The organism is Citrobacter sp. TBCS-14 (assembly GCF_005280805.1).
GTDB lineage: Bacteria > Pseudomonadota > Gammaproteobacteria > Enterobacterales > Enterobacteriaceae > Citrobacter > Citrobacter gillenii.
Window position 1 is genome coordinate 57,672 of record NZ_SZWM01000294.1, and the last position, 57,671, is coordinate 115,342.

General features: G+C 51.4%; 50 protein-coding genes and 1 pseudogene (2 of these 51 cut by a window edge). 22 read left to right on the forward strand and 29 right to left on the reverse strand.

Features of this window, described 5'->3' with window-relative positions:
* Both FDX22_RS13745 and FDX22_RS13750 read right to left on the reverse strand, forming a co-directional pair.
* Positions 1–2,031: the 5' portion of a TerB N-terminal domain-containing protein gene (locus FDX22_RS13745; protein ID WP_146717341.1), read on the reverse strand. 279 nt of this gene lie to the left of the window's left edge; the window shows 2,031 of its 2,310 coding nt (coding positions 1–2,031); its start codon is at positions 2,029–2,031; its stop codon lies off the left edge, out of view.
* A 926-nt stretch (positions 2,032–2,957) separates the two neighbouring features.
* The gene (locus FDX22_RS13750; protein WP_004114617.1) at positions 2,958–3,719 is read right to left on the reverse strand and encodes a hypothetical protein; all 762 of its coding nucleotides are present in this window, start codon (positions 3,717–3,719) and stop codon (positions 2,958–2,960) included.
* Positions 3,720–3,996: 277 nt separating this feature from the next.
* Between FDX22_RS13750 and FDX22_RS13755 the strand changes: the two genes are divergently transcribed.
* From FDX22_RS13755 to FDX22_RS13815, 13 genes are all read left to right on the forward strand, one after another.
* A complete protein-coding gene (locus FDX22_RS13755) occupies positions 3,997–4,206 on the forward strand; it encodes an AlpA family transcriptional regulator (protein WP_004136909.1) in 210 nt (69 codons plus the stop codon).
* A 226-nt stretch (positions 4,207–4,432) separates the two neighbouring features.
* Positions 4,433–6,043, forward strand: coding sequence for a YfjI family protein (locus tag FDX22_RS13760; RefSeq protein ID WP_146717391.1), 1,611 nt, complete (start codon positions 4,433–4,435; stop codon positions 6,041–6,043).
* Positions 6,044–6,345: 302 nt separating this feature from the next.
* A complete protein-coding gene (locus FDX22_RS13765; RefSeq protein ID WP_228758116.1) occupies positions 6,346–7,566 on the forward strand; it encodes a hypothetical protein in 1,221 nt (406 codons plus the stop codon).
* A gap of 277 nt (positions 7,567–7,843) precedes the next feature.
* Positions 7,844–8,308, forward strand: coding sequence for a hypothetical protein (locus tag FDX22_RS13770; protein ID WP_146717342.1), 465 nt, complete (start codon positions 7,844–7,846; stop codon positions 8,306–8,308).
* A gap of 54 nt (positions 8,309–8,362) precedes the next feature.
* The gene (locus FDX22_RS13775; protein WP_146717343.1) at positions 8,363–8,722 is read left to right on the forward strand and encodes a hypothetical protein; all 360 of its coding nucleotides are present in this window, start codon (positions 8,363–8,365) and stop codon (positions 8,720–8,722) included.
* An 85-nt stretch (positions 8,723–8,807) separates the two neighbouring features.
* A complete protein-coding gene (locus FDX22_RS13780) occupies positions 8,808–9,020 on the forward strand; it encodes a hypothetical protein (protein ID WP_045892087.1) in 213 nt (70 codons plus the stop codon).
* A 110-nt stretch (positions 9,021–9,130) separates the two neighbouring features.
* The gene (locus FDX22_RS13785; RefSeq protein ID WP_146717344.1) at positions 9,131–9,952 is read left to right on the forward strand and encodes a DUF932 domain-containing protein; all 822 of its coding nucleotides are present in this window, start codon (positions 9,131–9,133) and stop codon (positions 9,950–9,952) included.
* Between the two features lie 79 nt (positions 9,953–10,031).
* Positions 10,032–10,511, forward strand: coding sequence for an antirestriction protein (locus tag FDX22_RS13790; RefSeq protein ID WP_146717345.1), 480 nt, complete (start codon positions 10,032–10,034; stop codon positions 10,509–10,511).
* A 10-nt stretch (positions 10,512–10,521) separates the two neighbouring features.
* Complete coding sequence (locus FDX22_RS13795) at positions 10,522–10,755, forward strand: hypothetical protein (protein ID WP_111965509.1); 234 nt, start codon at positions 10,522–10,524, stop codon at positions 10,753–10,755.
* Complete coding sequence (radC, locus tag FDX22_RS13800; RefSeq protein WP_146717346.1) at positions 10,752–11,234, forward strand: DNA repair protein RadC; 483 nt, start codon at positions 10,752–10,754, stop codon at positions 11,232–11,234. The genes FDX22_RS13795 and radC overlap by 4 nt, the downstream gene beginning before the upstream one ends.
* 13 nt (positions 11,235–11,247) lie before the next feature.
* On the forward strand, positions 11,248–11,469 hold the full coding sequence (locus tag FDX22_RS13805) for a DUF987 domain-containing protein (RefSeq protein ID WP_032755299.1): 222 nt from the start codon (positions 11,248–11,250) through the stop codon (positions 11,467–11,469).
* 22 nt (positions 11,470–11,491) lie between these two features.
* Entirely contained in the window at positions 11,492–11,851 is a 360-nt protein-coding gene (locus FDX22_RS13810) for a type IV toxin-antitoxin system YeeU family antitoxin (protein WP_146717347.1), read from the forward strand.
* Positions 11,852–11,900: 49 nt separating this feature from the next.
* Entirely contained in the window at positions 11,901–12,275 is a 375-nt protein-coding gene (locus FDX22_RS13815; protein WP_146717348.1) for a TA system toxin CbtA family protein, read from the forward strand.
* A 76-nt stretch (positions 12,276–12,351) separates the two neighbouring features.
* Here the strand turns inward: FDX22_RS13815 and FDX22_RS13820 are convergent, their stop codons facing one another.
* The 5 genes from FDX22_RS13820 to FDX22_RS32605 all read right to left on the reverse strand — a co-directional run bounded on the left by FDX22_RS13820 (position 12,352) and on the right by FDX22_RS32605 (position 16,273).
* Entirely contained in the window at positions 12,352–12,807 is a 456-nt protein-coding gene (locus FDX22_RS13820; protein WP_228758155.1) for a hypothetical protein, read from the reverse strand.
* Positions 12,808–12,810: 3 nt separating this feature from the next.
* Entirely contained in the window at positions 12,811–13,800 is a 990-nt protein-coding gene (locus FDX22_RS13825) for a glycosyltransferase (RefSeq protein WP_146717349.1), read from the reverse strand.
* Between the two features lie 773 nt (positions 13,801–14,573).
* Positions 14,574–15,482: a kdo(2)-lipid IV(A) palmitoleoyltransferase gene (gene lpxP / locus FDX22_RS13830; RefSeq protein WP_024274585.1), complete on the reverse strand. Its 909-nt coding sequence runs from the start codon at positions 15,480–15,482 to the stop codon at positions 14,574–14,576.
* A 202-nt stretch (positions 15,483–15,684) separates the two neighbouring features.
* Positions 15,685–15,957, reverse strand: coding sequence for a hypothetical protein (locus FDX22_RS30030; protein ID WP_016247220.1), 273 nt, complete (start codon positions 15,955–15,957; stop codon positions 15,685–15,687).
* A 79-nt stretch (positions 15,958–16,036) separates the two neighbouring features.
* The gene (locus tag FDX22_RS32605) at positions 16,037–16,273 is read right to left on the reverse strand and encodes a YnfU family zinc-binding protein (RefSeq protein WP_350308983.1); all 237 of its coding nucleotides are present in this window, start codon (positions 16,271–16,273) and stop codon (positions 16,037–16,039) included.
* 93 nt (positions 16,274–16,366) lie between these two features.
* Between FDX22_RS32605 and FDX22_RS13840 the strand changes: the two genes are divergently transcribed.
* On the forward strand, positions 16,367–16,600 hold the full coding sequence (locus FDX22_RS13840; protein WP_004132711.1) for a hypothetical protein: 234 nt from the start codon (positions 16,367–16,369) through the stop codon (positions 16,598–16,600).
* Between the two features lie 19 nt (positions 16,601–16,619).
* Here the strand turns inward: FDX22_RS13840 and FDX22_RS13845 are convergent, their stop codons facing one another.
* The 3 genes and pseudogenes from FDX22_RS13845 to cspF all read right to left on the reverse strand — a co-directional run bounded on the left by FDX22_RS13845 (position 16,620) and on the right by cspF (position 25,816).
* Entirely contained in the window at positions 16,620–25,202 is an 8,583-nt protein-coding gene (locus FDX22_RS13845) for a GH36-type glycosyl hydrolase domain-containing protein (RefSeq protein ID WP_146717350.1), read from the reverse strand.
* Positions 25,203–25,357: 155 nt separating this feature from the next.
* Positions 25,358–25,528, reverse strand: a complete 171-nt coding sequence (locus tag FDX22_RS30455; RefSeq protein ID WP_305955329.1) for a YnfU family zinc-binding protein — start codon at positions 25,526–25,528, stop codon at positions 25,358–25,360.
* Positions 25,529–25,603: 75 nt separating this feature from the next.
* Positions 25,604–25,816: pseudogene (gene cspF / locus FDX22_RS13850) on the reverse strand (cold shock-like protein CspF).
* A gap of 277 nt (positions 25,817–26,093) precedes the next feature.
* Between cspF and FDX22_RS13855 the strand changes: the two are divergent.
* The 3 genes from FDX22_RS13855 (at position 26,094) to FDX22_RS13865 (ending at position 27,776) form a co-directional block, all read left to right on the forward strand.
* Complete coding sequence (locus tag FDX22_RS13855; RefSeq protein WP_012543040.1) at positions 26,094–26,312, forward strand: cold shock domain-containing protein; 219 nt, start codon at positions 26,094–26,096, stop codon at positions 26,310–26,312.
* Positions 26,313–26,580: 268 nt separating this feature from the next.
* The gene (locus tag FDX22_RS13860) at positions 26,581–26,808 is read left to right on the forward strand and encodes a hypothetical protein (protein ID WP_016239708.1); all 228 of its coding nucleotides are present in this window, start codon (positions 26,581–26,583) and stop codon (positions 26,806–26,808) included.
* Between the two features lie 563 nt (positions 26,809–27,371).
* On the forward strand, positions 27,372–27,776 hold the full coding sequence (locus tag FDX22_RS13865) for an H-NS family nucleoid-associated regulatory protein (RefSeq protein ID WP_024274587.1): 405 nt from the start codon (positions 27,372–27,374) through the stop codon (positions 27,774–27,776).
* Positions 27,777–28,079: 303 nt separating this feature from the next.
* On the opposite strand, the gene arsC is transcribed toward FDX22_RS13865, so the two are convergent.
* The 3 genes from arsC to FDX22_RS13880 are packed head-to-tail and all read right to left on the reverse strand — an operon-like array spanning position 28,080 to position 30,172.
* The gene (gene arsC, locus FDX22_RS13870; RefSeq protein ID WP_024274588.1) at positions 28,080–28,505 is read right to left on the reverse strand and encodes a glutaredoxin-dependent arsenate reductase; all 426 of its coding nucleotides are present in this window, start codon (positions 28,503–28,505) and stop codon (positions 28,080–28,082) included.
* A gap of 12 nt (positions 28,506–28,517) precedes the next feature.
* Positions 28,518–29,807: an arsenic transporter gene (locus FDX22_RS13875; RefSeq protein WP_024274589.1), complete on the reverse strand. Its 1,290-nt coding sequence runs from the start codon at positions 29,805–29,807 to the stop codon at positions 28,518–28,520.
* A gap of 44 nt (positions 29,808–29,851) precedes the next feature.
* On the reverse strand, positions 29,852–30,172 hold the full coding sequence (locus FDX22_RS13880) for a metalloregulator ArsR/SmtB family transcription factor (RefSeq protein ID WP_032938043.1): 321 nt from the start codon (positions 30,170–30,172) through the stop codon (positions 29,852–29,854).
* A gap of 85 nt (positions 30,173–30,257) precedes the next feature.
* Here FDX22_RS13880 and arsH point away from each other — a divergent pair, with 85 nt between their 5' ends.
* Both arsH and FDX22_RS13890 read left to right on the forward strand, forming a co-directional pair.
* Complete coding sequence (arsH, locus tag FDX22_RS13885; protein WP_146717351.1) at positions 30,258–30,956, forward strand: arsenical resistance protein ArsH; 699 nt, start codon at positions 30,258–30,260, stop codon at positions 30,954–30,956.
* A 300-nt stretch (positions 30,957–31,256) separates the two neighbouring features.
* A complete protein-coding gene (locus FDX22_RS13890) occupies positions 31,257–31,475 on the forward strand; it encodes a hypothetical protein (protein ID WP_146717352.1) in 219 nt (72 codons plus the stop codon).
* A gap of 672 nt (positions 31,476–32,147) precedes the next feature.
* Here FDX22_RS13890 and iolB read toward each other — a convergent pair.
* The 10 genes from iolB to FDX22_RS13940 form a co-directional block, all read right to left on the reverse strand.
* Positions 32,148–32,966: a 5-deoxy-glucuronate isomerase gene (gene iolB, locus FDX22_RS13895; protein WP_117343227.1), complete on the reverse strand. Its 819-nt coding sequence runs from the start codon at positions 32,964–32,966 to the stop codon at positions 32,148–32,150.
* Positions 32,967–32,975: 9 nt separating this feature from the next.
* Complete coding sequence (gene iolE / locus FDX22_RS13900) at positions 32,976–33,866, reverse strand: myo-inosose-2 dehydratase (protein WP_096756056.1); 891 nt, start codon at positions 33,864–33,866, stop codon at positions 32,976–32,978.
* Positions 33,867–33,880: 14 nt separating this feature from the next.
* Positions 33,881–35,785, reverse strand: a complete 1,905-nt coding sequence (gene iolC / locus FDX22_RS13905; protein WP_146717353.1) for a 5-dehydro-2-deoxygluconokinase — start codon at positions 35,783–35,785, stop codon at positions 33,881–33,883.
* Between the two features lie 12 nt (positions 35,786–35,797).
* Positions 35,798–36,931, reverse strand: coding sequence for a Gfo/Idh/MocA family protein (locus tag FDX22_RS13910; protein WP_146717354.1), 1,134 nt, complete (start codon positions 36,929–36,931; stop codon positions 35,798–35,800).
* A gap of 10 nt (positions 36,932–36,941) precedes the next feature.
* The gene (locus FDX22_RS13915) at positions 36,942–37,970 is read right to left on the reverse strand and encodes an ABC transporter permease (protein WP_096756053.1); all 1,029 of its coding nucleotides are present in this window, start codon (positions 37,968–37,970) and stop codon (positions 36,942–36,944) included.
* An 11-nt stretch (positions 37,971–37,981) separates the two neighbouring features.
* The gene (locus FDX22_RS13920) at positions 37,982–39,529 is read right to left on the reverse strand and encodes a sugar ABC transporter ATP-binding protein (protein ID WP_096756052.1); all 1,548 of its coding nucleotides are present in this window, start codon (positions 39,527–39,529) and stop codon (positions 37,982–37,984) included.
* Between the two features lie 176 nt (positions 39,530–39,705).
* Positions 39,706–40,635 carry a substrate-binding domain-containing protein gene (locus FDX22_RS13925; protein WP_096756051.1) on the reverse strand — a complete coding sequence of 310 codons (930 nt, stop codon included), beginning with the start codon at positions 40,633–40,635 and terminating at the stop codon, positions 39,706–39,708.
* Positions 40,636–40,673: 38 nt separating this feature from the next.
* A complete protein-coding gene (iolG, locus tag FDX22_RS13930) occupies positions 40,674–41,660 on the reverse strand; it encodes an inositol 2-dehydrogenase (RefSeq protein ID WP_137400250.1) in 987 nt (328 codons plus the stop codon).
* Positions 41,661–42,000: 340 nt separating this feature from the next.
* A complete protein-coding gene (gene iolD, locus FDX22_RS13935; protein ID WP_146717355.1) occupies positions 42,001–43,926 on the reverse strand; it encodes a 3D-(3,5/4)-trihydroxycyclohexane-1,2-dione acylhydrolase (decyclizing) in 1,926 nt (641 codons plus the stop codon).
* An 11-nt stretch (positions 43,927–43,937) separates the two neighbouring features.
* Entirely contained in the window at positions 43,938–45,443 is a 1,506-nt protein-coding gene (locus FDX22_RS13940) for a CoA-acylating methylmalonate-semialdehyde dehydrogenase (RefSeq protein ID WP_115257691.1), read from the reverse strand.
* Between the two features lie 292 nt (positions 45,444–45,735).
* Between FDX22_RS13940 and FDX22_RS13945 the strand changes: the two genes are divergently transcribed.
* Complete coding sequence (locus tag FDX22_RS13945; protein WP_096756047.1) at positions 45,736–46,590, forward strand: MurR/RpiR family transcriptional regulator; 855 nt, start codon at positions 45,736–45,738, stop codon at positions 46,588–46,590.
* A 622-nt stretch (positions 46,591–47,212) separates the two neighbouring features.
* Positions 47,213–48,352, forward strand: a complete 1,140-nt coding sequence (locus tag FDX22_RS13950) for a hypothetical protein (protein ID WP_146717356.1) — start codon at positions 47,213–47,215, stop codon at positions 48,350–48,352.
* 110 nt (positions 48,353–48,462) lie between these two features.
* Here FDX22_RS13950 and FDX22_RS13955 read toward each other — a convergent pair whose 3' ends face one another.
* The 4 genes from FDX22_RS13955 to dpaL all read right to left on the reverse strand — a co-directional run bounded on the left by FDX22_RS13955 (position 48,463) and on the right by dpaL (position 53,920).
* The gene (locus FDX22_RS13955) at positions 48,463–49,749 is read right to left on the reverse strand and encodes an MFS transporter (protein WP_146717357.1); all 1,287 of its coding nucleotides are present in this window, start codon (positions 49,747–49,749) and stop codon (positions 48,463–48,465) included.
* Positions 49,750–49,827: 78 nt separating this feature from the next.
* On the reverse strand, positions 49,828–51,420 hold the full coding sequence (locus FDX22_RS13960; RefSeq protein WP_146717358.1) for an amidohydrolase family protein: 1,593 nt from the start codon (positions 51,418–51,420) through the stop codon (positions 49,828–49,830).
* A gap of 69 nt (positions 51,421–51,489) precedes the next feature.
* Positions 51,490–52,674: a YgeY family selenium metabolism-linked hydrolase gene (locus FDX22_RS13965; RefSeq protein WP_146717359.1), complete on the reverse strand. Its 1,185-nt coding sequence runs from the start codon at positions 52,672–52,674 to the stop codon at positions 51,490–51,492.
* 34 nt (positions 52,675–52,708) lie between these two features.
* Positions 52,709–53,920 carry a diaminopropionate ammonia-lyase gene (gene dpaL / locus FDX22_RS13970; RefSeq protein ID WP_115259906.1) on the reverse strand — a complete coding sequence of 404 codons (1,212 nt, stop codon included), beginning with the start codon at positions 53,918–53,920 and terminating at the stop codon, positions 52,709–52,711.
* A gap of 381 nt (positions 53,921–54,301) precedes the next feature.
* On the opposite strand from dpaL, the gene FDX22_RS13975 reads away from it, so the two are divergent.
* The gene (locus FDX22_RS13975; protein ID WP_146717360.1) at positions 54,302–56,050 is read left to right on the forward strand and encodes a sigma-54-dependent Fis family transcriptional regulator; all 1,749 of its coding nucleotides are present in this window, start codon (positions 54,302–54,304) and stop codon (positions 56,048–56,050) included.
* Positions 56,051–56,122: 72 nt separating this feature from the next.
* Here FDX22_RS13975 and FDX22_RS13980 read toward each other — a convergent pair whose 3' ends face one another.
* Positions 56,123–57,319 carry a tetratricopeptide repeat protein gene (locus FDX22_RS13980; RefSeq protein WP_115257680.1) on the reverse strand — a complete coding sequence of 399 codons (1,197 nt, stop codon included), beginning with the start codon at positions 57,317–57,319 and terminating at the stop codon, positions 56,123–56,125.
* Positions 57,320–57,563: 244 nt separating this feature from the next.
* Positions 57,564–57,671, reverse strand: the 3' portion of a protein-coding gene (locus tag FDX22_RS13985) for an anti-virulence regulator CigR family protein (RefSeq protein WP_146717361.1). The gene runs 384 nt beyond the window's last position; 108 of the gene's 492 nt are visible here — the last part of the coding sequence; its start codon lies off the right edge, out of view — the gene reads right to left on this strand; the stop codon is at positions 57,564–57,566.

The window sequence follows — 57,671 nt, forward strand, 5'->3', positions numbered from 1 at the left end:
GGTGAAAATTGTGTTCAGCAATTTACGAACATCATCCGTGGCAGATTCGTGGCGGGCAAGTACATTAGCATCCAGTGTGAACCCTACTGCTGGCTGATCAGTTGGTACAGACGAGACGAGATCATGTTCAGTTGCGGAATGCTGATGGATATTGCTCGAGACAGATGAGGGATCCAGCCCCAAACTTGAATAAATCTTCTCAAGCTGTTTGATTTCGGCAGGCGCTATTGTCCTATCCGAACAGGCAACACTAACGATAACTTTACCCACAGCAGCTTTTTCCGCGGCCCCCATCAACTCAATCCTGCTTTTCATTCCTGTCATATTGGCTGGGGTATGAAGTTGCCACGTTAAATACGCATGTAGAGAGCGTTTTTCATCATCGGTGAAGCCAGTATTGTTGTTGATGGCATTCTCAAGCACTTTCTGTTCAGCTTGATCAAGAGAATCGTCAATCAAGGCGACCATCGCCCCTAATCTGAGCGTCATTACTGCTGAGATAAATTCAGAAGAAGGTGAGAAGCGTCCACCTTCGGCGGCAGGGAATAGAACAAGTGTCCCATCAACATCCGCCTTCACATGGTGATAATACGGGTCAGGTGCCAGACCGTAGCCCATCTTCAGAGCAAAGGCCTGCATCAAATCGGCCTCTTTTTTATTGATCTTATTGGGGCAACTGGCATTCATATGTGCCCAAAAGTCAGCAACTGAGACTAACCCCTCCTTGACGAGGATCGCCTCATCAGCCCAGCGTTTGAATGAGCTTAATATTTTTTCTGCGCTTTCATTAACGATCTCTGAAGGGAGCAACATAATTGCAGCCGTATCATTGACTGACGTACCTTTCCTACCAAGGTAGCGACTATAAGCATCAAGTTCATCCGTACATATGTCGGCAAGAGCCATAATTTTCTGGACAGGGCTCTTCAACGCACTTGGATCAGGCAGGTCGGGAACAGGGAGTCGAACACCTCGCAAACTAGGACTTGCTGGTGTGTAATCTAACCTTAGGCGCGTTTTATTCGCCTTAACGACCATCCCTTCACCATATTTGAGGGTGTAACGCCGTTTGAAAAGCGCAGCAAACTCTTTAGCACAGCGGCGAGCCGGGGTACGCAGCGAATACTCGGTGTGGTTTATTAACCAGTTCAACGCCAGTTCAGCTGATACAGGAACTCCTTCATGTACAGTTTTTGCCAGAGCCAGCTTAAATTGCATGCTGTTGCTGAAACCTGAATTGCTATCGAGCTCAGTGGCTAAGCCCATGTTCGGGCGCAGAATAGACATGGCTTCGAGTAACTGGGCCGAATATCCACGGAATGAGCGGTTCTCAATGAATACGGATCTTAACCGAGCGACTTCTTTGAACAGATTACGGAACTCAGCATCAGGGAATTTTGGGTCAGTGGAATCTATGAGCGCTTTTCTTTCCAGGCCGTAGAGGTAGATAAAAACATAGCCGATAGGACACGATGGATCAGACCTATCGCTGGCGAGCCAACTGACATACGCACCGCGTGCTTCTGGGGAAAGAGAGGAAAAACTGGGCCAGTATCCTAATGAACTGTCCTCGTAAAGATAAGAAGTAGGTTTTATCTTACATGTGTCATCAATTAATGATGCCTCATTTCCATCGTCATAATAGCCGCCTGATTCCTGACCGGAGGGCTTCATACGTTGCCCCAAGTAAATGTGGCCACCGCTAATTGCTACACCAGCTACAGTTATCATCTCACCCGGAAGTACCCATCGAGCTAGTGCACCTGCTGACTTTGAGGTGTTCCGGTAATGATTGGTTGTCACCCGAAGTTCAACACCCCGACCACCGCTCAATGTAAAAGTTGCAAGGTTATCGTCTTCACTATCATCGTTTCGCACAACCGCCTCTTTTTTCTTGATGTCAGCGAGCCATTCTTTTGGCGGTGCTTTCACGGGGCTTGAAGCATAAGACTTTGGAGATTTACGTTTTTTCTTTCTAAAAAACAACAAGTAAATTACTAAAATCGCCGCCAGAAACTTCAATAACTCCATGATATATAACCTTAAAATCATTCTCCATTCACATTTGAAATGTGGTAGGGAATGCATGGCAAGTGGATTAATCTCAAAATAATACGTCTAAATCGCTAGGGTTAAAAGCAAATCGCAATTAAAATTAACCAATTGATTTAAATAACAAAAATCATTGAATAATTTACTCAACCAGAAGTGAATTTTTAAGGAGTAAAAAGCCTGCTGGGCCATTCGCCTAAGAATGATGTTGTACTAATGCTAGGTTAACATACGAGCAAATATACTGCGGATGCAGAACTGACCGCTGTATGATGACATTTACCTAGTCGTTGAGAATTTCGGTAACTATTGGAAAGCCGTTAGAGACTGTACATTCTCGGATTTTAAGAGTAGCTGGTTTAGTTTTGTGTAATAGCTGCGTCAGGTCAAACCTGATCTATGAGCAGATATAGCGAGGGGCCCCACGCTGATTTTTATCAACTAATTAAGCTATGAGCTGAGTTGTGCCGAAGTTAAGATATCCTCATCACCTACGTTGATGAGCTGAAGAGCATCTCTGACGCCATTAATGCAGTTTATCCGGAGAGCGGATTAAGTTCTGTATCATTCACATGGTGCGTAATAGCCTGCGGCTCGTATCTTAGAAGGACTACAAAGCATTAACCCATGACCTGGGGTACCAGCGGCAGAGGCGGTTTTACACGACGAATACCATTGCCAGATTGGACAGTGTGATTCGGCATACCATTAAAAAGTGCAAGGTACTCCCGACAGATTACTCATTAAAAAGTTGTATCGCTATCAACCCTGTCAGTATCGCTAAAAAGACGATGATGTTCAGGGGAGCTCGTATCGTCTTATTATCAGCTCTATGCTCTTCTGCACAGCCACATCTGAGAAAAAGCAGTCACATGGAATCACGTACGCGCTCTCAAGGTACCGGGCTATCGATTTTGCGACACCCCGATACGTTTTTGTACTGCCTTCGCGAACGCCGCCTTCACTCTTTTGTCTTTGACTGACCATTCAGCCAACAACTTGCTCTGGCTTGCCTCCACCATTGCCGCGTCCCGTGAGTCGTTTTTATCCTGTGCGGAAGGCCATCCATGCTCCTCAATATAGGGCCTTAACGCTTTAATAATTGCGTTGATGGCATCGGTTTTAGTTTCCCAGCCCTCAGGTTGCGCTTCCAGGTGTTTTATCACTTCGTCTTTAACGCCATCAAAACGTGTCGCTTTGACCTTTCCGCCATAAGCAGAATTGAGTTTATGCCGTTCCTTGATTCTTTTACCTGCTGCGGATTCACTGCGTTTCAGACCGCGATCCAACAACGCGATAGCCTTCAGCATTAATTGCACCGCATGATCTGGATCAGATTCGAGAGCCGATGTTCCCTGCTCCCAGTATTGTTCAGCCTCAGACATATCGTTCCTGATCCCCTTTATCATCCATTCTGAAAGACTGAAAATTTTCAGATAACGCCGCCATTTTTTCTCTCCGTGCTCATCAGCAAGTCGCCGCGCTAAATCTTCATCCTTCGTTTGTCTCCCTGTTTGTAGCACGATAACAATTTCAGTATCTTTATTCAGCCATTGCCTGGCGATATGTTTCTGTCTGACCCCGAGATGAAAACGTAACGCTTTCCTCTTTTTACGAAATACGATGAGTAACTCATCAGGGGTAAAATCCCTGTCTAAATCAGCCATGAAGTCCCTCTTTTCGAATGACAATTTCTATACTCCAGTAAATTTCCTTGCCTGACACCTGGAACGACTCATTCTTGCCCTTAGCCAGACGCTTCCGACACCATTCTCGAAAAAAAACATTCGTCACCAACAAAAAACGGGAAAAAACCTAAAAAAAAACCTCCTATCTCATTGTTATAAAATGCCTTTTTTGCTACAGCCACCAGGCGGGTGCCATTACCTGTTCCGGCACCATACAATTGCGTCCATATCGAAAGAACAGGGGGAATTAACAGATATGTCTGTACAAGGTATCAGGATACTGCGCATACGCGCCGTTGTTAACAAAACGGGCATCGCCCGCTCAACCATCTATGACTGGATCAACCCGAAGTCACCGCGTTACGACCCGACCTTCCCGAAACAGCGCAGGCTGGGTATGCAGTCCGTCGGCTGGCTTGAGTCAGAGCTGGATGCATGGCTGCTGGAACGCCAGCAGGCATCATAAGCGATGAGATAGTATTGGTAAAAATTAAAGGAGGATACGCAGGTTATATAACAACGTCTCTGATTTAAATATGTGCTCGCTGCGACATATTTTTGCCAGTTGCAAGGAAACTGAATACGATTATTTATTGGGTAAGATTATTACTTTAAATAAATTTTGACGCTTGGCTATTTTATTATATTCACAACTACCCGTTACTGAAAACAGTAACCAAGGAGAATATTACATGCAGAATATACTGCCACACACTGTCATTCCGAAAATGCCGGAGCCTTATATTCCCGTACAAAATAGAACCCCGGAGGGTTACCCTGTCTGCGCGTTCCCGCCGGTGATGCGGGATGTCATTGATGCTCTTTATAACGAGACGGGTATCCCGGCGGAACTGATAGCGGGGGCCGTACTGGCAGCCTCTTCCCTCGCCTGTCAGGCTCATATTGAGGTGGTACCACCACACTCATCGGATCCGATGCACTGTGCACTGTATTTACTGACGTTGGCGGTCTCCGGTGAAGGTAAGACCAGTATCAGCAAAAAAGTGATGAAGCCTTTTTACCGGTTCGCTGAGCAAATGAAGCAGCAGCACGACAGTCTGATGAAGGCACACCTGCGTGCTGATAATATCTGGAAAATACACCAGAAAGCATTGACCAGTAATCTGTACACTGCCATCAAAAGCGGTTCTGAGGGGACGGAGGAAGAACGGCTGTTAGATGAACATGCAGAAACCCGGCAGCAGCCTCCGACCCGCCTGGCGATGCTTTATGACGACACCACCGCAAAGGCGCTCCTGGAAGGTTTGAGCCGGTATTCTGAAGCCGGGGTGCTCTCAGATGAGGCAATTACCTTTTTTAAAGGGTATCTGAAAAACAACCTCGGTTTACTGAATAAAGCCTGGGACGGGGAGACCTATGAATACCACCGCCCGGGCGGTGAGGAGTACGATATCAACGCCTGCCTGACCCTGGCATTAATGGTTCAGCCCCCGGTCTTTGAAAATTACCGCCGTAACCACGGTGAACTCAGCAAGGGAAGTGGTTTTCTGTCGCGGTTTCTTTATATCAATACCATCAGCACGCTGGGACGTCGCCGCACAAATACGGACCATGCTCATTCTGATGAAGCATTAAATGTGTTCCACAGTAAAATTAACCAGTTACTTGATAAGCAAAAGGCGCGTTTTTATAGTCACGATACACAGAAACAAACGCTCAGATTATCTGATGATGCGACCACTTACTGGGCAGATAAACAGTCAGAGCTCAGCCGTAAAACAGCCCCCGGACAGCAGATGGAGCATATCAGTGAAATTGCAGCCAAAGCGGGGGCGAATGCCCTCAGGGTTGCGGCCATTCTGACATATATGTATTCACCTGAGAGTTTATGTATTTCGCGGGGGGTCATCCAGGCCGCCTTCAAAATTGTGGAATGGCATCTTGAAGAAGCGGAAAGGCTGTTTTTCCCTTCTTCTGAACGGAATGCATTTATGGAGGACGTTTACGAGATGTTCAGGTGGCTTAAGGAGAAATTTCTCGATAATGAGGGATATCCACTCAGGAAAAATGAGGTAAACCGGAACGGCCCGAACCGGCTGCGTGACGCCAGTAAATCACAATCTGTTCTTGAGCAGTTAATCGCACTGGGTCTGATTTGTTTTATTCGTCCCGGCCGTCATTCTGCGGTGTATATTGCCATGCCCTCCCTGGAATGTCGCCACTCATGGTGTATTCCACCGGCATTCCTGGAGAACGGACATAATCCGATTATTGCATCGCCAGAGAATGTCACTGGCAGGTATGGTTTTGAATACTTTGACTTTAACAGGCTGGAATATTAATCGGGACACCTCACTACAGAGACCCGAATGGCCAGAGCGTAAACCGGTTAAACGTCTTGGAAAAACAGCCACAGAGGCAAAAACCCCGCGCCAGTCGCGACTGGTCGCAATCCGCGCGGGGTTTTCTCAGAATACAGTGCTAAAAAACAGATAATGACGACTGGTGGAAAGCTCTGTGGATATGAACCATTAACAGCCATCAAAACATGTAATTTCACACAATGTGTTTTGCTAGTGTATTTCTTACTCATTTGAGACAAATACATTAACATTTAATTAATGTTGATTAATAAATATATTTAATGACATATAAAAATAGCATCATTGTTATTAACAACAAAAGCAAAGACATTATCACATTAAATAAGAGTTTAATTATGGCCGTATGTAAAAGAAATAACTGCATGGCACAGATCGGCCATTCACCCGCCGAACGGATATTACGGCTATGCCCGGTACATTATCAGGGCAGACAGTTAAATGCAGCCAGACGAACGGAAAGAGCAGCATTAATATGCCAGTATCCCGCCTGTGGTATCAGTATATCTGAAACCCGCAATCAGTTTTATTGTTGTAAGGAACATCGGGATAAAGCCCGGAGGTTAATCGATGACGATGCTATTATAAGACTGGTTAAGCACTCTTACTGGCTCAATCTGGAAGCTATGCTAAAAAATAATTCCCTTGGACTGGGGAGTATCACCGGTCCGACGGATATTGCAGACCTCATTCGGTTATATCAGCGCAAAGCTGTCCACCAAAAAACGTATAATATGCTGAACGGGCACAGAGTTGCTGATACGACAAAAAGGTTAATCCCCTGGCTGGATCTTGAGCTATGCCACATTTACCCTAACTCTAAGGGCGGTGCAAATATCGCCAGAAACATTATCATCGCACCTGCTGCTATAAACCGGATGATGAAGGATTTTATCCCCTGCTGTCAGTCAGGAGTGCTGAGTGGCATAAAAGCAATGGAAACACCTCAACCGGTTAAATCGACCTTACTGAAAGCGTTAACGGATAAATACGGTTCAGATGCTGTACAGGAAGCATTGTACGGAGTTAAGCATCTTGCCTTTGCTGATTTAAGTCTGTCACGCAGGCTATTTGACACTGATATTTACGCATTCCCTCCACTAACCCGTCTGTTAAAAGAGGAAGCCTTACGCCTGAATTTGATGTCACTATGGGAAACGCTGGTTTGTACCGAAGTCAGCGTCTGGCTTAATGCCGGGCCTGCGAATGAATTATTTGCCGTTGCCGCGTTTCATGCGTTGCTGAACGGCGACGCCGACCACCTGCTGGAGCAATGTTATCGTTTAGTCGATGAAATCAGGGTGAAGCACAAGCGGGGGTCTCAACAAATCTACGACGAATTTCAGCATATACTCAGCCAGTACATGGCAAAATATTTTCACATTGACACCAGCGACCACAGAGCCTGTAATCTCTTCTATAACCGCTTTTTTAGTGTTCCTCCTGTCACAGAGGACGGTGTCTGCGCCATACCGCCTCAGTGATGCATTTCCTCAGCCTGTGTTCAATAAAATCTCAGATATATATCACCCTTCCGAAGTGAAACCGGACCATCGATAAACTCGGGCGAGGTTTACGGTAAATATATTTACTGAACCACGATCAATTTTGTCGATCGGTTCGATCGAATTTCATCGTTATCCCCTTCTTTTTTGCAGCTATAAAATCCCAACGGGATGCTTATGACTGTCTGTCTTCTACTAAAAAACATGCAGATACCCTTTCCGGGTAGAGTTTTACGAAAACCAGAGGTGCACAAAAATGAACAGAAAAATGATTCACCCTTTATTACTGACCTGTGCGCTGGTACCGGCAGTGGCAATGGCCTTCGGTAATCAAACCACCTGGACCCGTGGATGGGGGCAGGGAGTATCAGAGTTTGTTATCAACGGGGAAGGTCAGTCACAACTGTCTCTGAGCTGTGAGGATTATGGCTCGCAACCGGCCACGGTCATATTTACTGACGCCAGCGGGCATCAGGTCAGTATGGATGAAGATAAAAGCCTTCAGGTCAGTATCGACGGTGGAGCACTTATTGATATCAGCGAATCTGGCAGTCGCGTGGGCGGTAATAACCTGGCGCGGGCCTGGGATCAGTTACGTAATGGCAAACAGGTCTCAGTGACAGGAGACGGTGCTAAGCCTGCCACTTTCACGCTGGCCGGGGCGGCTAAGGTACTACCGGCATTCGGGACACACGGCTGTGTGGGTAAAGATGCACTCTAGCCTGTATCTGAATTTAACGTCTGCTGATTACGTGATTTATAAAAGGAACAGATTATGAAATTTAAACACATGCTGGTACCCGCACTACTTGTTCTGTCAGCCCTGGCGCTGGCAGAGCCAACCTCACCCGTTAAAGTGGAAACCAGTAACCAGGTTCACCCTGCCGGAACACGCTACGTCACGGTCGTGGTCACTGCACTGGATAACACCGTGAAAGTCGAAAATATTGACGTGAACCGGGGAAACTGTCGCATTGCCAACCAGAAATATCTGTACTCCAGCAATAAAGAAACTATTTTGCCTGCCACCCTGCGTTACGGGCAGTCCGTCAGCGTGAGTTTTTATAATAACTGCGTGGCTTCAGAAGTCGTCGTCACTACTGATAAGGGGGGATGGCGTTACACTTACCACTGAGTCCCCCGCCCCTGATTAACGTTTCTCAACCTAAAAAATGCCACATGACCAACGGGCTGCCGCTGCGCAGTCCAGAGCAAACCCTATGATCTTTCTGAAAATGCTGGTGACGGCCCTGAGCCAGGCACTGACCTGGTGCGGCGGGCATCAGGCCCGGCAGTTTATTGAAATTCGCCTGCGTCAGGCAGGCTACGATGACAACAGTATTGATACAGCCCGGGAAGCAGTCACGTTGCTGGTCACTGCACTTATCACCGCCCTGATGGCGCAGATACTGAAGATTCTGGATACGCTGTAGTCCTGCCCGCCATAGCCCTCCCACAGTGAACAACATATCTGCCCCTGCCTCCTCACGGAGCAGGGGCTTTTGCTTTTATGCCTTCAGATTAATCAGATGAGGAATCAACTATGCGATTAGCCAGCCGTTTTGGTCGGGTGAACCAGATTCGCCGCGACCGCCCCTTAACCCGCGAAGAACTGATGCAGCATGTCCCCAGCGTCTTCGGGGAAGACAAGCACGACTCCAGAAGCGAAAAGTACACCTACATACCCACCATTACCCTGCTGGAGAACCTTAAACGTGAAGGGTTCCAGCCATTCTTTGCCTGTCAGTCACGAGTGCGCGACCAGAGCCGACGGGAACATACAAAGCATATGCTGCGCCTGCGTCGTGCCGGTCAGATAAACGGTCAGCAGGTACCGGAAATCATCATTCTGAATTCGCACGATGGCGCATCAAGTTTTCAGTTGCTGCCGGGGATATTCCGAAGCGTCTGCACCAATTCGCTCGTTTGCGGACAGTCGTTTGGCGAGATCCGCGTGCCACACAGGGGCGACGTTGTCGGGAAGGTGATTGAGGGGGCCTATGAGGTTCTCAGCGTCTTTGAGCGGGTGGAAGAGAAACGTGACGCCATGCAGTCCGTGCAACTCCCGTCACCCGCACAACATGCACTGGCTAAAGCGGCGCTCACATATCGTTTTGGGGAAGAGTACCAGCCAGTGACTGAATCGCAAATTCTTGCACCTCGCCGCTGGCAGGACGAGAGCGATGACCTGTGGACCACTTACCAGCGCATCCAGGAAAATCTGCTGAAAGGCGGACTAAGTGGCCGTACCGCGCAGGGGAAACGTACCCACACCCGCCCAGTAAACGGGATTGATGGCGACGTTAAGTTAAACCGTGCGCTCTGGGTGATGGCGGAGAACATGCTGAACCTGTTGGACAGGTAATCACCCGCGCCCCGCCACCGAAATCAATCCCCGGCCCGAGACCTCCATTCGACATCTACATGCATAAGGAAAAATTAACATGACCGATATTATTAATGTCTACGATAACAATCAGATACCTCACCAGGCTGGCGATAACGGTTCTGCACCTGCTCTGGCTGCCACGCCTGTGCTGGACGAACAGCGTGTGGAATTCTGGCCGCAGCACTTTGGCAACATTCCACAGTGGATAACCCTTGAACCGCAGGTCTTTGCGTGGATGGACCGGTTCTGTGCTGACTACAGCGGCGGTATCTGGAGTTTTTATTCTCTCAGCAACGGCGGGGCCTTCATGGTTCCGGAAACGGACAACGATGCCTTCTGGTCGCTGTTCAACACTATGAATGGCAACGCCGCAGACATGAGCGCCGAAGCCGCCGGGATTGCAGTCTGTCTTGTCGCTTACAGTCATCACGCTTGCCGCACGGAATGCGACGCCATGACGGAACATTACTGGCGTCTGCGTGACTATGCGCTGAACCACGCAGAATGCAGCGCCATCATGCGCATTATCGACTGAGCGTCCTGCCATGCCGTATGAACTGTCTCACCTGAATGCCCTGTGGGATGCGCTGGGGAAAACAACGGTCAGGGATGAGGACGGTGACGTTGTGACCGACGACCCCTTCCTGCATTTCCCGACGGGTACCCCTCTCTTCCATATCTGGTCATGGTTTGAATCCCTGCACGACGGGTTCGTCGTTGCCGTGAAACTGTACAACACATCCCCTCCCGACACGTCAACAGACAGGAAAAGCAAATGAATGCCACCACTTGTTCCCCTGATCGCGGGGGAATATCTCCCGCAGCACAGCGTTCCATCAGACGCGCACTGACCTTACTGGAACGCCAGTTACGCGAACCCGGCGAGGCATTCACCTCCAGCCAGTCGGTCCGCGACTGGCTCCGTCTGCAGCTCGCCACGCTGGAGCGTGAAGTCTTCATGGTGCTCTTCCTTGATAACCAGCATCGGCTTATTGCTCATGAAACGCTCTTTACTGGCACCATCAACCATACGCAGGTACATCCCCGTGAAGTGATAAAGGCAGCACTGAAACACAATGCGGCTGCCATCGTACTTTCACACAATCATCCTTCAGGTTATGCGGAACCCGGCCATGCCGACCGACTGCTCACTGACCATCTGAAACAGGCACTTAAACTCGTGGATATCTGCCTGCTGGACCACCTGGTCGTGGGAGGCATGGACATCGTCTCGTTTGCCGAGCGTGGCTGGCTTTAGGGAGAGAATTACGATGAAAATCATCAGCAAACGTCAGGCAATGGCGATATACCGCCAGCATTCTGAGTCCCGGCTGTTTCGTTTCTGTACCGGGAAATATAAGTGGTCCGGCAGTATCTGCCATTACCACGGCAGGGAAGTGCAGGATATCCGGGGTGTGCTGGCCGTGTTTGCTGAACGCCGACAGGACCGCAATGGTCCGTATGTGATCCTGCGCAGCGTCATCCTGAACTGACTTACCGTTAAGGAGTACTTACATGCAGAAAGCAACACGTGTAATCAACCATAACATCACGGAACCCTGGTGGGGCCTCAGACGCAACATCACGCCGTGTTTTGGTGCACGGCTGGTACAGGAAGGTAACCACCTGCATTACCTTGCTGACCGCGCCAGCATTGCCGGGACATTTAATGACGCAGATTTACGCCATCTGGACCAGGTATTTCCGGTACTGATGAAGCAGATGGAGCTTATGCTGGCCAGCAGCGAACTCACGCCCCGCATTCAGCGCTGCATCACGCTCCACGTAAAAGGGCTGATATGTGAGGCCGATACACTCGGCTCCTGCGGTTATTTGTACATCGTAATTTATCCGTCGTCTGCAACAACCGAATAAACCCCGGACGCTTTTCCTTAGTCAAACTAGCCAACAAAGAGCGCAAACCATGCAAATACATTCCCAGTCCCTTCAAAGGGCGGCATCGTCACGTCCGTCGTCAGTCGAAATCTGGCGAAAATTACTGAAGTATCTGCTGAAACAACACTACGGTCTGATGCTGAACGACACACCGTTTGGCAACGACGAAGTGATCCAGAAGCACATTGATGCGGGAATCTCACTGTGTGACGCGGTGAATTTTATCGTGGAAAAGTACGACCTGGTGCGTACTGACCGTCACGGCTTCAGCGTGAAAGAGCAGTCTCCGTTTATCGGCAGCATTGATATGCTCCGCGCCCGGAAGGCTACCGGGCTGATGACCCGCAAGGGATATAAAACCGTTACTGACATCACTGGTGGCAAATTCAGCGGAGGGAAATAATGACGTTAGCCCTGATCGTTGACGGCGCCGTCAACGATCAGTCCCTCAGGCGCCAGTACAACGACTGGCGCTTTTATCAGATCTCCATCAGCTGATACAGATGTTCGCTCAGACAGCGCGTATGGCGGTAACACCTTAACGGAGATATCTGTCTGCAGTAGAAGAGGGTACGGCAGGATGCGGCGAGAACATCGGGGGCCGTATCGTCTGTCAGGAAGGGGCTTAATTCCGGGGCGTTCAGTAAAATGAAACATTTCTCCGGGAGAATGCCACCGGCATTCCCTTTCGGGAAATAACCGCCCAGATACAGTAACACGGCCAGAAGCCGGAACTGTCGGGTGAGTACCGCTTCGGTGTCCCGGTAATGTGCGGCTATCCACAGGCATTCCCGCAGCATAAATCGCCGGGTCCGTCGGGTGAGGTCACCGCCTTTGTCATACCAGTGTTCGGCGATATCCCTGGCAGAGCGAATAGAGCCATCACCTGTTGTCGCAGTTTGCCATGACCGTGCCAGAAGCGTTGAGATATTCATGGGTTAACGTCGCGTCTGCGAAACGGCTGCGGGAGTATTGCGGACACCAGGCAGATAAATATTGCGGGCCAGCTTCAGGAGGAAAAAGACATCGCTCAGGTTGCTCACGCCGGGTACCAGATGGCGAAAGGCTATCCGCGCACGAAAACGCGCCCGGACCGCCTGCCTGTCATTCACCCTGCGCCGGTACAGGCCCAGAAAATGGCGGCTTTCCACCAGTGCATGCCTGACCAGCGCTCGTCTGACAGACCGGTACTGCGTCTGTGTACTGAGTGTCAGAATATCTGCAATCACGTCGCTATAGCTGAACGCGCGGATATCGTAATAATCCGGGCGGTGGGTAATTGACGCCGGGTTATTCGCCCACAGGTAATCCTGTCTGTCAGAGAAATAAAACCGGCCATCTGCGGCGGCAAGCTGTATCGTCCAGAGAATGTCCTTGTGGCTTTTCCCTTCCTGGAATCTCAGGTCATGCTCGCGAATGTACGATGAACGGATTATCTGCAGCCACAGATAATGCGGCCATTCCCTCTGCCTGACGCAATGGCGTATCCACTGCTGACCCGTCAGCGTCTGACCATAAGACTGTCTGCGGTGAACGGTATGCCGCAGATGTCCGCCGCTGTCTGTATGCCGGGCATTGAAAAGGACGACATCGGCCAGTGCTTCGCGGGCTGTGCGCAGCCGCTCCTGCAGAAAATCTGCCGCAACCCGGTCATCCGCATCCAGGAACACCACCCATTCGCCACGGTGAATCGCCAGTGCTGCATTACGGGCAGCATACACCCCCTGATTTTCCTGACGAATGAGAATAAGTCGTTCATCTGTAATGGCGCTGAGTACCGTCCATGTTTCGTCGGTTGAGCCATCATCCACAACAATGATTTCAGTACTGAGCGTTGTTTCGCAAAGCAGTGTATGGACCAGAACCCCGATGCTGTCAGCCGCATTGAAGGCAGGAATGATGACGCTGATATCGATGTTGATTTTCATTGCACTAAGGGAATGTAAACAGAGGGAAGGTTCAGAGTTGTCACCCCATCAGGGGCAATAACCTGCCGGGTAAGAAACATTATCAGGAAGAGCGTTCAGGTGATTTTTGTACAGGTGTGGATACCACTCGTTTTTCTCTGATTTGCTGGTTAACCACCATCAGACAGCCATCGCAAAATTCTTTATCAAGCCCGAATATCCGGTCCAGAATGCTTCTTTTCTTGTTACATCTGGCACATCTTTTCATTCCATCACCTGCTGTCGCATTCCCATGCCGTGCCCGCAGGACAAAAGAAGGGCGCCCACCAGAAGACAGGAAATAAATTAATAAACAATACGTTAAATGAATTGTTGGGAATTTAGCACAGGCACTAGCGTGCCGGATAATTCATTTTGCAGATCAATTTTATAAAATCGATCGGTTTAATCGATCATCTTTTTCACTCTGCTTTACACGCCATCCGTGTGCCTGCATACCCTATCGGAGCGTTCGGTTTGTCGAGCTGTAAAGGATGCTATGCCTGCTGGATAGTCAAACCATTCCCGATAACTGACATCATGTGGAAGAGAAAATATACAAAAATTATTATCGCTTTGAATGGCAGCTATAAGCGAGAAGCGGACCTTCAAATCCGAGCAGGTTCAATTGATTAACCTTGGTTGTCAGTTACGCCATCGTTAACATGAAGCCGATCGAATAATCCCCTGTCCCATTTTTTACAAATACGCAGTGGCAAGAAAGATAGATTCTGGCTCATGACAAGAAGAGTTGTTCATTTGTATAAAGAGACTTCGCCTTCAGGACGCGTTTTGAACCTGCGATGCATCCACAGGTATTGCTCAGGAGCACGGAGAATTTCACGCTCGATGATCTTGTTCATATAAGCCGCTGCGGCGATCTTGTCTTCCCCTGGATAGCCTGACAACGGATTGCTGATATACATGTGATAACCTTTTTTATCGCTACGTCGAATCATGCTAAGTGTGATCAAGTGTGCACCAGCGAGTTTTGACAGAGCATACGTTCCGTTCGTCGTGGCTGCTTTTTTTACCGAGAAAAAAGGTGCAAAAACGCTTCCTTTAGACCCATAATCCTGGTCTGGTGCAAACCAAACGGCTTCACCTGCTTTTAGCGCATGAACAAAACCTGATAAATTACGTCGATTAATCATAGCCTTATTTGAACGCATACGCCCTTTTGTCTGTACCCATTCCATTAATGGATCATTGTGTGGGCGATACGTTGCCATCATAGGATGGCATAACCCCATTACTCTTCCACACAACTCAAGGGACATAAAATGAATCCCGACGACCATTACTCCTCTTGTCGCACCGGTCAGGTTTTCAAGCCCTTCGACATCAAACCATTTTTTGACTCTCGCATCGCTCCAGAACCAGGCCATTCCTGTTTCCATCAGTCCCAGCCCGAGAGAAACAAAGTTTTTATTGACCATCTGGCTCCGGGCAAACGGTGTCATCTCGGGAAAGCACAGTTCGATATTTCTAATCGCAATCCGTTCCCGGCGTTTCAGAAAGGGTCTGGAAATTTTTCCAAGGCCAGAGCCCAGAATATGTAAAATCGGGTAAGGAAGTTGAACGAGAAGCCACAGCAGACCCAAACCAGACCAGGTAAGCCAGTGGCGAGGATGAAGTAAATTATGAGTAAAAGTCTGTGCCATAAATTTCCTTAATGCTAATGAAGGTTATAACGCAAAAGGAAAACAATGAGGCAATTCGTCTTTAGCGATACATTTTGTTTTAGATAATTTAAATTCATCTAAATTCAGGAAAAAATATTTTCCAATGACTGGAGAATAATTTAAAGAGCCAGGGGTGAATTGTAAGCCAGAAAATTTATTCTGTTATAAATCCATGGTTTTATCATTGATACTCAAGGAATTGTCTTCTTGATTCATCATCATCAAGGTACTCAAAAGAAAGAAGCCGAATTTTGGTAAGTTTATAAAACCACTCACAATCGTTTCGTTGAATAATTTCGCCTGGTTTGAAACATATCCCGGATGCCACCCGAATAATCGCATATTTACCATTACTAAACCTGACCCGGTGAATACAGAAAGGTTGGCCAGGCTGTCCGTGACAGCTGTTCGACATGATATGCCCTTCAATAAAAACAGATTTTTTAGATTTCATTATCATACCCTCGACAACAGCAGTACAGGAGGAATGTTGTCATTTTCCGACATCACTGACGTTAAGTGGCAGAAGCTGATCAGCCGCCGATACACCAGCATTCTGAAGGTCTGAACAACAGTCCGCAGGCAGGGCACTCAAGAACCGCATCTTTTCTTAGTTTACCTGCTTTCTGATCGGCTCTGTGTGCACATACCGGGCAGGCAACATGAACCGGTCTTTCTTTAAAATACCTGAGCCCATTTGTATAAGACATAAATAATTCTCTGAGGAATACAGTAATTATTATACGCTTTAATATAAAAATAACTGGCATAAGTTATGTTAAGTTGTGTCTGAATCAGGATATCAGATATTGAAAATTGAACGTCTTATTTATGATACACTACCCTTCCGTGAGAAATTTAAGATGAAATCAGAAGACACCCTTGACTGGTATCCGGCACAACTACCGCCTGTGAAAATTATTCTTGGCGAAGCCGTGCTGGCTGTGGGTAAACAGGGCCGACCGATTAATACCCGCACCTTGCTGGAATACCTTCAGGTCATGCAGGACAAACAAAAAAGGCGGGATGACAAAATCGCCATGCAGACTGCGATTGATGTTCTCAGGGATAATCAGCGCATTAACGGCAGACGTTAATGCACCTCCGGGATCAGTGTCAGTTCTGAATGATCTCAACCGTATGGTTTTGTCCATCATCCTTCAGCGGTATTCTGTCATCAGGGAGGAGAACACCATCCAGCGTCACGCAATATTCTGCATCGCCGCGTGAAACACTAATCTGATAATGGCTTTCACCATATTGATATGCCATAGAAAAAGACGACCACTCATCCGGTAACCTGGCATGAACACTAAAGTCAGTGCCGGAACGTTTTATCCCCAGTAATTCCTCGGTAAGTAAACGCCAGGCCCAGCCTGCGGAACCGGTATACCAGCTCCACCCTGCACGTCCGGTATGGGGAGCGACGCTGTAGACATCAGCACTCATGACATAAGGCTCAGCTTTATAAATCCCGACAGAGTCCGCATTCAGGGTATGATTTATAGGGTTGAGCATTGACCAGAGTTGCCAGGCTCGTCCGGCATTCCCCATTCGGGCAAAGGCCATCACTGCCCAGATGGCGCCATGCGTATACTGCCCTCCGTTTTCCCGCACGCCGGGCAGGTACCCCTGTATGTAGCCCGGATTTGGACCGTGTCCGTCGAAAGGAGGCGTTAACAGTTTGATCAGCCCTCCTTCGTTATCCACAAGGTGCTTATCCAGCGCCTGCATGGCCTTTGCGCACCGTCCCGGGCTCGCGGCGCCGGACAATACAGACCAGCTCTGCGCAATCGCATCAATCCGGCAGTCCTGTGAGGTTTTCGATCCCAGGGGAGTACCATCGTCAAAATACCCGCGCCGGTACCATTCCCCATCCCAGGCGTGGGCTTCGAGATTACTTTGCAGGCGCAGAGCCTGTGAACGGCACATCGCGGCGACGCTTTCATCCAGCCTGCGCTCCGCCAGCGCTGCAAACCGCTGCAAAATGTCGTACAGGAAGAAGCCCAGCCAGACGCTTTCACCTTTGCCTTCGATACCCACCCGGTTCATCCCGTCATTCCAGTCACCAGCCCCCATCAGCGGCAGGCCATGCTCCCCGAAGCGAAGTCCATAGTGAATAGCTTTGACGCAGTGTAACCAGAGTGTCTCTTCGGTGCCGCTGATGACCGGCGTGTCATAGACAGACTCTTCACCAGGCTGAAGCGAGCGTCCCTCCAGATAAGGAATGCGTATTTCCAGTGCATCCATATCCCCCGTCGTTTCAACATAGTGGCAAACAGCAAGCGGCAGCCAAAGATAGTCATCGGAACAGCGGGTACGCACACCGTTGCCGTGTGGCGGGTGCCACCAGTGCTGCACATCCCCCTCGATAAACTGCCGTGATGCACAGAGTATTATCTGTTCACGCATCCGGTCCGGAGCAGCGTGGCTCAGAGCCAGCGTATCCTGCAGCTGATCGCGAAAACCAAATGCACCGCCAGACTGATAGTAGCCACTCCGGGCCATAAGACGGCAGGCGACCGTCTGATACAACAGCCAGCCATTAACCAGTAAATTTACGGACGTGTCGGGGGTGTTAACTACGATTTTATCGAGAACATTGTGCCAGTGATTATGAATCCGGTTCAGCTCCTGGCGGACCGTATCCTCGTTCATGTAGCGGGCCAGCGTCTCCTGAGCACAGACATCATTCTCCTCTGCGCCGAGGATAAAAATAAACGTCCTCTGGTCCCCGTCAATTAATGTAACCGCCGATTGCACCGCTCCGCAGGGATCCAGACCGGCCCCCGTCTTACCAGAAAGCTTTTGCAGTTTCATAGCCGAAGGGGCGTGAAGGGAACCATTACGGCCAATAAACTCCCGGCGGTCCCCTGTCAGAGAACAGTCATTACCGCTGACGGCAAAAAATGTAGTTCGGCCGCCACCATTATCACCATAAAAGTTATTCGCAAGTATCCCGCAGCCGCCGGGCGTTCTGGCCACATGTGTCACAATGTGAGGGGCTGAGCGCGTTCGTGTTTCTCCGAGCGTCCACTCTACATAGCCTGTGACGGAAAGTTGACGTGTCCGTCCCGAAGAGTTACTGAGCGTCAGGAGCACCAGTTTAACCGGATCTTCTTCAGCAACCAGGACCGTCAACTCGCTGTCTATACCACTCTCACGATGGGCAAAAACGCTGTAGCCAAAACCATGGCGGGTCAGGTAATCACCGTGTCCGCGAACAGGTAAAGCCGTCGGCGACCAGCACTCCCCGCTCTCTTCATCGCGCAGGTAAAATGCCTCGCCGCTGCGATCGCTCACCGGATCGTTCTCCCACGGCGTCAACCGGTATTCATGGGCATTCTCATACCAGGTATAGGCCTGCCCTGCCTCTGAGATCACACTGCCAAAACGAGAATTTGCCAGTATGTTCGACCAGGGAGCCGGTGTAAGCGCATTTTCCCGAAGGACGATCTGATACTCCCGCCCATCCTGAGAAAATCCACCGTACCCATTGAAATGGCATAACTGACTGGTATCAGGGCTCCAGTCCGTATGTTGATTACGCTCGCGCACAGCACGCGGAATGAATGCCCTTGCCGGCGATTTCAGGGTATGAATACGCTGGTTAAGCTGCTCATTAATACCCCCTGCGCGGTCATCAAGATAAAGACAGGCCACGCTCATCAAAAGCAACTTATCCTCAGCGGAGAGATGCTCACCGTTGCGGACAAAAAGCCCGCCCTTTTTATCCAGCAGACTGGCTTCAGACCCGGCATAAATTAACTCCATAATCTGATTTTGTAATCCCTGCTGGTAGCCGCCGGGGCTGTTATTCAGGATAACTAAATCAACATCCAGCCCTTTCTGTCTCCAGTAACGGTGTGCCTGAATCAGTGTGGTCACTGAGGTGATACTTTCCTCGCTGGTTATAGTCAGCAGCACTATCGGCAGATCCCCTGAAATTGCCCAGCCCCACAGTCCGGACTGGCCACGCCGGTTGCGGCCGATCGCCTGGCCTTCGGCGCGCAGCTCCTGGACAGGGTAAAGCACAGCGCTGGCGAGACTATTGAACAACGTGGCATCATCTTCACTGGCGTTCATCTGGCGCAATACCACCAGACTGTGAGACCAGGCCAGTTCAAAGACGCGATCGGCGATAGGGTAATCGCGATATTTCTCCAGCAACGCCAGGCTCTGCTGACGGGTCTCGCTGATGCCATAAATGATATCAATCGTAACCGGCTGCCCCGGCTGCAGAATAATGGCGTTGCGAATTGCCAGTATCGGATCCAGCACCGAGCCCGACGTGTTGCCTAGCATCCCTCCCGTCTCTATTGCCTGTGCATTCGCAGGGTTTCTGCCACGTCCAATAAACCTTGCCCTGTCCGTTTCAAACGACACGTTATGTCGGTTATCGCCGTGCACCACCATCATGTGAAACAGGCAAGGGCCCGGTTCATCCGGTGAGCGCGGGCGCCGGTGGCAAAGAATAGCGTCACGCTCAGGAGCCAGCTCAGTCTGAATAAACAAATTGCTGAATGCCGGGTGTGCCAGATCGCTGGCATCAGGTGCCAGTACCACTTCAGCATAGGTTGTCAGCTCCAGAGAGCGAGGCTTGCGACCACGATGAATCAGTGTGAGCCGTCGCAATTCAACATCATCCTCCGGAGAGATCACCACCTGAGTTTTGACGCTGAGTCCCCCTAAGCTGCGTCTGAATTCTGCCCCCGCATCGGTGAACAACACTTCCTCGTCTTGTCCGCTGGTGTAGCCTGTTGGTTGCCAGGTATTGCTCCACACATCTCCCGTCTGGATATCGCGGATGTAGCAGAATGCTCCCCAGTTATCACGGGTGGTATCACTGCGCCAGCGCGTTAGTGCAATATCATTCCAGCGACTGTAACCGCCGCCGCCCGCGGTCAACATCAGATGATAATGGCCGTTGGACAGGAGTTGAATATCCGGGGCGGGGGTATCCACGCTATAGAAAATACGGGGTTCATAGCGAACGGGTTTGACCATGCCCTCATGAGATTCAAAATGACGGCGCGGACTGTACAGATCGACCGCATCCGGCACGCGCTCCTGTAACAGCAGACTCGCTGACCGGAATACCGTACTGGACATAAAGCGTTCAGTCATGGGGGCATCAAGCAGCACATGAGCCAGCGCCTGAAATGCCATACCCTGGTGATGCGCCATCCAGGACTGTACCACCGCATAGAGCTGACCGGTTGCAAGACGTGAGGGGGTATAGTCCAGCGCTTCATAAAAACCGTATTCTCCGCATGCACCATTTTTTTGCAGCCTGAACAGGTTCTCACAGGCTTTCTGCGGGGAAACCATCAGCGCCAGCAGCGTGGCGTAAGGAGCGACAACCATGTCATCGGCAAGTCCCCTGCGTAGACCGAGCCCCGGTACGCCAAATGCCTGATACTGATAATTATGCTGAACATCAAAAGCATGATAGCCAGACTCTGAAACACCCCATGGTACCCCGCGTTCTTTCCCCCAGTGAATCTGGCGCATAACCGCCGACTGACTCATTTCATCGAGCAGGCTGCCGGGCCAGGTGGGCATCACCAGATTCGGCATCAGATATTCAAACATGGATCCGCTCCATGACATCAGGGCAGTTTCATTATCAATCGTGGTAAACAATCGACCCAGCGCGTACCAGCTTTTAAGAGGCAGCTGATTAGTCGCAATGGCAAGAAAACTGGTCAGGCGGATTTCAGACGGCAGGAGATCGTAGTGGCTCTTGTCAGGCATATTGGTGTCACAGTTATAACCGACGCTGAGCAGACTGGTTGCTTCACTGTACAGAAAGGCGAAATCCATCCGGGCATGCTCATCCAGCCGCTGTTCCAGCTCGGTGATAATATTGAGTCGCATTCGGGCCTGCTCCGCCACTGACGCCGGAGGCGTTCCTGTACCGGTTAATGTCGGACGGGCAAGCTCGCTCAGCGTCGGCAGCATCTGTTCATTCCAGGATGCAGGCAACCAGCCAAGCAACAGAGACCACTCATGGCAAAGCTGAACCAGTTGATGCTCCAGATGTCCAGCCCAGCGCATCTGAAGAGGAGATCCCTGATGACATGCGCTGGTCAGATGGTTGCACTGGGTGCGCATGCTTTTCAGTTCGCTGAAAAGCGCCTGCGGAGAGAGCGACACCGCGTTCAGGCAATGCTTGCGCAGCAGTCTCAGGCTGTCAGGTGGGTTCTTACCCCACTGTTTTTCCAGAATATCCAGCGTATCGTTCAGTCCTGCCAGTATCTGTTGGTTGCTTAAAACAGGCTGATGACGCATGGCGGACAGGCCTGCACGCAGGGTCAATAAATGCCCGGCCATATTGCCGCTGTCGACGCTGGAGATATAGCGTGGACTGAGGGGGACCAGCGTACGGGTGTCATACCAGTTGTAGAGATGGCCCCGGTAGTGCTCCATTTTATCCATCGTGTCGAGCGTGAGCGACACGCGCCGGAGCACCTCTCCGCCAGGCAGGTAGCCAAAGTCCCATGCCGTCAGGTTAGCCATAAGTGAAAGACCAATATTGGTAGGAGAAGTTCGGTGTGCCACCGTCGGTTGTGGTATTTCCTGATAATTATCAGGCGGAAGCCAGTTCTCTTTTGCTGTGGCAAATGTTTCAAAAAAAGCCCAGATTTCACGGCTTGTCTGGCGTAACAGCTGTTTTTGTTCCTGATTAGGCGAAAAAACCTTTCGCACGGGCTGGCGACTCAGCCAGCTCATCAGCAGCGGTGCCACACACCATACCAAACCGATCGGTAACGCAATCCCCAGCAGCTGTGGGGCAAATTGTCCGGTCAGTATTGTCAGCGCCACGCCACCGGCAGCGTTCAGCCACATCGCCTGATAAAAACGTGCAACAGTGGGTCTGGCCTGACTGCTGTCCTGGCTGTGGCTGACCCACTGGCTGAGGTGACGCCTGCTTATCCCCAGTCGCCATAGCGTCACGGCGATCGCTTTCAGCGAATATCCGGCTTCGTGCGGCAGTATCGCAAAATTAAGGCTGATACCTGACAGACGCTTTAGCACGCCCGCCCCCACCAGTAACAGATGCGGCTTCACGCGGCGACGCAGAGGTTTATGCAGAAGGTCGTGGCTAATGCAGAGGATGGCTGGCAACAACCATATCAGCAACAGTATGCCCAGCCAGTAAACCGGATTGGGTACCCAAAGCAGAGTGAAGAACAGCAATATCAGTAAGGAGGGGGCGACCAGACTGCGACGTAGATTATCGAGTAATTTCCAGTAAGAAAGCGCGGTCAGCGGATTCCTGACCCGGGTTCCATCGGCTTTTCTGACGCGTGGTTTTAGCCAGTTAAGCAGTTGCCAGTCACCCCGGATCCAGCGTGAACGTCGTGCAACATCCGACAGATAATTATTAGGGTACTGTTCGTACAGTAACACCTCGCTCAGCAGACCCGAACGTGCATAGCATCCTTCAAGCAGATCGTGGCTGAGTACCAGATTTTCCGGGCAGATGTTCGTAGTGGCCTGCATAAAAATATCAACATCGTAAATCCCTTTGCCCACAAACGAGCCTTCCCCAAAGAGATCCTGATAAATATCCGAAGACATCATCGAATAAGGGTTATTGCCCGGTACGCTGCTGCGCAGGGCTGCGTAACGCCCCTGACCGTTGCGTGGTATCTCCTCCGCAAGACCGGGCTGTAAAATACCGAATCCTTTGACAACCCTCTGGCGTACCGGATCATACTCAGGCGTATTCAGCGGATGCGCCATCGTCGCGACGAGTTTGTGTGCCGTATCGCGCGGGAGCACCGTATCGCTGTCCAGGGTAATGACGTATTTTATGTGACCCGGTAAAAGGTGGGCAGGCATCTCTGCAACGCTGACGAATTGCGTTCCGGGATGGCGCAACCAGCTGTTCAGTAACGCCAGTTTTCCCCGCTTGCGTTCATAGCCCATCCACGCGCCTTCCGAGGGGTTCCATTCAGGCTGGCGATGTAACAGATAAAAACGTGGTCGGCCGGAGGGGTAGCGGCGATTAAGCGCCTGCGTATCGGCGATAGCCTGTCTGAGCAGCGCGTGACTTTCCGGCGAGGGTTCATTTTCAGAATCAGCAAAATCAGTGAGCAGCGCGAACCTGAGATTTTCGTTTTCATTCCCCAACCAGCAGACTTCAAGACTGGTGAGGAGCTGGCTGAAACTTTCGTGGCTGGTCAACATGCAGGGAATGACTAACATGGTGGCACTGTCAGCGGGAATACCGGCTGAAAAATCCATCCCCGGCAAGGGTCGAGGAACGCGAAAACGGGTGGTTGCATCACTGAGCAAATCGCTCATTAACTGAGTTAATGCGATAATCAGAGGTAATATCACCGCGATCAATAGCCAGTCTGCGCCCTGCATGGCGGTTTCGTGCAATATTGCTGCGGTCGCTGCGGTTGTCAGCAACGCCAGGCTTCCAAGCCATGACAGCAGGGTTATTCTGTTGAAACTGTGCCGCAAGCGTATGAGCCTTGAGGCGTCTGCCAGGAGATGAATATCCAGCGCCTGTCGACCTTCGCCCGCAAGATAATAACCAACATGATGTTCCGGTGTATCAGGCGCTTTTTCCTCTGAAAACGCCAGCGCCTTCTCAGCAACCTCAGGCTCGCTGAGACCGCTGTCTCTGGCCAGAACCTCAACTACGTGCCGGTAATGATCCCGGGTATTGAAATGCATCCGGGGATAGATGCCGGCAGGATCATTGCGTAATGCCTGTTCGACAACGCTTATCGTTTCGGCGAAATCAGCCCAGTCCGTTTCACTCAATAAACGCAGGCCCGCGATGCTGTTACTGACGGACAGCTGGCTGGCGGCAAGCTGCTGATTGAAACTATGTATGAGAACATCAGTGGTGATCCCCTGTTCCCGAAGGCACTGATCAACCCAGGTCAGAGGTAACGACAGCGCGTTGCCATGCCCCTGCAGGCGCCGCACCAGCTCTGCGACAAACGCACTGGTTAACGGAGGTCGGGAGCGCGCCATATCGGCAACCACCATGATTAAATCACCAGGCGCACTCTCTGCACATTCGACAATCCTTGTTATCCACGTATCAGCAAGGTTTCTGTCCTGCTGCGCTTTTATCACTTCCATACTGATACGACGAAGATTTTCAATCAGCGCAAGGCGCAGCATTCCCGGTAACGCCCAGACTTCACCCAGCGTCAGCGGCGTCACTTGTTGATAGGCAGTGAGATAGCTGGTCAGGCTGGCGGCATCCCAGCGGCCATCGCCGTGAGCAATGGCCTCTGATGCAACATGATAAATTCGTGGGCAATTCAACGGCGATACCAGCGACGGAAGACCTTTGCCAAAGCTTTTCGGCAGATGCTGGCGGACAGTGCGGATTTGTTCTTCAATCAGATAATAATTGTCCAGCAGCCATTCACCGGCGGGCATGATACTGGTCTTTTTACCCGCGTTAAGCTCATAGCAGTTTTGGGTAATGACGGCCTCATTGTCGCCAAGCCGTTTCAGAAGATAATAAGGATGCTTATCCGGTGATACTTTATGAGTCCGCGCCAGCTTCTGGCCGTAGCGTTCCATCTGGACGGTCGAAAAGAGTTCTGACCGCGGCGAGCTTTCACCGGCAGGATCGTTCGCCGAAAACGTTATGTTTTCGGCAGCATTAATCAGAATACGGGAGCGGTTAAACCACGCTCTGGGGATCATTTTCATAGCATTGCTCTGATGCGACGTTAGCGCGCAGGAGCAGTTGCGAAATCAGTTCAGAAACGTTCTCTCAGGATGGGCGTCAGGCATCAGGGATTTAACAGCTGCCGGAATCTAACATAAGTATAGGACATGAGCTCTGTTCTGCGATTTTGGTCGAGCTAGCGTCGGGAGATAAACAGAGCCTTACATCCGGGGCAAAGCATGGTCTGGTTGAGCCGGATTTTTGACAACGGTTGTACTGATTTTAAGCCACAAACAGGACAGGCAGCAGTGGCAGTAGACGCACTGCTGAAGAATTTCATTGCGTAATTGATAACAGACATAACCATTAACCTTTCAATGAATGAGCTTCACCGTACCACATGTGGTTAAGTTTTAATCTATCTATTTTGACATACTGAAAATCAGGAAAGATAAATGCTCGCAGCCACAGGCCCCCTGAGACCGTTTATCCGGCAAAACTCTATGCGGCTTCCAGGGATGCGTAATTCTGATTAGCGAGAGTTAACGGCTGAAATGTGAAGCAGAACGTCTTTTCGTCCATCAGATGGGATGATGAGGCCTTTACCACTAAGAATATCAAAGCTTTTGACAATTCCTGTCATTTTATGGGACAAGTCAATTCCTTATTAAAACACGTAAAGACTATACATTGAAAATGGCATTCAGCCACTTTTATTTTCCCTACAGGACCTCTGGACGGCTAAAAGATAATTTGCTTATATCGATTCCCTGTGACTTAATGAATCCCATCAGTTCGATGTACTAATGAAAGTTAGAAATTTTCCGGGCAGTTCTCATTACCAGGCGCTATCGTTGATATCCCCTCTTTTGAGTCCATACGTTTAATCTTATACGTTTACTATCAATACAATCATGTATAACGGAGTCAGTATGACCTCGAGAATTATGGGCCTGGTTAAATGGTTTAACGAAGACAAAGGTTTTGGCTTCATCTCTCCTCTTGATGGCAGCAAAGATATCTTTGTCCATTTGTCTGCACTTAATGGCGACAACTTTAAAACTTTATTTGAAGGTCAGAAAGTTGAATTCGCCATTCACCGCGGAGACAAGGGTCCTGCTGCTGCAAACGTAACACTTTGCGATAAATAAATCATTATGGGTCTGCAATAACGATGAAGGATTATTCCTGAGTAGACAGATCCATAACTTAAATCAGATGAAAGTCGTTTATTTTTAATATCTGATCAGCATATTTTTCAAAATTATGAGTATGCTAAGCGATGTGATGAAGTGCAGTACTACTGCATAAAAAGTCTAAAAGCACAAGCTAACCACATGTTAAATAAGAAGTGCGTAATGGCTTTGACCTTAATGGCATCTGCCAGTTAATATCCACGAGAGAACAGGGTAATAGAATATGATTAAAGTCCTTGTTTTCTTTAATGCTGAATCCTGTAAAGTCATGACCGTTCTGGAAGGTATATCCTCTATCAGGCAGGAATATCCAAACGGTGAAGAAACACATCTTCGGATTATGTCTGCAGGTTTTCCTTCCTTAACTGGCGATCATGGCATTGTTTACGTGGCTACTGACAGGGAGTTAACGTCACAGGAGATATTTGATGCGGCCAGGAAATATTTATAGCATTTTTGTTATGCTCTCTGATTCACGTTTAATTGCATGCTTACCCTATTTATCAGAATCGAACAAAAAATGAGTTAAAAGCATTTATGGCCTGCTAACAGCAGGCTTTTTTTTACATTACACTTTTTTAGAAACGCCTCTATAAAGAGAGAGTAATTCGCTACCCTCTGACAAAATGCAGGTGTCTCCCCCCTGCGTGCCATCTTGCCATTTGTGAAAAACCTTGCTAAGTGGCGGCGCCGCCTCTCCTCATTTTAAATCTCATCAGGTGTGACTGAAGCAATAAGTTATGAGGGTATAAAAAGGCTCTCCGGATGACTCCTGGCATCATAGTTTTAAGTACCTTCAAAAATGCATGGACATTTCGTAGGAGTTGTAATTTAGTTCTTGCACATTCTTCTTAATTTTGTCTTGCGATAAGAGATTTATATAAGTAGTCTAAACCTCGTTAATAACAATATGTACCAATCGGATTAAAATGCTCAGTAAGAAAAATCGGGTTGATGAGCAACCGTCGACATTGGTATTTGCTGAACAACGAAAAAACTTTAAAAGGTCTCTTTATGTCAGATGCTCTTACACAGTTAAACAATATCCGTACCTTACGTTCTCAGACTCGTGAAATGTCATTAGATGTACTGGAAGATGTTCTGGAAAAGTTTAAAATTATTCTTATAGAACGACGAGAAGAAGAGACATTACGTCTTGCAAATGAAAGTCAGCGCCGCGATAAACTGGAAACACTTCGTCAGATGATGCTTGATGAGGGTATCGACCCCTCCGAACTTTTAGCTGCTATTGGCTCTCCGGGTAAGGCTAAAAGGACGCGCTCCCCCCGCCCCGCGAAGTATCGATATACTGACGAAACTGGAGAGTCAAAAACATGGTCAGGTCAGGGGCGAATGCCGAAGCGGATCTCAAATCTGATTGCTGAAGGTGGGGAATTAAAAGATTTCGAAATCAGCTAAAAAAGAGCCGGGCATACCCGGCTCTTTTTACGGATAGCCCACAACCATCCTTAGAGGATCGTCGAGAAGCATCTGGTTCGTAACCGGCTTCAACAAGGTGTTTCATGAAGAGATTATGTTGCGCTATAAACTGGGTAAAGAAGGTATTAATGGTGACATTACGCAGTTGTAATGCAGCCAACACCACAGTATTTCCTCTCATAGCATAATGCGGACGGGGTTAGTAGGCTGGAGGTCTTTAGTGAACGGCAAGCGGACGCCATCGTAGATTAAACAGGCGTCCGATATCTTGAAGTGGACAGATTACCTAACCCGCTTTCCCGTTTCGTCAATGACCTTCTCGCCATCCTCTTTGGTAAACGCTCCTTTCTGACCTTCCGGAAGAATATCCAGCACTATTTCCGAAGGGCGGCAAAGACGAGTACCGAGCGGCGTAACGACTACCGGCCGATTAATCAGGATTGGATCTTGAAGCATGAAATCAATCAACTGCTCATCACTAAATTTCTCTTCATCAAGACCCAGGCGTTCATAAGGTTCAGCGTTTTTACGCAGCAAGGCGCGCACTGTAATCCCCATATCTGAAATAAGTTTAATAAGCTCATCACGGGTCGGGGGAGTATCGAGATAATAAATTATTGTCGGTTCGTTGCCGCTGTTGCGGATCATCTCCAGCGTGTTACGTGAGGTGCCACAGGCCGGGTTGTGATAGATGGTAATATTGCTCATATCAATATCTCGCTACAAGGTGACAGAGAGCCGCCACGCCAGCACGGCCAGAGTGACGAAAAGCACGGGCAGGGTCATGATTATGCCGGTGCGGAAGTAATATCCCCAGGTGATGGTCATGTTTTTCTGTGCCAGCACATGTAGCCACAGCAGGGTTGCCAGACTGCCAATCGGAGTGATTTTCGGGCCTAAATCGCAGCCAATCACGTTGGCATAAATCATTGCCTCTTTGACGACGCCTGTCGCCGTACTTCCGTCAATCGACAGCGCACCAATCAGCACCGTCGGCATGTTATTCATTACCGACGACAGGAACGCGGTCAGGAAGCCGGTGCCGAACGTTGCTGCCCATAACCCCTTTTCTGCCAGCAGGTTTAGCACGTCAGACAGAGACTCCGTGAGCCCTGCATTGCGCAGGCCATAGACCACCAGGTACATGCCCAGTGAAAAAATAACTATCTGCCATGGTGCATCGCGCAGGACTTTTCCTGTGTTGATGGCGTGACCTCTTTTCGCCACTATGAACAGTACTGCTGCGCCAGTAGCGGCTATCGCACTTATCGGGATCCCAAGAGGTTCCAGAACAAAGAAACCGACAAGCAGCAAAAACAGGACAATCCAGCCCGCCCTGAACGTTGCCGGATCCTTTATCACACTGGCAGGCGTCTTCAGCAGCGAAACGTCATACGTCACCGGAATATCCCTGCGGAAGAAGAGATGCAGCATGACCAGCGTGGCCGTAATCGCGGCCACATCTACGGGGATCATCACGGAGGCATACTGCGTAAAGCCCAGACCGAAAAAGTCCGCCGAGACGATATTCACCAGGTTAGAAACAATGAGCGGCAGGCTGGCCGTATCTGCAATAAATCCTGCGGCCATGACAAAGGCCAGTGTCGTGCCCTGACTGAATCCCAGTGCGAGCAGCATCGCAATTACGATCGGCGTCAGGATCAGTGCGGCTCCGTCATTGGCAAACAGTGTAGCAACAGCAGCCCCAAGCAAGACTATCCAGCTAAACAAAAGGCGGCCACGTCCGTTACCCCAGCGGGAGACGTGCAGTGCGGCCCATTCAAAGAAGCCGGACTCATCGAGCAGCAGGCTGATGATGATGACCGCAATAAATGCCGCTGTCGCGTTCCAGACGATATTCCAGACAACGGGAATATCAGCGATATGGATGACTCCAGTTACCAGCGCCAGCACAGCCCCGATACTCGCACTCCAGCCAATACTCAGGCCTCCGGGTTGCCAGATCACCAGTATCAACGTCAGTAAAAATATACTCCCCGCCAAAAGCATCTCAGACTCCGTTATATATGATTATGTGAATTTGATTTCTTTTCTCAGCAGGAGGTGCAGGCTGATTTATCCAGCCATTTACACAAATCCTCCCGCATACACTGCCAGGACGTCGTGATTGTCTCAGCTGCCCATGCCGGTATGTGGGGTGACAGACGATAGTGGATCCATTTGCCTTCACGACGGTCCAGAACCAGCCCGGCCTCACGAAGGATAGCCATATGTCGCGAGACTTTGGGCTGTGATTCGGAAATGGCTGCGCAGATATCACAAACGCACAGTTCTCCTGACTCCCGGAGAATCATGACGATGGCGAGCCGAGTTTCATCCGACAGGATTTTGAAAAGCTGAACAGGTTGTAGCATTTTTCACTCCGTTCCCTTTAGAATATATATATGATAAATCATATGTGTTAAATTTGAAATCATCTACTCTCTCCGGAGGAGAAAAATGGAACAATTTCCTGCCCTTAATATTGAATTCTTTGATCAACACATCGCTGAACGCATGAACCAGCAAGCGCCACCACGGATTCTTATCCTGTATGGCTCAGTAAGAGAGCGCTCCTACAGCCGCTTTGCCGCGGAGGAAGCCGGTCGTCTTCTGACTGCAATGGGCGCGGAGGTGGAATTCTTTAACCCCTCTGGTTTACCCCTGCCTGATGATGCGCCAGACACGCACCCTAAGGTCACCGAACTACGCGGCCTGGTCAGATGGTGTGACGGGATGGTGTGGAGTTCCCCTGAGCGGCATGGGACGATGAGCGCGGTGATGAAGGCGCAAATAGACTGGATACCCTTAAGTGAAGGCGCGGTTCGTCCTTCGCAGGGCAAGACACTTGCAGTGATGCAGGTCTGCGGTGGTTCGCAGTCCTTTAATGCGGTGAACCAAATGCGCATTCTGGGCCGATGGATGCGGATGTTCACTATCCCCAACCAGTCCTCCATTGCTAAGGCATGGCAAGAGTTCGACGAAAACGGCCGAATGAAACCTTCGTCATGGTATGACCGTATCGTCGATGTAGCCGAGGAGCTGTTTAAAATCACGGTGCTGCTTAAGGGACAAACTGGTTATCTTGCAGATCGTTACAGCGAGAGAAAAGAGAGCTATCAGGAGCTTTCATCCCGTGTCAATCAGGACAAAATTTAACGTATATTTTTCGTGAATCCATACTGCATGAGATTAATAACATCCACTATGGCACAAAGGAGATATCCCATCCTGTGTCAGAATATGAAAAACTACCTTGAGGTGAACTAGTAACTCTGGTTATGACGTGGCGCTTGCGCGTCATGATGCAAAACTAATTTTGATGTTTAATGAAATCCTGGTTGCACCCAAGCTAAGCGCTTCATGCTAAATTTTAGGCGAAGGAATAACAGAAGTCCTGTCCATTGCGTGTTATAACCGAGGTTGAAAACCGGCACACTGGCGGTTGAGAGGCATCGCATGAAATTACAAATCACAAGAGCAATTGGCCTCAGTAAGCTCTCTCCACGTTGGGTTAAGGTTATCTGCTTACGGTTAATTAAAAATGATATTGAATGCTCTCTCAACGCTCTTCTGGTCAAAATTGATGAATCTGAACTCTCTACGGAGCAACTTAAAGCGTTTAAGGAATGCGTTGAAAGAATTAACCTGGCACGGGGTAAGGGGATGCAGGCGTGAGCATTTTTAATTAAGCATTTTTCGATGCTGCATTGGTGATGATGGCTTTTATCCAAAAAATTTCGCAGGCGAATAGTAGTCTAAGCGTTTGATAAAAGGTAAGCCCAAACCGTATATGCGCGGCGCGTTTGCTGCGCAAGAAATGGTTACCAGGTCAAATCTGTTTTTCAGTGTGACGACTCAACTAGATATCACCACGCACAGTCCCTATCTCGTCTTCTTTCTCATCAAAGGGAGAAAAAACTTTTAGGCACCCAAATAGGCACCTAAGAAAAGTTGAACTAAAAGTTATTCAAATTAATTCAATGAATTACACAACCAATTCAGACTCCGCCAGCACCAAAATTCTCCATCGGTGATTACCAGAGTCATCCGATGAAGTCCTAAGAGCCCGCACGGCGCAAGCCCTACGGGCTTTTTTGTGCCCACAATTTGTCTTGGGAACTCTGAAGCCAACTCATTAAATCCGGACCTTTTAGACACCTTGTTAGGTGCCTCATAAAGCTTTATTGTTTTTGAGGTGCCTAAAACTATGGAAACCCGGCAATGGCAGTTTTTTGCACCGGTCATGTCATTGCCTTGGAATCCAGGGCAATGACCCAATAAACAGATTTTCCAGAGAATAAAAGCAACTAACGTTCGCTGATAACCATAATCACCAAACTCATTCCCCTATTTATCCGCAGGATAATCGCGGTTAATCCATGCGTGGTCATCTTCCCAGGTGAACATCCATTGACGCACCGGACCGGCCATCACGTTCAGGTAGTAACTGTCATAGCCTGCCAGGGTGGCCACCGGATGATAGCCCTTCGGCACCATCACCACATCGCGGTTGTAGACTGCCATACACTCATCGAGCGTCCGGTCGTCGGTATACACCCGCTGCATGCAGAACCCCTGATCCGGGTTGAGGCGATGGTAGTACGTCTCCTCAAGATAGGTTTCCTGTGGGGGATTGTCGGTATCGTGCTTATGGCTCGGGTACGAACTGGTGCATCCCTCATTGGTCCAGACCTCGACCACCAGCAGGCTGTCGGCAGGTTTGTCTTGCGGCAGAATGTTATGCACATAGCGCTGGTTATTTCCCTTGCCGCGCGCTTCACCGTCGATATCCTGCGGGGCGATCAGTCGTGTCGGGTACGTACCCTTCCCCGGTGCAGCGCACACCGCCAGCTCAAGCGTCGTCAGCGCGGTGACCTGTACAGCTTCCTGAGAGGTCACGTAAACCGCCCACGGCTTGATGCGCTCAAAGGGACTCATGCGCTCGCCGATATCGGTAAACGTTGCCCCCGGCGTGCTGATGGTCGCGCGTCCGGCCACCAGCACCAGACAACGTTCTTCGCTGACGGCGGGCAGCGTCAGCTGCTGCCCCTCCGCCAGTTCATACGCCTCAAAGCCCACATATCCCCAGCCCGCCCCTTCCGGCGTCACCGACTGGGTACGCCCTTGCACATTCGGCGGCTGCCAGGGTGATAATAAACGTGACATGTTGCCTCCTCAGATAAGCCCGGCATCCCGCGCCAGACGGCTAAGATTGTTATAGCCCAGACGTGCATAGGTCAGCGGATGCGCAATAGCCGGATCCTGCTCTGCCTCCACCACCAGCCAACCCTGATACTGATTTGCCTTTAGCAGCGCCATTATCGGTGGGTAGTCCACGCAACCGTCGCCCGGCACGGTGAAGACGCCGCTCAGGACCGCGTCGAGGAAGCTGGTTTTACGGTTTTTCACGTCGGCCAGCACGTCGGCCCGCACATCTTTACAGTGAACATGATTAATACGCGATGCCCAGCGCTGCGCCACCGCCAGCGGGTCTGCACCGGCAAACGTCAGATGGCCGGTATCCAGCAGCAGTCCCACCTCATTGCCAGTATGCGTCATCAGATTATCCACATCCTCAGCGGACTCAATCACTGTCCCCATATGGTGATGATAGGCAATCTGTACGCCCTGCTGCTGGGTATAGCGGGCAAACTCGGTCAGCTTCTCGCCGTATTCCTGCCAGCGCTCCTGCGGGAATCGCGGACGCAGATGAACCGGCGTCTGCTGCTCGCCATGAATACAGCCGCTCACTTCAGCGAACACCAGCACCTTCGCACCCAGCTCACGTAGCAGCGTCAGGTGTGACTGCACGGCGGCAATTTCCTCCTCCACGCTGCGCTCCAACAGGCGACCGGAATACCAGCCGGAAACCAGTTGCAGGTCGTGGCGTTGCAGGATCGGTCCCAGCAAGCGCGCTTCACGCGGGAATTTATTACCTAGCTCGAACCCGGCAAACCCGGCCTCTTTGCCTTCGCTCAGACAGGTATCAAGCGAAGTCTCAGCGCCAAGTGAAGGAAGATCGTCGTTGGTCCATGTCAGTGGATTAATGCCTAATTGTACCGTCATTCTCTTCTCCTGAATTATGCGTGTCCGCGCTCGCGCCACCAGGCGATAAGCTGCAGGTAGTTGTCCCGAATACGCGCCACTAGCTGCGCATCGTCGATATCGTGTTTCAGCCAGGCGCGGGAGGCATCGCCAAATAATGTCCGTCCCACGGCAAACCCTTTCACCAGCGCCTGACCCGCAGCGGCTTTGAAATCAGCACGGAGCTGATCGGCCGGCGCATCAAGCCCTAAAATGACTACCCCACGGCAGTGCGGATCGCGACGTGCAATGATCTCGCTCAGCGCCGTCCAGCCCGCAGAAGAGAGCGGCGGTAGCTTCCACCAGTCGGGGTAAATCCCCAGGTTATAAAAGCGGGAAATGGCGCGCAGATAGAGCTCATCGCTGCGTGGCATGCTGGCGGGCAGGATCACTTCCAGCAGCAGTTCATGCCCGGACTGGCAGCACGCGTGGTACACCTCCGCGACTTTTTGCTCCTGCTCCAGACGCAGGGCGTGAGCATCTTCCGGATGGAAAAAGACCAGGCATTTCACCACGTGTTCCTCCGGCCAACTGATCAGCTGCGTGCCGATATTACCGTGCTCCATCTCCAGCGGACGCGAGCCCGGCAGTTCGATGGGGCGACCTATCCACCACCCTTCACCGGTGATGGCATTCAGCGCATCCTGACCAAACGTGCCGTCGCACAACAGCCCGGCTTTGCCATCCAGCCCGGTGCAACTCGCCGCTTCCCGGCTGGCCTGTAAGATCAGCTGTTTTAGTGCCGGGATGCGTTTTAGCGAAGCGCCACACTGCAAGGCCATCTCTTCAAGCTGGCTGCGGTGATCGAAGGCCATCACGCACAGTTCCGGCCATTCCCGACGACGCGTGGTGACGCGGTGCAGATGGTTAAGACGCGGGTCGATATCCGGGCGTGGCACCGTGTCAGCCCGAGATAAATAATCATCCAGCTCCAGTTTGCTCGGCATGGCCGGGGCGCAACCGTGGCGCGATACCACCAGCGCGCCGCAGGCGTTAGCATAGCGACAGGCCTGCTCCCAGCCTTCATCGTTAAGGTAGCCACGAAGCAGGCCGGACATAAACGCATCGCCCGCGCCCAGCACGTTGAGCACCTCCACGCGCACGCCGGTCACCGTCAGGCCGTCATCCAGTTGCGGTGGAATGGCGTCGGTGTATACCGAACAACCGAGCGCCCCACGTTTGCAGACCAGCGTCGCCTTACTCACTGCCCGCACCTGAGCCAGCGCCTGCAGCGTATCGGTGCTGCCACCGGCAATATGAAACTCCTCCTCGGTACCGACAATCACATCAAAAAGATGCAGTACGTCCTGCAGCTGACGCGTTACCTGCTCGGCGGCAATAAAACGGGTTTCGCCGTCGCCTAATGAGGTCAGCCCCCATAGCACCGGGCGATAGTCGATATCCAGTGCCGTACGCACGCCGTGACGGCGGGCATATTCGAGCGCGGTCAGCACCGCGTCGCGGGTTTGCGGGTGAGAAAGATGGGTCCCGGTGATGGCCAGACAGCGGGCAGACGCGATGTACTGTTCATCCACATCGCTGGCGACAATCGCCATATCCGCGCAGTTGTCACGGTAAAAAATAAGAGGAAAGGTGTCCCGGTCTTTAATGCCGAGTAGTACCAGCGCCGTCAGGCGTTCTTTATCCGTTATCAGGTGGCTGGTATCGCATCCTACCTGGTGTAATTCTTCGCGCAGAAAACGGCCCATATGCTCGTCACCCACGCGCGCCAGCATTGACGAGCGCAGCCCCTGGCGCGCCGTGCCGTAAGCCACATTACCTGACGAGCCGCCAAGGTATTTAGCAAAACTGGAAACATCCTCCAGACGCGCACCAATCTGCTGACTGTAGAGGTCAACCGCCACGCGGCCCATGCATATCACATCAAACTGCTTTTCCACGTTGATACCTCTTCAGACAATATCGTTCACGTTCAGCCAGCGGCCTTCCCGGTGTGAGAGCGCAATGGCGTCCAGCACGCGCGACACCTTCCAGCCCTCTTCGAAGTCCGGCCACATCGGCACATCGGCGGCGATGCCGTCGACCAGATCACGCACTTCCACCGTTTTCTGGTCGTTAAAGCCGATACCGTGCCCCGCCCCCAGGCAAAATGCGGCATAGTCCGGATGCGCAGGCCCCACCAGCAGCGTACGAAATCCCTGGCGATTCACCGGATCGTCATGCAGATAGAGCTTCAGTTCCGCCATACGCTCCTGGGTAAAACTGATGGTCCCTTTGGTCCCGGTTATCACATACGAAAGTCCCATTTTGCGCCCGCAGGCGACGCGAGAAGTTTCAATCACGCCCTGTGCACCGCCCGCAAAACGCACCATCGCGTGCGCCTGATCTTCGTTTTCCACCGCCACCTTTTGCGATGAACCGGCCTGCGCCGGGCGTTCCGGCACCACAATTTTCAAATCACCGCAGACCTGTTGAATATCACTGACCAGATACTGGGCCATGTTGACGATATGCGCAGCCAGATCGCCGAGCGCTCCCAGCCCTGCGGTCTCTTTAAAACAGTGCCAGTGAATGGGCGAAAGTGGGTCTGCCATATAGTCTTCGTTGTGGGTGCCGTAGAAGTGGATCACCTCACCAATCTCACCGCGCTCGACGATCTCTTTCGCCAGCTTCGCCGTCGGGTTTTTCATGTAATTAAACCCCACCAGCGTTTTCACCCCGGCCCGCTTCGCCGCCTCAACCATCTCGTAGGCGTCATGCGCATTGAGCGCCAGCGGCTTTTCCGAGTAGACGTGCTTGCCGTGGCGAATCGCCTCCAGCGCCATCTCTTTGTGCAAATGATTGGGCGAACAAATATCCACCACATCGATGGCAGGGTCTGCCACCAGCGCGCGCCAGTCCCCGGTTGAACGGTTAAAGCCAAACGCCTGCGCCCGCTGCGCCGCCAGCTCCGGCGTGACTTCGGCAACCATTTCGCGCACCAGCTTGCCGCGCAAGTTGAACACCGTCGGCGCCTGGGCATAGGCGATGGCGTGCGCCCTGCCGATATACCCGGTGCCAATCAATCCAATGCGTACCTCTTTCATTATTTATCCCTCACAATGCGCCGCGACGGCTCTTGGCATAGGTGTCGAACGCCACCGCCAGAACGATAATTAACCCGGTAATAATTTGCTGGTAGTAAGCCGAGACGTTCATCAGGACCAAGCCGTTAATCAGAATACCCATGATGATTGAGCCGATAATGGTGCCGCCGATCCGTCCGTATCCGCCCATTAACGACGTTCCGCCGATCACCACCGAGGCGATAACGCGCAGCTCAAACGAGATCCCGGCCACCGCCTCCGCGCTGCCCAGACGCGCGCTGAGAATGAAGCCCGCCAGCCCGGCAAGACAGCCAATCAGCACATAGACGCTCACCAGTACCCGTTTGACGTTGACCCCCGCCAGACGCGCCGCTTCCGGGTTGCCGCCAATGGCGTACACAAAGCGACCCCAGCGGGTTTTATGCAGCGCCAGATAGCCGCCGATAGCCACCAGCGCGAAGATCCAGATAGGAATGGAAATGCCGAGCAGCTCGCCGCGTCCCCACCAGCGGTAACCCGCATCGAAACCGGCGATCGGCGCACCGTCGTTTACCACCAGTGTCAGGCCGCGCCAGATGGTCATCCCACCCAGGGTGACGATAAACGGCGGCAGGCGCAGGCGAGTCACGCCGAGTCCGTGCAGAAAACCAATCGCGGTGCCCATCGCAAGGCAAATCCCCAGCCCAACCAGCCAGCTCAGGCCGCCCCAGGCGTTCGGGTCAACGGTGGTAAAGTTGTCGCCCTTAATCACATACGCGGCGGTCATGGCGCAGACCGCGAGAATGGACCCCACCGACAGGTCGATCCCGGCGGTCAGAATGACAAAGGTCATCCCTACGGCCATGATCCCGTAGATCGACACTTCGGTCAGAATGTTGAAAATATTACGTTCAGAGAGAAAATTGCTGTTCTGCAACTGGAAGAAAATCAGCAGCAGGATCATAAAAATCAGCACGCCGAAGCGCTCAAAAAAGGCGATGGGATCGAGGCGTCCGGCACGTTTACCCGGAACCTGCGTTTTAGAAATCATCTGCGTCATGAGAAACTCCGTTATGCCGCGTTCAGGGCGTTGTGGTTGATGGCCATCATCGTCATCAGCCGCTCGTCGTTGGCGTCATCGCCGTGGATCTCGCCGGTCACACGACCTTCACTCAGGGTGATTATCCGGTCGGAAACCGCCATTACTTCAGGCAGATCGGAGGAGATAACAATCACCGCCACGCCCTTTTTCGCCATTTCAAACAGCACCTGATGCACCTCTGATTTAGTGCCGACATCAATGCCACGCGTCGGCTCATCAACGATCAGTACGCGGGGATTGAGCGCCATGCAGCGCGCCAGAATCACTTTTTGCTGGTTGCCACCGGAGAGCTTGCGCACTTCCTGGGCGCTATTGACCATTTTGATCTGCAGCGCCTGGCGATAAGCCTCAATCAGCGCATCCTCTTTGCGGGTGTTGACGAACCAGCGCCAATGCAACAGAGAAGAGAGGCTGGAGAGCGACAGGTTGTCGCGAATCGACAACCCCAGCACCGCGCCCTCTTTTTTGCGATCTTCAGGGACCATCGCCACGCCCTGATCCAGGGCATACAGCGGATCGCGCGGCAGGTACGGCACACCATCCAGTTCAAAGGTGCCAGAGGTAAAGGCGTCGGCACCAAACAGACAGCGCGCGACTTCAGTGCGCCCGGCGCCCACCAGCCCGGCAATGCCTAACACTTCTCCGGCATGGACGTGAAAGCTGATGTCATGCAGCGCAATGCCGTGCGGATCCAGCGGCGGTTTCACGCGGCTTAATCCCTTGATCGCCAGGCGGACAGGTTTGTCCTGATGATGGGTTTCACTCGGCGGGCGACGATTAAACGCCACGTCACGCCCAACCATCAGGCGGATCAGCTGTTCTACCGTGGTCTGGGCAACCTCGCCGCTGCCGGTAAAGCGGCCATCCTGGAAAACGGTGAACCGATCGCAGAGTTGGAACACTTCGTGTAGACGGTGGGTGACATAAATAATGCTCACGCCGCGGCTTTTGAGCTCCCGCACCACCCGATGCAGGCTTTCCACTTCGCTGTCGCTCAGTGCGGCAGAAGGCTCATCCATGATGATCAGCTTCGCATTGAGGGTCAGCGCGCGGGCAATTTCCACCATTTGTTGTTGTGCCACGCTCAGGCGAGCCACTGCGGTGGTTGGCGCCACGTTCAACTGCAGATAATCCAGAATCACCTGCGCTTCCTGATTCACCGCCTTTTCATCAACAATCAGATTGCGTTTGCGCGGTTCACGTCCGAGGAACATATTCTCGGCGACGGTCATATTCGGCAGCAGGTTAAATTCCTGATAGATAGTGATAATGCCCTTGTTCTGCCGCTCAACGGGGGAATCATCCACCGGCAACGTTTCACCGTTGAACCAGATATCACCGCGAGTTTGCGGCTGCGCGCCCGCCAGCGCCTTCAGCAAGGTCGATTTTCCTGCGCCGTTTTCACCCAGCAGCGCGTGAATCTCACCTGCCCCAACGGTCAATTGCGCGCTGCTCAGCGCCCAGACACCGGAAAAACTTTTTGCCAGGTCGGTCACATTCAGTAAGGGTTGCGACATCAGCCTGCTCCTCCTTTAGAGTGAGCCCCCGTAACGGCGGCTCCAGATATACACAAAATCATTCAAGCTGCATCAAGGCGGCAAGTCTGAGAATCCCCAGGAGCTTACTCAAGTAAGTGACTGGAGTGAGCAGATGCAGCCAACACAGAGGCAGCTTGAAGGATGACGTGTATAAATTAGTTACCGGCCTCGTTAATACGCTCAGCCTGCTGCAGGGTCTCTTTGGTGATAAGCGTTGGCGGATAGTCCGCGCCGGTGATCGGCTTCTTCTCACGCACGTTGGCGACCAGCTGGCTCATCGCCGTGGTGACCGCAAAGCCAGGACGCTGATCCGCCGTCACCGCCATCCAGCCATCACGCACACGCGCCAGCGCTTCCGGCACCGCATCGAAGCCCGTTACCAGCACTTCACCGGGTTTCATCCCCTGGGCTTGCAGCGCTTCAATGGCCCCCAGCGCCATGTCGTCGTTAGCGGAGAGGATCACCTGCGGACGTTTCGGCAACGAAGGCAGTACGCTCTCAACAATGCGCATCCCTTCAGAACGCATCCAGTTACCCGTCTGATCGGCGACGATCTTGTACTTTTCGCCACCCGCTTTCAGGCTGTCGCGAATACCCTTGGTCCGTTCAATGTTGGAAGACGATCCCGGCTGGCCGGTGAGCAGAATAATGTCCGCCCCTTCAGGGAATTTGGTTTTCACAAAGTCGCCAATCACCTGGCCACCTTTGTAGTTGTTGGCACCGAAGTGCGGCACTTTCTTCTGGCTGTCAACGGAGCGATCAAGCGTGACAACCGGCAGTTTTGCATCCTGGATTTCATCTACCGCGCTGGAGACGGCGTTAACATCATTGGGGGAGACGATAAATCCCTGCGCCCCACGGGTGATGGCGTTTTCCAGGTCAGCGACCTGCTTCGGCGAGCTACCCTGCCCGTCAAGAACCTGTAGATTTACGCCCATCTCTTTTGCGGCTTTCACCGCCGTACGCTGCATGTGGACTTCAAACGGCATCGCCAGGTTTGGCGTACTGAACACGATCTGTTCGTTTTCAGCCATTGCTGTCCCGGAGGTCATGGCGATGAGGACAGCTAAGATCAGTTTTTTCATTATTATGTCTCTCTGTGTAGGGGGGTTGGGTATAACAATCAGAGGAGAACTTCACGCTGGCTGTGCAGGGATTCCAGCGCTTTATCCGCGAGGTACAGCGCACGCTCACCGTCATCACCGCTGCAATCCGGGACCGCTTCGCCACGCAGCACGGCCACAAAATGTTCCCATTCCGCGGCATAAGCTGATTTGTAGCGTTGCAGGAAGAAATGTTCCGGCAGGGCACTGGTGCAGCCGTTCTTGCCATAGTGCTGCACCTGATTTTCCAGAATGTTGCCCGCACACAGCAGCCCTTCAGAGCCGTGCAGCTCCAGGCGCTGGTCATAACCGTAAGCAGAGCGGCGGCTGTTGACGATGGTCGCCATCGCGCCAGAGGCATATTTCAGGACGATAAACGCGGTATCGATGTCCCCGGCTTCACCAATCGCCGGGTCGACCAGGTTGCTGCCCTGGGCGTATACCGAGACCGGCTCTTCTCCCATGATAAAACGCGCCATATCAAAATCATGGATAGTCATATCGCGGAACATCCCGCCGGACACACGGACATATTCAGCCGGCGGCGGTGACGGGTCGCGGGAAATGATCAGCAGGGATTCCGGCTTACCGATACGCCCGGCCAGCACATCCGTTTTCACGCGGCGAAACTGCGGATCGAAGCGGCGGTTAAAACCGATAAACAGCGGTACGTCGTACTCTTTGACCACTTTCAGGCAATCGCGAACGCGGGCCAGGTCCAGATGTACCGGTTTCTCGCAGAAGATGGCCTTGCCGTGACGGGCAGCCAGTTCAATCAGATCCGCGTGGGTATCCGTGGCGGAGGCGATCAGCACGGCATGAACATTCGGATCAGTCATCGCCTCATCCAGGCTCTGCAGACGGGCCTGATATTGCGAGGCAAGACGGGTGGCAAATTCCTGATTCGGGTCGACAACGGACCAGAGTGTGGTGGCACTGTGACTGGCAATGTTAGCTGCATGTACCTGGCCAATTCGGCCAGCGCCCAGTAAAGCAATGTTAAACATAACGGCTCCCGGTGTTGGTGAATGCGATAAACTAACGACACTATAAATAAAACATTTATTTCATTTTTATAAATAGTGAAAATTATGTTTTTGGGTGCGGGTTAACACTTTTGAGATAAGTGAGACAAAATCTGTTATCAATATCACAACATCGACGGGTGCCAGATAGGGACATTCGCCCTCTTCCGGTCGGGAAGAGGGCGACGTGTGAAAAACCAGGAGAAATGAAATGAAAATTTCGTTATGGAGGATTGCCGGATGGCGGTGCTAATGCCTTATCCGGCCGTTAACCATAGTCCGTAGGCCGGGTAAGCTCAGCGCCATCCGGCATGACTCTACCTCAGTACTGACGGGCGTTTTTCAGCTGCGTTAGCGTCTGTTCTGCGGCCTGGCGTACCGCAGGTGATTCAGCCATCTGCGCATCGCCGGTTCGCCACCATGAGGCGTAATCATGGCTCATGGTTTTCGGCAGTACCTTGATGTCCAGCAGCGTCGGGCCGGGATGCGCACGTGATGCCGCCAGTGCCGCCAGCAGGCTATGCTCATCATGAACCTTCCACGCACGACAGCCGTAGCTTTCGGCATTTTGGGCAAAATCGACCTTCACCAGCGGCCCGTCCAGCCGCCCGGTTTGCGGGTTGCGATGGCGATTTTCGGTAGCAAAACTGCCCATCCCATGGCCCATCTGCAGATTGTTAATGCAGCCAAAGCTGGCATTATCAAACAGCAGAATGGTGACTTTTATGCCCTCCTGCACGGCAGTTTGCAGCTCAGAGTGCAGCATCATGTACGAACCATCGCCCACCATGGCGTACACCGGCTGCTGTGGTTTTGCCAGCCTGGCCCCGACGGCGGCGGCAATCTCGTACCCCATACAGGAATAGCCGTATTCCAGGTGATAGCTGTCCGGCGTTTTAACTTGCCAGAGTCGCTGTAAATCCCCCGGTAACGAACCGGCCGCGCCCACCACAATGGCGTTATCTTCAATATGCTGGTTGATAAGCCCCAGTACCCGCGTCTGGGTCAGGCGGGTGTTGAGCGTGTCGCCATATTCCGCCAGTTGCGCATCAAGATGCCCTGCCACTTCGGGCACATCATCAGGACGCCAGTCGCGCGTCCATAAACGCTGGCGCTCTTCGCGCCAGGCCGATTGCGCGACAGCAATCTCATCTCCCCAACGGCTACGATACGCCGTCATGGCCTGCGTTAACGCGGTCAACCCGGTTTGGGCATCGGCAATCAGCGCGGTAGCATCCAGCTTTAAAGCGTCAAATTCCGCCACGTTCAGCAGCAGAAATTCCACGTCCGGGTGCGAGAACAAGGCTTTCGAACCGGTGGTAAAGTCGGTGAGACGAGTGCCAATGCCAATAACCAGATCGGCCTGGGTTGCCAGTTGATTCGCCGCCATACCTCCCGTCACGCCGATACCGCCCAGGTTAAGTGGGTGGTCACTTACCAGCGCGCCCTTTCCGGCCTGGGTTTCAGCAAACGGCAGATGCAGCGTCTCGACAAACGTACGAAACGCCTCATGTGCGCCGGCGTAACGCACGCCACCACCGCACACCACCAGCGGGCGCTGTTTACGCGCAATCAGCGCCCGGGCCCTCTCCAGACGCTGAGGGTCAGGCGGTCGGCGTTCAATGTAGTGAACACGGCGCGCGAAGAAGCTAAGCGGATACTCCCAGACCTCACCTTGCACATCCTGCGGCAGGCAAATCGTCACTGCGCCAGTATCTGCGGGGTCAGTAAGTGTTCGCATCGCACTTAACATTGCGCTCATTAACTGCTCTGGACGGTTAATACGATCCCAGTAACGAGAGACCGGACGGAAGCAGTCGTTGGTGCTGATGCTAAGATCATGATACTGCTCAATCTGCTGTAATACAGGGTCCGGCTGGCGGCTGGCGTAAACATCCCCCGGCAACAGCAGCAGCGGAATGCGGTTCGCCGTGGCGGTTGCCGCCGCCGTCACCATATTGGCCGCTCCGGGACCTACCGACGATGTCACGGCCCAAATACGCTGTCGGCGATGCTGTTTGGCGAACCCTGTCGCCATATGCGCAATTCCCTGCTCATTACATCCCTGCATCACCTTCAGATGCCCGGCATCCTGCTCCAGCGCCTGGCCGATTCCGAGCACATTACCGTGACCAAAGATGGTCGCCACGCCCTCCACGAAGGGCGTTTCATGTCCATCAACGCAGACATACTGTTGATTGAGGAATTTGACCAGCGCCTGGGCCATGGTCATACGTTCGGTTTGCATAGCTCCTCCTGTCAGCCCAGCGTCGGCATGGAGAACGCCGCGCCCGTGTCCTGCTGCATTTCCGGCCAGCGTGCGGTGACGGTTTTCATTCGGGTGTAGAAACGCACGCCGTCGTTGCCATGAACGTTAAGCGCACCAAAGATAGAGCGTTTCCAGCCGCCAAAGCTGTGGAACGCCATCGGGACCGGGATCGGGACGTTTACCCCAACCATCCCGGCCTGAACCTCTTCGCAGAAACGACGCGCGCAGCCGCCGTCACGGGTGAAGATAGCCGTGCCATTACCATATTCATGACGGTTAATCAGTTCCACCGCACTGGCGTAATCTGCTACCCGCACCACAGAAAGTACCGGTCCAAAAATCTCTTCTTTATAGATGGTCATCTCTGGCGTGACCTTGTCGAACAACGTCGGCCCGACAAAGTAGCCCTGCTCATGACCTTTGACGCTAAAGCCACGACCGTCAACGCGCAAACGGGCACCCTGAGATTCACCGCTATCAATATAGCCGAGTACTTTACTGCGGTGCACCGAGGAGATCAGCGGTCCCATTTCATTTTCCGGCGTCTGGTCAAGGCCCGGCCCGACGCGCAGCGCCGCAATCTGTTGTTCCAGTCGGGCACAGAGTTCATCTGCCGTTTTATCGCCGACGGCCAGGACGACGGAAAGCGCCATGCAGCGTTCCCCTGCCGCGCCATAAGCTGCGCCCATAATGGCGCTGGTGGCCATCTCCATGTCGGCATCCGGCATTAAAATACAGTGGTTTTTTGCCCCACCGAGCGCCTGACAGCGTTTACCGTGAGCCGATGCAGTTTGATAAATGTATTCGGCTATGGGGGTTGAACCGACAAAGCTCACGGCCTGAACCCGCGGGTCGGTCAGCAGCACGTCTACCGACGCTTTATCGCCCTGAACCACGTTGAACACACCGTCCGGCAGCCCCGCCTGTTGCAGCAGCTTTGCCAGTTCGAGCACCAGAGAAGGATCTTTTTCCGACGGCTTCAGCACAAAGGTGTTGCCGGTCGCCAGCGCGATGGGGAACATCCACATCGGCACCATCGCCGGGAAGTTAAACGGCGTAATCCCTACGCACACACCGAGCGGTTGCATCAGCGAATGGCTGTCGACGCCCGTTCCCACGTTGGCTGAGTGCTCACCTTTTTGCAGGTGAGGAATGCCACAGGCAAACTCCACCACTTCCAGACCTCGGGTGATTTCGCCGACGGCATCAGAGAACACTTTGCCATGCTCTTCGCTGATTAAGCGGGCAAGTCGCGTCATGTTCTCTTCCAGCAAAGCCTTAAAGCGGAACATCACTCGCGCACGCTTTAGCGGAGAATAGCGCGCCCATGCAGGAAAGGCTTCATGCGCCGCCGCAACGGCCTGCTCGGTTTCCTGTACCGTACTCATCACCACCTGGCGGATTTGTTCGCCGGTGGCTGGGTTGAAGATTGCCTGCACACGCTGGCCTGAACCGGTGACACATTCGCCGTGAATAAAATTCGCTACCGTCTCCATCCTTAACCTCTCGCTGTTGATACGTGGCTGTTACCTGAACACTGTTCTCTGTGTACTATATATGAAACAAATATTCCATTTTAAGTTGAAATAAAACAAATATTGATTAATGTGATCAAGGATGGATTTTTATGTTAACAAGCAGCATTGCCAGAATAATCTGGCTATCCGTGTATTTCACGCGAAGAGAGGATTGAAGCTTTTGTTTCATTTTTAACAGCAATTGAATCATCAACATTTAAAAGACGCGGCTTTGCGTTTAGAATCATAAAACGATGTAACAGGAGGTAAAATGACGACAGCAACCAGCCTGAACGAGCTGCAGCAGCAAATCCGCGATCGCTACGATAGCCTGAGCAAGAGGCTGCAGCAGGTGTCCCGCTATGTGCTGGATAATACCAATAGCGTGGCCTTCGATACGGTTGCCGTCATTGCCGAGCGTGCCGGAGTACCACCATCGACGCTGATCCGCTTTGCTAATGCCTTTGACTTCTCCGGTTTCAACGAAATGAAACAGCTGTTTCGTATGAACCTGGTGGAAGAGACCGCCAGCTACAGCGACCGCGCACGACTGTTTCGTGAAATGGAAAGTGAAGCGGTGCCGGAAACCCCGCTGGACATCCTGCAGGAATTTGCCCGTTCGAATGCGCAGGCCTTACAGCAGCTGGCGGCCCGCGCTGAACCCGAAATGCTGGTACGTGCAGTACAACTGTTGGCAGATGCCGACACGATTTACATCGCTGGTTTACGACGCTCTTTTAGCGTAGCCGCCTATCTCACCTACGCACTGAGCCATCTTGAGTGCCGCCCTATTCTGCTCGACGGGATGGGGGGAATGCTGCGCGAACAGATAAACCGCATTAAAGCGAACGATATCGTAGTGTCGATTAGCTTCTCGCCTTACGCAGAAGAGACCGTCATGGTCAGTGAAACGGCAGCGAATGCCGGTGCTCGCCAGATTGTGATTACCGACAGCCAGATCAGCCCGCTGGCAACGTTCAGCGATCTCTGCTTTGTGGTGAAAGAGGCGCAGGTCGACGCCTTTCGATCGCAGTCTGCCACGCTGTGTCTGGTGCAATCGTTAGTGGTAGCGCTGGCGTACAAATTAGGTGATGGCAGCAACGAAAAAAGCCGTTCTGCTGGGTAAGTATGGCAACCAGGCCGTTCCACCGCGACGAATGCCGGATAGCATGTTGTCCAATAAACAGGTATCTGGCACGCCGCGAGCGCAATCATCTTACGCGCTGATCTAATCCTTGCAATGCTTGCAAAGAGCGTTCGGCATAGCGTAATAGGCCTGTGTCTTATCTCTTCCATCGTTCAACATGGTCCGAGTCAGACTGCGGTTCTCTCACAGGGCCGCAGAATGCGCGGTCGTGCCGCGGAGAATCCTGAGCGGTTAAGCACCTTAACCGCCCAGAAAAACGACATATTCCTATATATTATAAGATTGATAATGTGAACAAATATTATTTTTCAATACGTTGCCAATATTTGATTTTTTGTGCATTTTATTTCCATGAATAAATATTCTACACTTGTTTTTACGCATATATATAGCAGGAATATCCCATGAGCGAACCGCCTGGACACCATCGTTCGTTGTACAGAAAACATATCAGCGATATGCGTTTTCATACTTTCGGGTGATAGCAATTTCGAACAAGCATCTTTTTCATCATTTAAGGAGAAAAACAGGATACCAGAATTGCAACGCATGTTGCCTTGCTGGTAGCAAACGAAGCAATTGATTGATGGTGTAGAGTAAAATGAATCAAATACGAGAATCATTAAACAATGTTATTTTCCCCGATAAAATACCTGACTCATGGCCCTATCAGTCCTGGTGTTCCCCGGCAGATATTGACACCGATATTACCTGGTATTCTTTTACTGAGCTTGATTTAACACTCAACGCCTGGCTAGGACAAAACGCCTTAATCCCTGTGCGAACATCTGTTTGGGGGTTTGTTTATGAGAATGAACCATTAGTCCAGATAAATATCAAAGATGATACTGCATTTATTGCAATTAACCGGAGATTCTACTCTTGGGTAATTATTGTTGCAGGAACCTACAACTTAAATATCAGCCTCGATTTATCCACGATCTTTAAGCACACGGCATTAGCAGATACGGCTCTATGTATGATTGCCAATAGAGTTGATACTCAATCAGTAGACGTCGCACTGAACACAGCAAAATCTTTTATGAACTTTGTTTTTTTTCATGAACTGGTTCATCTAATATGCAGTCATCATTCGTTTTTTCAGCACAATGGACATCAACCGTCCTACATCAGAACTATGGCGTTTATTGCTGATTTTTTAGCTTTCGAAAACTCACTTATGCCCTTAAGCGGTAATGACACTACACACAAACGAAATAGAGATCTGGAAATCGGTACCGCCCGTTGTCTTGGTTTTATAATAGCTTCCTATTTCATCATCAAAACTAAACAAATGAACACCGTAAACGTCTACCCTACGGTAAATGAAAGAACTATCTTGTTACTGAGCTATATATTATCACCCTATTTAAAAAGAGGTGAATGGGCAAACATGTTGTTGAAACATGAAGCCAGAGGAATAATGGATGCCTATACTCGACGAAGGAAATTAGGATTTAACCTAGACAATGATAATTGTATCATCTCTACTGATTACGCCACATGTCATTGCAACTGTAGTCAGTGCAGTGCTTTCGCCACAGAGATATACACAAAGGCCAGACCATTAAATACTGAAGTGTTAAACCATATGGATGTCTATACTGCATGTTTCTCTAAAAATAGAAACGGCATGACCTATCCCAACCTGGAGAAAATAAACAACGCTACGTCTTATTTTTGTGGTTTAAAACACCCTGTGTTATTTTCATTAGAGAATTCAATTAAGAGATTGATTTAGTGCACCAGTGCACGTGAACGTCATGCGTAAACTACAAAACACATCAGTAGGGAACGCGGCCGGCCCCCCTGTGACTCTGGCACACCAGAGCCACAGGAGACAAACATTAATCAGGCTTGACTGGGTAATGCACCAATAGCGTGGGAGTTTTTCACGGTCAGCGTCACCACTGCCGAACAAATCAATGCCGCAATCATAAAGATAAATGCGCTGTTGTAGCTGCCGCCGCTGCTTTGGATTAACCAACCAATGACCGGTGCGGAAACCACCCCTGCCATTTGTCCACCAAAGTTAACGATGCCGGATGCGCGACCCATGATGTTGCTGGGAATAGTGTCCATCAAAATCCCCCAGAATGTCGCCATGGCGAAGAACATAAACAGTGCTGAAATACACTGGTAAACCACCGCCATATCCGCGCTGCTTACGCTAAAGGTCAAATACAGGAAACCTGCGGCAATAACGGATGTCACAACGTAGAACATCTTACGCAACGACTTGTATTTGTCGGAGCAATATCCACCGATCAATGTGCCACATGCGCCAAACAGGAATGGAATCGCCGCCATCACACCGGTCTTCGCCAGTGAGAACTCACGGACGGTGATCAAATAGCTTGGCAGCCAGGTAGAGAAGCCCCAGAAGGTGATATCAAACAAGAACCAGATAGCCGCCATCTGCCATAGCACGGGCATTCTGAGCACGTCTTTGAACGCAACGGCACGGGTACTTTGCTGGCTACCTTGATCGTCAGCCGCCAGTTCCGCCAGATCCTGCTGCGTAATAGCCGGGTGATCTTTCGGGTTGTCCCGGGTAAAGAAATAGATACCCGCCGCAATAAACAGACCGGGAATACCGAGCACGATAAAGACCATGTGCCAGCCAAATGCCCCGATGATGCTCGCCGCAACCACCACCGCCAGCGCCGGGCCTAAGGTATTCACCGTCGACTGAATCGCCGTTGCACGACCACGCTCTTTTGACGGGAAGTAGGTCGAGATCATCTTCCAGGACGCAGACGGGAAGCACCCTTCACCGATGCCAAATAAGAAGCGGACGGCCAGCATCAGAGGAAGCGTCAGTACCGCACCGGTTAAGCTGGTGAAAATTGACCACCAGGCAATGCCAATGGCCATAATTTTACGCGAGCCAAATTTATCCGCCAATAAACCGCCGGGAATTTGAAATGCCGCGTAACCAATAAAGAAGGCGCTAATAATTAAACCTTGTTGCGTGGTATCAAGATTTAAATCTTTACCGATATACGGTAATGAAACGCTCATCACCATACGGTCGAGAAAAGAAAGCAGCCATGCCAGCCAGATTAATGACAGGACGGTATATCTTGCTTTCCATGTCTTTGGTTTACCTGAAGGTAAAGATGCTTGTTGGTTCATTGTGATGTCCTTGGGGTGTAGTGATCTCTCGCGGCTATAAATGGTCGCGAGAGATCAACGCGTGTTGCGCGTTATTTATTAGTATTGTTTTCTAATAACAGTACCGCTACAGGCATAGCTCTCTATGCCATTAATTAAAGCAATACGTCCATTGACCATCACCAGTTCGATCCCTTCAGGATACTGATTAGGTTCAACAAATGTGCCTTTATCGGTAATGGTGTACGGATCGAACATCACAATATCCGCAGCATAACCGACCTTAATCAGCCCTCGATCCTGCAAGCCCAACACGTCGGCAGGTTTTCCGGTCATTTTACGGATTGCCGCTTCCCAGGTCAGACAGCCTTCTTCCCGCACATATTTACCCAGAACACGAGGGAAAGCGCCGAACACGCGCGGATGCGGCTTACCTGCGCCCATCAGGCCATCGGTACAGACGTTCTGTTCCGGGCGGCAGAGGAACTTAATTACGTGTTCTTCCGTGCCGTAGAAATCGACCATCCCAACGGCATTTTCTTCTTCAAACAGCAGATCAAAGGTGGCGTTGTACGGATCTTTACCACGCAGTTCACCCAACTCGACGAGGTTCAGGCCAACGGCATCCTGATTTTTTTCTGTCTTCACGCTGGTAACAAAAATCTGATCCAGACCGGCGAAATCAATAAAGTTATCCCAGCCCGGAATGCCCTGTTGAATATCAGCGATCATCTTCTCCCGCAGCTCAGGCGAGGCCAGACGTTCAAGCAGCTTGTCGGTTCCACCCGAGTGAACCCACGGTGGCAGGATCACGCCAAGCATGGTGCTGCCCGCGACGTATGGATACTGATCGAAAGAGATGCGGATCCCCTCTTCCTGCGCCTGCTCCAGCATGCCCAGCATCCGATCAATCAGCGTCCAGTTTTTCTTGCCGCAGACTTTCATATGCGAAATGTGCAGCCAGACGCCGGTTGCTTTAGCGATATCGATCAGTTCCTGGGTGGAGTTGATGATGTCGTCGGCTTCACTGCGCTGATGCACCACGAAGATCCCGTTGTATTTCGCCGTGACCTTGCACAGCGCAATCATCTCAGCGGTATCGCCAAAAGCGCACGGCATATAGATAAGCCCGGTGGACAGGCCAAATGCTCCAGCCTTTAACTCCCGTTCGAGGACCTCGCACATCTTGGCCACGTCTTCACGGGTGGAAGGTCGCCCATCCAGCCCCATCGCTTCCATACGTACATTGCCATGCGGGACCAGATACGCAAGGTTAGTGGCCGGGTGACGAGAGGCCAACAAATTGAGATAACCGTCCGTATTCTTGTATTTCCAGTCAATTTTGTCGGTATCGCCATCCAGTCCGGCAATATTTTTACGCCAGGCCGGAATATATTCCTCAGGCAACGGTGCAAGTGCCACACCATCCTGTCCGAGTAATTCCGTGGTAATACCCTGACGAATTTTTGCCGACAGCGCGGGATTAATAATCGCCGACAAATCAGAATGTGTGTGGGTATCAATAAAACCAGGACAAATTACTTTTCCTGTTGCATCAATAACCTGTTCATTTACACCAGCATCAATTTGGCCGATCGCCACAATACGACCGTCATCAACCATCACATCGGCAATCCTGCCTTCGCTGCCCGTCCCATCGATCACATTTCCGTTTTTGAAAATGGTTTTCATCGTAATTCTCCATTGCGGTGCAGATAAACTGCACCGCCTGTAGGGTAAGAGGGTTTTATCTTTATTTTTTTAATGGCGATACAATGTCTGGATAATGCTGTAATACCCGCTGGCCGAACCGGTTAGCTGATCGATTTCAATAAACTCATCGATGGTGTGCGCCAGGTTTTCACGCGATGGGCCAAAACCGATGGTTTTGATGCCCGCTTCGCCCGCATAGTGGCTACCGTTCGTGCAAAAGGAATACTGGGTGATGGTCGGTTCACACCCTGCCGCACGCACGCCGGCCAGCGCGGCCTGCACAAACTCGTCGGACTCATCGTAAACCCACCCAGGGAAGAAACGCTCACCCTCAATGGTGGCGCCGGTGTAGCAGGACTCCTGGCCTACAGCGTAGGAAACGCTGGCCTTAAATTGTGGATCCTGAGCGACCAGCTCGGCCAATGCGCTTTCCAGTGGCGCAATGACGCTTTCTTTGGTTTCGCCCACCAGCAGACGGCGATCGTAGGTCGCACGGCAGTAATCTGGCACCACAGATGCACCCGGATACGGCGACGATTTAATGTCCGTCAGTTCCAGAATGCCAGGCCCTAACACCGGATGCGTTGGCGGAGTAATGGTGCGGATTTTGTCGATCAGCTGCGCCATTTTGTACACCGCGTTAATACCTGCCTGCGGATTAGCGGAGTGCGCCGGTTTGCCAAACGTTTCAACCACAATTTCAGCGCGGCCACGCTGACCAATTTTCAGGTTTAATTCGGATGCTTCGCCGATAATCACATAGTCAGGTTTATAGCGTTCGCTGACCAGACGGGCGGCGATCCCTTCGAAGCACTCTTCATGTACGATGCAGGCCACGTAGATTTTACCGGCAAACTCACGCTGATTATCCTGGCCGAAAAATCCGACGGCAGAGATCATCGCCGCCACGGCGCCTTTCATGTCCGTCGTGCCGCGGCCATAAATTTTACCGTCCTCAATGTCGCCACCGTACGGATTGTGGGTCCACTTTTCCGGATTCACGGGCACAGTATCAATGTGTCCATCCAGCACCAGCGTTTTTCCTGGTTTATTGCCGACAATACCGCCAACAATATTTCCGTATTTATCGACGTGAATGTCATCGAACTGGTAATGCTCCATCATTGTTTTTATTGCATTTACCACTTCCCCTTCCTGACCGGAATAACTTTTCTGCTGGATCAGTGCCTGGCAATTCTTAATCACTTCTTCAATACGGTTTGCAGATAACATGGTTTTCTCCGTTATAACTTCAATCAGGAATGGATTAATTAATGCCGGGGTACTGACCGCCCCAGACAATATCCAGATATTGTTGCGGGTCGGTATCACCTTCTGTGCTTATCAACAGCACGCGAGAATGCGCATCCAGCCCCAGTTGTTCACGCGTCTGTGCCAGTGCTGGCGAGGTCATTAGCAATGCCAGCAGACCGGTGGTCACAGCACCGGATTCACCGGACGTAATTTGGGGATCGCCCGCTAATGGGTTACCCAGCATGCGCATCCCCAGCGCGGCCACTTCATCAGGGCAGGAGGCGAATGCGTCGGCATAATCACGCAACAGTTTCCAGCCGATGCTGTTGGCTTCGCCGCAGGCAAGTCCTGCCATAACAGTCTGCAAATCCCCCCCAACGGCCACCGCCTCGCCCTCTTTAGCCAGCGCAGAACGGTAGAGGCAGTCGGCGATTAACGCCTCAGCGACAATCACTTTCGGACGATTTTCCCCCCAGGCCGCTGTCACCATTCCCTGCACCATCCCGGCAAAAGAGCCCACGCCCGCCTGAACGAACACGTGTGTTGGCGCAACCTGGTGAAGCTGATCTATCGCTTCCAGCATCAGCGTGCCGTAGCCTTGCATAATCCACAGCGGGATCTTTTCATAGCCTTCCCAGGCCGTATCCTGCACCACGATCCAGCCATGTTCTTCAGCTTGTTCGGCGGTCATACGCACGGCATCGTCGTAGTTCATATCGACAATCTCCGCCGTCGCGCCTTCATTGCGAATTGCGGTCAGACGCTGCTCAGATGAGCCTTTCGGCATGTAAACCACCGCATTCTGCTTGAGCTGCCGCGCCATCCATGCCACTCCGCGTCCGTGGTTGCCGTCGGTCGTGGTAGCAAACGTCACGGTCTTCAGGTCGCGGCGCACTTCGTCGCTGGTCATCACATCAAAAGGTAATTCGCTGATATCCTTACCCACTAATTCCGCGATGTGGCATGCCATCGCATAGGCACCGCCTAGCGCTTTAAAGGCTTTGAGACCAAAACGCTGAGACTCATCCTTCAGATAAATATTTTTAACGCCCAGTTTTTGCGAAAGAACCGGTAACGAATACAGCGGCGTCGGCGCATAACCCGGAATAGAGCGATGAAAATTCAGCGCTTTTACCAATTCCTGGCGACTAAACGGCGCCAGCGGCGCATTGGGGTGTTCAGTAAACGGCGTCTGGTTGATAAAAAACGATAAGTTTTCCTGCATCATAGAACCTCATTGTCCTGATATTTCATTCCCTGTAATCGGTGCCATACAGAGAGCGTTAAGCGAGCGGTATTCCCTAAAAGCAAAATGCTTACCAGTTTTTTATAAAACGACAAAATCATGAGGAGAAAATTAACAATCGCTTTAACTTCAATGAATTAAAAAATAGCGAACGGATTAATGTCGTAAAAACAGCGTGCTGAGTTTATCGCGTTATTTTGATAAATTATCACCAATGATAAATAGTGTGATCGCGGAAGATAAAACAAAAAATATATCTAAAAACAACGTAATAGATTGATTAGGCGCAAGCCGAGCTGGTCATATTTCGCATATTTATCATTCTTCTTGATAAATTCGCTGCCCAACCGGAGAGGGATCATGATTTCAGTACTCAGTAATATTCAGGATGATATCTGCAATTATGCTGACGCCATTTCCGGTATTACCGGGACCGATGTTGAAATCATTGATGAATCTTTAATGCGCATTGCGGGCACCGGAAAATACCGGCACATGCTCAATGAGAATGTGGCAAAAAATGGCTATATCTATCGCCATGTTCTGCAGGTGCGCGAAACGGTGCTGATCAAAAATCCCGGTGAACATCCGCTGTGCCAGATGTGTGAAAAACATCGCTATTGTTCAGAAATGCTGGATTTGAACGCGCCCATCTTTCTTAATAATCGCGTCATTGGGGTGATCGGGATTATTTGTTCAACCCAGGCACAGCGAGAAACGCTGCTCAGTCAGATTGATAAATTCGTTACCTTCATTGAACAAATCGCCGTCATGATCTCAAGCAAGGTCTTTGAGTGCCTGGAACGCTTACGCGCCCAGGAGACGCTGGGCGCATTCCGTCGCCTGATCGATGCGATGGATCGCGGCGTCGTGGCGATCGATGGTCATGGCCGTATCTGGCATGCCAACCACTCCGCCGATCGTATTCTCAACCGGGAGGTTCAGGGACTCCCCCTCACCATTGAAACCACCGGTGACAGTTTGTATGGCGATGAAGAAGCGTGGCTGACGCTCGAAGGTCAGAAACATCATGTATTGTGCAAACAGATTTCACTCTCGTCACAAGATAACGATCGTTTAACCATGGTTATTTTTCGCGATGCTCATGACTACCTGAGCAGCATGACGATGCCGCCTTATGAGTCCGATACTCAGGTGCGGTTAATTGGCCATTCCCCGTCAATGGAGCAGCTTAGAAGTACCGTAGGGAAAATCGCTAACAGCTACGCCAGCGTGCTGATTACCGGGGAGAGCGGATCGGGGAAAGAAGTGGTGGCATTTGCGATTCACCAGAGCAGTCCGCGTAAAACCGCGCCTTTTGTGACGATCAACTGCGCAGCTATCCCCGAGCAGTTACTGGAAAGTGAACTGTTCGGCTACGTCCGTGGGGCGTTCAGCGGTGCGGACCCCAAAGGACGAATGGGCAAATTTGAACTGGCCAACGGCGGCAGCTTGTTCCTCGATGAAATAGGCGATATGCCGCTGCACCTGCAGGCTAAGTTGCTCAGGGTACTGCAGGAAAAAGCGATTACCCGGGTAGGCTCGAATAACACCATCGAAATTGATGTCCGCATTATCGCAGCGACCAACAAAAATATTCACACGATGGTTGAGAATCATCAGTTTCGCGAAGATCTTTTTTATCGTCTGAACGTGGTCCCGCTGGTACTCCCTTCCCTGCGGGAACGACGTGCGGATATCGCCGTCCTCGCCCAGTATTTTGCCGATGAGTTCTCAGCAAGCTACCAACGGCCACCACAAAAACTGCCCGATGATGTGATCAACCGCCTGTATACCTGGCACTGGCCCGGAAACGTCCGCGAACTGCGTAACGTCATCGAATATATTTTTGTCATGCGTGGGGAAGCGACCGGGATCAACGCCAGCCACCTGCCTCCATACCTGCTCACCGCGGCGGACAGCAGAAAACCCGCTATATCGGCACAACCACGTCAGCTTGCCAGTCAGGGAAAACAAGCCGAAAGAGAAGCCATTGAGCGTGTTTTACAGCGTTTTGGCACAAGCGTAGAGGGCAAGAAACAGGCGGCGGCAGAGCTGGGGATCGGCATCGCCACGCTCTACCGAAAAATTAAGCTGTACGGAATGTAAGCCATCTGTCCATGCTCTAAAAAAGAAGAAGCCCGCATAACGCATAACGCATAACGCGGGCTACATTGTGCATCAGATTTGCGGTTTATATCGATACTGTTCAAAGTATTTCCGCGCCCTGCCATCGGCTTCTTCTAAAGCGGCAGGAGAGAGGTTTTCCCGCGAAGCATCTAGCCCGGCCTGAGCATCAAAGTTTCCGTTAGCAACGGCCACGGCATTCCAGATATAGGCTTGCGCATAGTCCTTATCTACTCCTTTCCCTTCCAGGTACATCCTGCCCAACAATCTCTGGGCTTCCGGACTACCCATTTTGGCTGCGCGCTCAATATGTTCGACGGCTTTCTTGTCATCCTGAGCGACCCCTTTGCCCTCGAGGTACATCAATCCCAGGTCCGTGTGAGATCCCGCATCGCCTTGTGCGGCAGCCTTCTGATACCATTCGAAGGCCTTTTTATCGTTCTGCGCGGTTCCCTCACCTTTTGAGTACATCATGCCGAGCATCCCTTGTGCCAGCACATCCCCCTGGGCTGCCGCCTGCTGAAATAACTCAAATGCTTTCTTGTGATCCTGCGTGACGCCGACGCTTTCTCCCAGGTAATACATCACGCCCAGCACGCCCTGAGACAGCGCATCACCCTGGCTGACGCCCTTACTCAACAGGGCAAAGGCTTTGTTGCGATCCATACCGACGCCATGCCCTTCAAAGTAGCGCCGACCCAGCAGCCCCTGCGCTTTTGCATCTCCCTGTTCAGCGGCTTTACTCAATGCTTTAACTGTGTTGTAACCCTCGGACAGCGACTTTTTACTGTTGAGAGCACGCTGTGCTTCGGGATTCCCCTTATCAACCGCCTGGTGTAACCACTCTATCGCCAGATAGTTTCCGCGCTCGGCAGCGAGGGTGAGCCAGTTGATCGCTTGCTGATTACCCTGTTCGGCTTGATGGTTAAACCACTCAATCACCTTGCCGTCATTCCACCGTGCTCCTTCACCATCAAAATAGACTAAGGCGAGGACGTAACGTGCGTCGGGATTTCCCTGCTCAGCCGCGCGGGTCAACCACTCAACGGCCTTCGTATCATCACGCGCAACACCTTTTCCTTCGCAATACAGGGTTCCAAGGTAGTACTGCGCCTTTACATCCCCCGCCTCGGCCCCTTGCTGTAAAACAGCCATCGGCTCTTTGTTCCACTCTTTTGCATATCCTTGCGATATTCCCGCGCCCCATAATAAGCCAATGAAAGTGAAGGCGAGGAGAGGCCGAATGTTCATAAAACAGAATCCTTGTTAAGAAAAATACACATGATGGAGAAGACGCTTCAACAATCCAACGTATTTGGCTGGCATTGCGATCTACATCAGAATTATTAACTATATACTGCATAAGGATGAGAAATAACCCCCTTAAATTAAGTTGATTCTCACTCACTTATCCACGAAGGAAATCAGGACGGGTCAAAGATAATAAAAAAGCCACGACTTATCGTGGCTTTTTGCGTTCACACCGCATCTACAATTAGTTAAACACCCCGTTAATCACCGAGGTCACAATCGCGGTGCTCAGCGCAATCAGCACCAGATTGTCGCCCACCACCTGCCATTCGTAGCCGGGGTAATAGGGCAA

Coding starts and splice junctions, on each gene's coding strand:
- FDX22_RS13750 (WP_004114617.1), bottom strand. CDS start 3,719: ATGGCTGATTTAGACAGGGATTTTACCCCTGATGAGTTACTCATCGTA.
- FDX22_RS13755 (WP_004136909.1), top strand. CDS start 3,997: ATGTCTGTACAAGGTATCAGGATACTGCGCATACGCGCCGTTGTTAAC.
- FDX22_RS13760 (WP_146717391.1), top strand. CDS start 4,433: ATGCAGAATATACTGCCACACACTGTCATTCCGAAAATGCCGGAGCCT.
- FDX22_RS13765 (WP_228758116.1), top strand. CDS start 6,346: ATGACATATAAAAATAGCATCATTGTTATTAACAACAAAAGCAAAGAC.
- FDX22_RS13770 (WP_146717342.1), top strand. CDS start 7,844: ATGAACAGAAAAATGATTCACCCTTTATTACTGACCTGTGCGCTGGTA.
- FDX22_RS13775 (WP_146717343.1), top strand. CDS start 8,363: ATGAAATTTAAACACATGCTGGTACCCGCACTACTTGTTCTGTCAGCC.
- FDX22_RS13780 (WP_045892087.1), top strand. CDS start 8,808: ATGATCTTTCTGAAAATGCTGGTGACGGCCCTGAGCCAGGCACTGACC.
- FDX22_RS13785 (WP_146717344.1), top strand. CDS start 9,131: ATGCGATTAGCCAGCCGTTTTGGTCGGGTGAACCAGATTCGCCGCGAC.
- FDX22_RS13790 (WP_146717345.1), top strand. CDS start 10,032: ATGACCGATATTATTAATGTCTACGATAACAATCAGATACCTCACCAG.
- FDX22_RS13795 (WP_111965509.1), top strand. CDS start 10,522: ATGCCGTATGAACTGTCTCACCTGAATGCCCTGTGGGATGCGCTGGGG.
- radC (WP_146717346.1), top strand. CDS start 10,752: ATGAATGCCACCACTTGTTCCCCTGATCGCGGGGGAATATCTCCCGCA.
- FDX22_RS13805 (WP_032755299.1), top strand. CDS start 11,248: ATGAAAATCATCAGCAAACGTCAGGCAATGGCGATATACCGCCAGCAT.
- FDX22_RS13810 (WP_146717347.1), top strand. CDS start 11,492: ATGCAGAAAGCAACACGTGTAATCAACCATAACATCACGGAACCCTGG.
- FDX22_RS13815 (WP_146717348.1), top strand. CDS start 11,901: ATGCAAATACATTCCCAGTCCCTTCAAAGGGCGGCATCGTCACGTCCG.
- FDX22_RS13820 (WP_228758155.1), bottom strand. CDS start 12,807: ATGAATATCTCAACGCTTCTGGCACGGTCATGGCAAACTGCGACAACA.
- FDX22_RS13825 (WP_146717349.1), bottom strand. CDS start 13,800: ATGAAAATCAACATCGATATCAGCGTCATCATTCCTGCCTTCAATGCG.
- lpxP (WP_024274585.1), bottom strand. CDS start 15,482: ATGGCACAGACTTTTACTCATAATTTACTTCATCCTCGCCACTGGCTT.
- FDX22_RS30030 (WP_016247220.1), bottom strand. CDS start 15,957: ATGAAATCTAAAAAATCTGTTTTTATTGAAGGGCATATCATGTCGAAC.
- FDX22_RS32605 (WP_350308983.1), bottom strand. CDS start 16,273: ATGCCAGTTATTTTTATATTAAAGCGTATAATAATTACTGTATTCCTC.
- FDX22_RS13840 (WP_004132711.1), top strand. CDS start 16,367: ATGAAATCAGAAGACACCCTTGACTGGTATCCGGCACAACTACCGCCT.
- FDX22_RS13845 (WP_146717350.1), bottom strand. CDS start 25,202: ATGAAAATGATCCCCAGAGCGTGGTTTAACCGCTCCCGTATTCTGATT.
- FDX22_RS30455 (WP_305955329.1), bottom strand. CDS start 25,528: ATGGTTATGTCTGTTATCAATTACGCAATGAAATTCTTCAGCAGTGCG.
- FDX22_RS13855 (WP_012543040.1), top strand. CDS start 26,094: ATGACCTCGAGAATTATGGGCCTGGTTAAATGGTTTAACGAAGACAAA.
- FDX22_RS13860 (WP_016239708.1), top strand. CDS start 26,581: ATGATTAAAGTCCTTGTTTTCTTTAATGCTGAATCCTGTAAAGTCATG.
- FDX22_RS13865 (WP_024274587.1), top strand. CDS start 27,372: ATGTCAGATGCTCTTACACAGTTAAACAATATCCGTACCTTACGTTCT.
- arsC (WP_024274588.1), bottom strand. CDS start 28,505: ATGAGCAATATTACCATCTATCACAACCCGGCCTGTGGCACCTCACGT.
- FDX22_RS13875 (WP_024274589.1), bottom strand. CDS start 29,807: ATGCTTTTGGCGGGGAGTATATTTTTACTGACGTTGATACTGGTGATC.
- FDX22_RS13880 (WP_032938043.1), bottom strand. CDS start 30,172: ATGCTACAACCTGTTCAGCTTTTCAAAATCCTGTCGGATGAAACTCGG.
- arsH (WP_146717351.1), top strand. CDS start 30,258: ATGGAACAATTTCCTGCCCTTAATATTGAATTCTTTGATCAACACATC.
- FDX22_RS13890 (WP_146717352.1), top strand. CDS start 31,257: ATGAAATTACAAATCACAAGAGCAATTGGCCTCAGTAAGCTCTCTCCA.
- iolB (WP_117343227.1), bottom strand. CDS start 32,966: ATGTCACGTTTATTATCACCCTGGCAGCCGCCGAATGTGCAAGGGCGT.
- iolE (WP_096756056.1), bottom strand. CDS start 33,866: ATGACGGTACAATTAGGCATTAATCCACTGACATGGACCAACGACGAT.
- FDX22_RS13910 (WP_146717354.1), bottom strand. CDS start 36,931: ATGAAAGAGGTACGCATTGGATTGATTGGCACCGGGTATATCGGCAGG.
- FDX22_RS13915 (WP_096756053.1), bottom strand. CDS start 37,970: ATGACGCAGATGATTTCTAAAACGCAGGTTCCGGGTAAACGTGCCGGA.
- FDX22_RS13920 (WP_096756052.1), bottom strand. CDS start 39,529: ATGTCGCAACCCTTACTGAATGTGACCGACCTGGCAAAAAGTTTTTCC.
- FDX22_RS13925 (WP_096756051.1), bottom strand. CDS start 40,635: ATGAAAAAACTGATCTTAGCTGTCCTCATCGCCATGACCTCCGGGACA.
- iolG (WP_137400250.1), bottom strand. CDS start 41,660: ATGTTTAACATTGCTTTACTGGGCGCTGGCCGAATTGGCCAGGTACAT.
- iolD (WP_146717355.1), bottom strand. CDS start 43,926: ATGCAAACCGAACGTATGACCATGGCCCAGGCGCTGGTCAAATTCCTC.
- FDX22_RS13940 (WP_115257691.1), bottom strand. CDS start 45,443: ATGGAGACGGTAGCGAATTTTATTCACGGCGAATGTGTCACCGGTTCA.
- FDX22_RS13945 (WP_096756047.1), top strand. CDS start 45,736: ATGACGACAGCAACCAGCCTGAACGAGCTGCAGCAGCAAATCCGCGAT.
- FDX22_RS13950 (WP_146717356.1), top strand. CDS start 47,213: ATGAATCAAATACGAGAATCATTAAACAATGTTATTTTCCCCGATAAA.
- FDX22_RS13955 (WP_146717357.1), bottom strand. CDS start 49,749: ATGAACCAACAAGCATCTTTACCTTCAGGTAAACCAAAGACATGGAAA.
- FDX22_RS13960 (WP_146717358.1), bottom strand. CDS start 51,420: ATGAAAACCATTTTCAAAAACGGAAATGTGATCGATGGGACGGGCAGC.
- FDX22_RS13965 (WP_146717359.1), bottom strand. CDS start 52,674: ATGTTATCTGCAAACCGTATTGAAGAAGTGATTAAGAATTGCCAGGCA.
- dpaL (WP_115259906.1), bottom strand. CDS start 53,920: ATGCAGGAAAACTTATCGTTTTTTATCAACCAGACGCCGTTTACTGAA.
- FDX22_RS13975 (WP_146717360.1), top strand. CDS start 54,302: ATGATTTCAGTACTCAGTAATATTCAGGATGATATCTGCAATTATGCT.
- FDX22_RS13980 (WP_115257680.1), bottom strand. CDS start 57,319: ATGAACATTCGGCCTCTCCTCGCCTTCACTTTCATTGGCTTATTATGG.